This is a genomic window from Micromonospora sp. NPDC023966, assembly GCF_040639095.1.
Lineage (GTDB): Bacteria > Actinomycetota > Actinomycetes > Mycobacteriales > Micromonosporaceae > Micromonospora.
Map to the genome: position 1 here is coordinate 1 of NZ_JBEZZJ010000036.1, position 57,671 is coordinate 57,671.

The following is a 57,671-nucleotide window of genomic DNA, read 5'->3' on the forward strand; positions in this document are numbered from 1 at the left end:
CCCCGCCCGCCCGGCCCCCCAACCCCCCCCCCCCCCCCCCGCGCACTAAAACAGCCTGGGGGGGGGGCCCCCCGCGGGGCCCCCCCCCACCACCGGCGACTAGTTGCTTCCCTCGTCGTGTGGGACGGTGACGGTGACGGTGCAGCCGACCGGTCGTCCGATCTCGTCGTGGCCGGCGTAGGCAAGGTGGTACACCCGGTCCCCGCCGTTGCCGGCCCGCTCGGCCCGCAGCATGCCGCTCGTGTCGGGGGTGCCGGTGGCGAAGCCGCTGACGTCCGCGGCCTCACCCCCGGTCACGCCGGTCAGGGTGAACGCGTTCGGGCCGAGCACACCGTCGTGCAGGTCCACGGTCACGTTGACCTCGACCAGCTCGTGGTTCGGCGGCCACAGGACCGGGCGGTCCGCCGCGCAGTCGAGCTGCCGTACCGGCAGCGGGTCGGCCAGGGTGGCGGTGGCGTGTCCGATGGTGGCGGTGAGCCGGGCGCCGGCTTCGTAGTACATGTGCGCGGTACGCCCGTCGAAGTAGAACGTCGGCGCGGCGGACCGGCCGAGGTCGGGCGCGGCGGTCATCGAGTCGTGCACGACGCCGAGATGGACCTCCTGGTCGAAGTCCTCGCCGACGTCGACCGCGTGCATGTTGCCGTCTGCGGCGTGGTAGATGACCAGGTTACGGTCGTTCCAGCGGAGGAAGAACGGCCCGGAGGCGTTCGGGCCCTCGTCGCCCTGCGGGGTGACGATCGGTTCGGGCTGCATGTTCCAGTTCCGCGCGTCGTTGGAGACCGCCCAGCGGATCCGCCGGGACACCGGCCCGGTGGGTCCGGGGGCCGCCGCTGTGGGATTGTCCATGAAGAGCATCAGGTAGCGCGTGCCCAGGCGGGGCACGGACTGCTCGAACACCCGGGCGTAGGAGGTCTCACCGCCGGTCGTCTCGTTCCGGCTGACCGCGGTGCCACCGTAGTTGAAGTGGATGCCGTCGTCGGAGGTCGCGTACCGGGTGATCGAGTTCTCGCCGTGGAAGTAGAGGAAGAGCTTGTGCTCGTCCTCGATCCAGACCGCGTGGGGCGAGGAGATGTGGCTGACCGTGGAGTAGTACGGCAGCCAGGTGTTGCTGATCAGCGGGTTGGCGGCGTACTCGGTCCACGGCCCGTCGATCGAGTCGGAGTACGCGAGGGCGATCCCGCCGGGACGCTCGTGCGGCGCGTAGTACAGGTAGTAGGTGCCGAGCGGGTTGGGGAAGTAGTCGGCGGCCCGGATGACGCTCGGGAAGATGAACTCGTTCGTCGGGTTGTAGGCGAGCGTGCTCTTGTCGAACGCGGTGCCCTGGTAGGTGAACTGGGGGAAGTCGAGCCCGGGATCGGCGGCGGCCGGTGCGGCGCCGGCCATGGCGACGACGAGCAGGCCGGCACTGGCGGTCGCCAGGACAGCTCGTCGGGACGACGGGGCGGATGGTCTCGTCATGCGGCTTCCTCTTCTGTCGGTTCGATCGGACGCGGTTACGGTTCACGAGCAGCCCGGGATGACTCTCAGTAAGGACACAGGGGACATCGACCGGCGGAGGCACGGTGGCATCGCCGCGCTAATACGTATTAGCATCTATGTTTCTCAAATGTTGTGCGCCCGGCGGCGTTTCTGTCAAGAGGCGGTCCGGCGACGCGCCGATCCGCCCGGGCCGGCGACCAACCCGTCGGGCGCCCGATCGCTAATGCGCATTACTCCAGCGGGTTCATCCCGCGGAAATCTCTCGGCCACCTCTTGACACACGCCGGTCCACCCGCCAGGCTCCTTCCCAACGCCGAGCGCTAATACGCATTAGCCGCACCGGAAGGACCCGACGTGACCACTCCCCCCAGACGTGTCACCCAACGTGACATCGCGCGGATGGCCGGCGTCAGTCAGGCGACGGTGTCGCTGGTGCTCAACAACCGGACCGACGCCGAGGTCCGCATCGCCCCGGAGACCCGCGACCGGGTGTTGCGGGTCATCGCCGAGACCGGGTACGCCGCCGACCCGGTGGCCCGCCGCCTCGCCTCGCGGTTCAACCGGATCATCGGCGTCTTCACGTACGAGCCCGCCTTCCCCAGCGGCAGCCGGGACTTCTTCCACCCGTTCCTGCTCGGCATCGAGGAGTACGCCGAACGGGTCGGCTGCGACCTGCTGCTGTTCACCAGCGCGCCGGTGGTGGACGGCCGGCGACGCATCTTCCACCACGACAACCGGCTGCGCCTGGCCGACGGGTGCATCCTGCTCGGGCGCGAGATCGACGGCGCGGAGCTGCACCGGCTCAACCGCGACGGATATCCGTACGTCGCCGTCGGGCGCCGCGACGACGCCGGCGGGCCGGTCCCCTACGTCGGCGCCGACTACGCCTCAGCGGTTGCCCGGCTCGTCGAGGTGGCGCTGCGGCGCGGTCACCGCCGCCTGACGTACCTGAGCATGGGCACCACCGCCGAATCCTCCGAGGACCGGCTCCGTGGGTTCCGCGCCGCCGCGACGACCGCGGAGAGCGCCCGGCAGCTGTCGGCGCCGGCCGGAGATGCCGGCACGACCCTCGACACCCTGATGGCCGACGGGACCACCGCCGTCTTCGTGGAGAACTTCGCCACGGCGGTGGCGCTGGAGTCGGCCGCCCGTCGGCGCGGCCTGGCCGTGCCCGGCGACCTGTCGATCGTGACCCTCGGCGACCCGACCGTCCCGGTCCCCACCGACATCACGTTCACCGGGTTCCGCATCCCCCGCGAGGAGATGGGCCGGCAGTCGGTCGAGGTGCTGACGGGCGTCATCGACGGCAGCACAGGCGGCCTCCAACAGCGACTTCTCCCCTGCGAACTCGTCGAGGGCAGCACCCTCGGCACCCCTGATCGGGCGGTCGACCGACGCTGAGCGGTCGGCCGCGCAACTGGAAGGAAGCAAGTGGTACTCATGCGTGCGGACGTCCTCGTCGTCGGGGGCGGACTGGGCGGCGTCGCCGCGGCGCTCGCCGCGGCCCGGGCCGGCCGGTCCGTCATCCTGACCGAGGAGTTCGACTGGCTCGGCGGGCAACTCACCAGCCAGGCCGTCCCGCCGGACGAACACTCCTGGATCGAACAGTTCGGCGCCACCGCCAGCTACCGGGCGCTGCGCAACGGCATCCGCGACTACTACCGTCGCCACTACCCGTTGACCGAACGGTCCCGGGCCTGGACCGACCTCAACCCGGGCGCGGGTTGGGTGAGCCGGCTCTGCCACGAGCCTCGGGTGGCCGTCGCCGTCCTCGAACAGATGCTCGCCCCGTACCTCGGCGCGGGCCGGCTGCGGGTGCTGCAGCCGTACCGGCCGGTCGCGGTGGAGACCGACGGGGACCGGGTGACCGGCGTGACGCTGGCGCACCGCGACCGGGACGAGCGGATCGACGTGGTCGCCCCGTACGTCCTGGACGCCACCGAGACCGGCGAGTTGCTGCCGCTGACCGGCACCGAGTACGTCACCGGGTTCGAGTCGCAGGCGGAGACCGGTGAGCCGAGCGCCCCGGCCGAGGCCCAGCCGATGAACATGCAGGCGGTGTCCGTCTGCTTCGCCATCGACCACGTCGACGGCGACCACACCATCGACCGCCCCTCGGGATACGACTTCTGGCGCGACTACAAGCCCGACTTCTGGGGTGACCGGCTGCTGTCCTGGAAGTCGCCGCACCCGCGCACGCTGGAGATCGTCGAGCGCAGCTTCACGCCCAACCCGGACGACGACCCGTTGACCGTCAACGCCGATCAACGCGTCAACCCCGGCGACGGCAACCTGTGGACGTTCCGGCGGATCGCCGCGCGGCGCAACTTCACCGACGGCGCGTACGGCAGCGACATCACGCTGGTCAACTGGCCGATGATCGACTACTTCGAGGGTCCGGTCATCGACGTGCCGAACGCGTCGTGGCACCTGGCCAAGGCCCGCGAGCTGTCGTACTCGGTGCTCTACTGGCTGCAGACGGAGGCGCCCCGGCCCGACGGCGGCACCGGCTTCCCCGGCCTGCGGCTGCGCGGCGACGTGACCGGCAGCTCCGACGGCCTGGCCCAGGCCCCGTACATCCGCGAGTCCCGGCGGATCCGGGCCGAGTACACCGTCGTCGAGCAGGACCTGTCCCTGGCGGTCCGGGGCGACCACGGCGCGGTCAGCTACCCGGACGCGGTGGGCGTGGGGATGTACCGGATCGACCTGCACCCGTCGACCGGCGGCGACAACTACATCGACGTCGGCTCCTGCCCGTTCGAGATTCCGCTCGGCGCGCTGATCCCGCGGCGGATGGAGAACCTGCTTCCGGCCGGCAAGAACATCGGCACCACGCACGTCACCAACGGCAGCTACCGGCTGCACCCGGTCGAGTGGAACGTCGGCGAGGTCGCCGGCCTGCTCGCCGACTTCTGTCTGGCGCGGGGCGAGTCCCCGCGTTCGGTCCGCAACACCCCCCGTCTGCTGGCCGACTTCCAGGACCGCCTCACCGCGGCCGGCGTGGAACAGCGCTGGCCGCGGATCGCGGGCTACTGAACACACACCCCCGGTGAGGAGAAGATTGTGAGAGCAGGAAAGGCCCTGCGCGGCGTCGCCGTGGCGCTGGCCGGCGCGCTCGCCCTGACCGCCTGCGGCGGCGGTGGCGAGGCCGCCGACAGCGGCCCGGCGAAGCTGCGGATGACCGTCTGGTCGGCCAACGAGGCGCACCTCAAGCTGTTCAACGAGATCGCCGACGAGTACCGCAAGAGCCACCCGGACGTCGCCGAGATCAAGTTCGACCCGCTGCCGTTCGACAACTACACCACCACCCTGACCACTCAGATCGCCGGCGGGAACGCGCCCGACCTCGCGTGGGTGTTCGAGAACTCCGCCCCCGACTTCGTCGCCTCGGGCGCGCTGCAGCCCTTGGACGACACGCTCAAGAAGGCCGAGGGCTACCAGTACGAGGACCTCTCCCCCGCCACGCTCAAGCTCTGGCAGAACGACGGGAAGCTGTACGCGTACCCCTTCTCGACCTCGCCGTTCGGGGTCTTCGTCAATACCGACATGGTCAAGAAGGCCGGTCAGAAGACCCCGGCCGAGCTGATCGCGGCCGGGCAGTGGACCTGGGACAACGCCCTGGCCACCGCCGCGGCGGCGGGGGTGAAGTCCGGCAAGGCCGGCCTGGTCATCCGCGACTTCGACTACAAGGGCTGGGACAACCTGTCCACCTTCTGGACCGGGTGGGGCGCCCGGGCCTGGAGCGAGGACGGCAAGACCTGCGGGTTCAACAGCCCGGAGATGGTCGAGGCGATGACCACCCTGCACAAGGCCACCTTCACCCAGAAGGCGCTGCCCGGCCCGGGCACGACGGCCGACTTCTTCGCCGGTGACTCGGCCATGACGATCACCCAGATCTCCCGCGCCTCGCTGCTGAAGGACGGCGGCTTCGGGTGGGACCTGGTGCCGCTGCCGGCCGGGCCGAAGGGGAACTACGCGGTGGTCGGCCAGGCCGGCATCGGGGTGCTGAAGAAGAGCCCGCACGCCAAGCAGGCCGCCGACTTCCTGTCCTTCTTCACCAACCCCACGAACTCGGCGAAGCTCGCCCAGTTCTTCCCGCCGCCCCGGCAGTCCCAGCTGACCGCCGAGACGCTCGCCAAGACCAACCCGAAGCTCAAGCCGGAGCAGCTGCAGAAGGTCGTCATCGACGGCATCACCAACGGCGTGGTCAAGCCCAGCCACGCCGGCCAGGCCGAGCTGAGCCAGCAGGTCCGCGCCGGCCTCGACCCGCTGTGGCAGCCGAACGCGGACGTCAAGGCCGTGCTCGACGGCGTCTGCGCCAAGATCCAGCCGCTGCTGGCGAAGTAGGGCTGACGATCATGACCCAGACGGACACCAGGGTGGGCCCGGCGACTGCCGGGCCCGCCCCGGGCCGGGCCCGGCCGTTCTGGACCACCCGCCGCCGGGACCAGCTCACCGGTTACCTGTTCATCACCCCGCAGCTGCTCGGCAGCGCCGTTTTCGTGATCCTGCCGCTGGTCCTGGTGGTCTGGTACAGCCTGCATGAGTGGAACGTGCTCGCCGGGACCTTCGACTTCGTCGGCACCGACAACTACCAGGCGCTCGCCGACGATCCCAACCTCGGCGCGGTGCTGCGCTCCACCGGGCTGTTCTCGGTGGGCCTGGTGGTGTTCAACCTCGGCCTGGCGCTGCTGCTGGCCGTCCTGCTCAACCAGCGGCTGCGGGGCACGATCCTGTTCCGCACGCTGTTCTTCTCCCCCGTGGTGGTCTCGCTGGTGGCGTGGACCATCGTGTGGGGCTTCCTGCTGCAGGACAACGGCGGGCTGAACAGCCTGCTCGACACCGTCGGCGTGGACGGGCCGAACTGGCTGCGCGGTGAGGGCACCGCGATGCTGTCGGTGATCGTCGTGCAGGTGTTCAAGAACGTCGGTCTGAACATGGTGCTGTTCCTGGCCGCCCTGCAGGGCGTGCCGGCCGATCTGTACGAGGCCGCGGAGGTCGACGGGGCGAGCCGGCTGCGCCAGTTCTGGCGGATCACCGTGCCGCTGATCAGCCCGACGATCCTGCTCACCTCGATCATCACCGTGGTCGGATCGCTGCAGGTCTTCGCGCAGATCGCGGTGCTCACCCAGGGCGGGCCGGGCACCTCGACGACGGTGCTCGTCTACTACCTGTACCAGCAGGCCTTCCAGTTCCATCACTTCGGCTACGGCGCCACGCTGTCGATCGTGCTGTTCGGCATCGTGCTCGCCCTCACCGTGCTGCAGTGGCAGATGCGCAAGAGGTGGGTCTTCCATGAGTCGTGACCTGTCGCGGCGGACCAAGCTGGTGCTCTACGGGGTGCTACTGGTCCTGGCGATCCCGTTCGTCTTCCCCACGTGGTGGATGGTCACCTCGTCGCTGAAGCCGGTGGCGGACATCTTCGCCTTCCCGCCGGACCTGCTGCCGACCAACCCGCGGCTCGACGCGTACCGGCGGGTGTTCGAGTTGCAGCCGTTCGGGCAGCAGTACCTGAACAGCCTCTACATCGCCCTGGTGGTCACAATCGGCACCCTGGCCGTGTCGGCGCTCGCCGGCTACGCCTTCGCGCGCATCCGGTTCCGCGGCCAGAACGTGTTGTTCCTGGTCGTCCTCGCGGGCCTGCTCATTCCCAGCGAGGTGACGATCGTGCCGCTGTTCCAGATGTTCTTCAAGCTCGGCCTGGTCAACACCCACTGGCCGTTGATCCTGGTGCCGATCTTCGGCGCGCCGAGCGTGCTGGCGACGTTCATCATGCGGCAGTTCTTCATCAGCCTCCCCGGCGAGTTGGAGGAGGCGGCCCGGGTCGACGGGCTGGGCCGCTTCGCCACCTTCTGGCGGATCGCCCTGCCGCTGTCGCGGCCGGCACTGGGCGCGGTGGCCATCTTCACCTTCCTGCACAGCTGGAACCTCTACCTGGAACCGATCGTGTTCCTCTCCTCTCCGGAGAAGTTCACCCTGCCCCAGGCGCTCACCCAGTTCGTCGACGCCTACGGCGGCCCGATGTGGGACGTCCAGCTGGCCGCGGCGTCGATGACCGCGCTGCCGGTCCTGGTGGTGTTCGTCATCGCGCAGAAGCAGTTCGTCGAGGGCCTCGCGCACACCGGCCTCAAGGGATGACGACACCGGTGGTCGGCATCGACATCGGCGGCACCAAGACGGCGGCCGCGCTGGTCGGCCCGGGGGGGCAGGTGCTGGAGCGCGGCGAGGTGCCCACGCCCGCGCGGTCCGGGCCCGGGGCCGTGCTGGACGCCGCCGCGCGGCTGGCCGCCGACCTGCTTGGCGCGGCCACCGGGCCGGTGGGGGTGGGCACCGCCGGCACGGTCGACCCCGCGACGGGCAGCATCCGGTACGCCACCGACAGCCTGCCCGGCTGGACCGGCACCCCGGTCGCCGGCGCGCTGGCCGCCCGCCTGGGTCGACCCGTGCGGGTCACCAACGACGTGAACGCCGCCGCGCTGGGCGAATGCTGGGCCGGCGCCGGACGGGACCGCGCCCATGTGCTGCTGGTGGCCGTCGGCACCGGGCTGGGCGGGGCGCTCGTCCGAAACGGCCGCCTCGAGACCGGTGCCCGCGGGGCCGCCGGCGAGGTCGCGCACCTACCGGCCCCAGGGGCGGAGCGGCTGCGGTGCGGGTGCGGCCGGCACGGGCACCTGGAGGCGATCGCCTCGGGCAGCGGGCTGGCCGCCGCATACTCCATCGAGACCGGAACCCAGGTCACCGGCCGGACCGTGGCGGACCGCGCGGCGGCCGGCGACGCCGTCGCCCAGCGGGTCGTGGACCGGGCGGGAGCAACCCTCGGCGCGGCCCTCGCGGGGTTGGTGACCCTGCTCGATCCGGAAGCCGTCCTGGTGGCCGGCGGGGCGGCCGGCGCCCTGCTGCCCGCCGCCTCGGCCGCCTACTCGGCCGAGTTGCCCGCGGGCTGGGCCGGCGTTCCGCTGCTGCCCGCCGCGCTGGGCGCCGACGCCGTCGTGGTCGGCGCGGCCCGGCTGGCCATGGACGTACGCGACGTTGAAGGGGCTAGCCGGTGAGCGTGCTCGACGACCTGGCCGGCGGGCTGGTGGTGTCCTGCCAGCCGCTGCCCGACGACCCTGACGACCCGATGCGGGACCCGTACGTCCAGGCCCGGGTGGCGGCCGCGGTGGTACACGGCGGCGCGGTGGCGGTCCGGATCAACGGACCGGACGACGTCAGGGCGGTACGCGCTGCCGTCGACGTACCGGTGATCGGGCTCTACAAGCACGGCACCGAGGACGTCTTCATCACCCCGACCCCGACCCACGCGCTCGAGGTCGCGATGGCCGGGGCGGACATCGTCGCGGTCGACGCCACCGACCGCCCCCGACCGGACGGACGCACGTTCGCCGACACGGTCGAAGCGATCCGCGAACGGACCGACGCACTGGTCCTGGCCGACGTCTCCACCACGGCCGAGGGTGCCGCCGCCGTCGAGGCCGGCGCGGACGCGGTCGCCACCACACTGTCCGGCTACACCCCGGCCAGCCCACCGACTGACGGGCCCGACCTCGGGCTCGTGGCGCGACTCGCCGCACTGCTGCCCGTGCCGGTGCTCGCCGAAGGGCGGTACCGCACCACGGAACAGATCGGCCGGGCCTTCCAGGCGGGTGCGCACGCGGTGGTGATGGGCAACGCCGTCACCTCACCGCTGTGGATCACCCGTCGGCTCGTGCCGGCCACCCCCCGCGCGGCGGGCGCCCCAAGTAAGAGGGAGTGAGCATGAGAAGACGTACCCTCCTGGCCACCGGCGTGGCCGGGCTGACCACCGTGGCCCTCGGCCGACCCGCCTTCGCCGGGCCCGCCGAGCGGCAGCTGACCCTGGCACTGGTGCCGCTGGACGATCGGCCGGTCAACACCTACGCCCCGCAGATGACCGCGGCGAGCGCCGGCGCCCGGGTGCAACTGCCGCCGCGGGAACTGCTGGGCCGCTTCTTCACCCCCGGCGACGGGGCCGCCATCGCCCGCTGGCTCGGCACCACCGACGGCGTCGACGGGTACGTGATCTCGGTCAGCATGCTCGCCTACGGCGGCCTGATCGCCTCGCGCACCGCCGCACCGACCCTGGCCGCCGCCCTGGAGAACCTGGCCGCCATCCGAAGCCTGCGCGCGACCCGGCCGGGGGCGGTGATCGAGGTGCACGACACCATCCAGCGCCTCGCGGTCACCAGCACCGGCACCGAGCTGGACAAGTACCGCGACCTGCTGGTCAGCTGGGCGAAGCTCTACGACCAGGTGGTGAACCTCGGGCAGGAGGAGCTGCGGGCCCAGCTCGACGCCGTCCGCGCGAAGATCCCGGACCAGGTGGTCGAGGACTATCTCGCCGCGCGGGCCCGCAACCACCAGGTCAACCGGCTGATGGTCGAGTGGGTCGCCGACGGCACCATCAGCCACCTCGTGCTCTCCGAGGACGACACCGCGCCGGTCGGCCTGGCCCGGGCGGAGCGGGTGGAGCTGGAGGCGCTGGTCGCCCAACTCGGCGTCGGCGACCGGGTGGAGATCTTCCCCGGCGCCGACGAGGTCGATGCGTTGCTGGTCGCGCGGGTGATCGCGGCCGGCACGACGCCCACCTACCGGGTGGAGTACGCCGGCGTCTCGGGCGAGGACTGGACCGCCCAACTGGAGGGCATCCCGTTCGCGGAGAACATCCGCCGGCACGTGGCCGCCGTGGGGGGACGGGTCGTGAGCGGCGACGCGGACATCGTGCTCGCCGTGAACACCCCCTCGGCGACGCCCGGGCAGCGGGCCGCCGACCTGGACGCCTTCGTCGGGCGGATCGGCGAGCTGCTGGCCGCCGGCACCCCCGTGATCGTGGTGGACCCGCTGATCGTGAACAAGGCGGACCACGACCTGGTCGCCCGGATGGAGAGCCGCCTGGACCTCGCGGCGCTGCTGTCGTACTCGGGGTGGAACACCGGCGGCAACGCACTCGGCCTGGCGCTCGGGCACGGCACCGCCCGGTGGGCCTTCCTCCGCTCCTCCGGCAGCGGTTACGGCGTGCCCGACCTGCACGGGCCCGGCCAGGCGCACGCCGAGTACCTGCTCCACCGGTTCGTCAAGGACGACCCGTGGAAGAACATCGTGCAGGTCGAGGCGTACGCGCACGCCCGGGCGCAGGGCTGGGACCCGCTCGCGCTCACCGCCGCGCAGAAGACCTACTTCGACGGCTGGGTGCGCGAACGGCTGGTGCCGCTGACCGAGCGGTACTTCGCCGACCACTTCGCGGGGCACCGCATCGTGCTGGGCCGGCGAGGCGTTAACACGTTCACGGCGACCCTGGCGCGCTTCGAGTCGGCGCGCGTCGAGTTGCCGTGGGACCGGCTGTTCGAGGTGATCCTGGAGCCCCGGCTGCAGCTGTCCTGACCGGACTACCGGTCGCGCCGGGCTCTACCCGCCGGCGCGACCGGGCCGGCGTCGCCCGGCGTCAGGGTGTCGCTTCGATGATGCGCAGGTCGCGGTCGGCGCCGTCGCCGAGCGCCCGCAGCGCCTCCTGATAGGCGGGGGTCTCGTGGGCGGCGACTGCGGCGTCGACGCTGTCGAACTCGATCAGGGTCGTACGCTCCAGCGCGCCGGACTCGAACGCGTACGCCGGCAGGCCGCGCGCCAGGAACGTGCCGCCGGCCGCGCGCAGCGCCGGCCCCGCCAGCTCCGCGTACGCGGCGACCTTCTCCTCGTCGCTGATGGACCGGTAGGTGGTGATCCAGTAGGCCTTCGGCACCGTCGCTGACTCCCGCTCATGAGGATGGGCACTCCCGCGCTGGACTGCCCTGCGCAGCGTAACGGTCATCGACCGGCGCTCGGTCCCGTCTGGGCACGCGTGGCGTCGACAACCCGACGTACCTCGTCGCCGTCGGTGGCCTCGCGTCCGTCGCGCTGCACCGGTGCTCGCAGGTGCACCTCCCGCGCTCCGGTCTCCGCGAGCACCTGCCGGACGTTGTGCGACCGGATGCCGCCGCCGGCGATGATCCGCAACCGGTCGCCGGCCCGCTGCCGCAGTGCGGCGATCTGCGTGGCACCGGCCAGCGCGGTCGGCGCCCCGCCGGAGGTGAGCACCGCGTCGGCCCCGAGGTCGATGAGTTCCTCGATCGCCCTCAGCTGGTCGCCGACCTCGTCGAAGGCCTTGTGCACCGTCACCGGCAGCGGTCCGGCCGCCTGGATCAGGCGCCGCAGCACGGCCAGATCGAGGCCACCGGCGGCGGTGACGGCACCGACCACCACCCCGACCGCGAGATTGTGCGGATTGGGCAGGCTGCGGATGGCCGCGATGTCCGTGAGCATGACCTGCTCCTCGATCCCGCTCACCCGGAAGTCACCGCCACGGGGACGGACCATGACCCGTACGCCTACCCTGCGCAACGTCCGCAGCGCGACCTCGACCGTTCCGAGGCTCGGAGTGGTGCCGCCCTGGCCGAGGTCGGCGCAGAGCTCGAGCCGATCGGCTCCGGCGGCCTCGGCCACGAGCGCGGTCGGCACGTCACTCACGCAGATCTCGACCGTGGTCATGCGGCCGCCCCGGCCCGAGCCGACGCCGCGGTCGACTCCGGACGCAGCGGGAAGTGGCAGGCCACCTGGTGCGCGTCGCCGGCCAGCGGCGGCTCGGTCTCGCAGATGTCCTGGGCCAGGGGGCAACGGGTCCGGAACCGGCACCCGGTGGGCGGGTTCAGCGCGCTGGGCAGCTCGCCCCGGATGGTCACGCCGTCGCGCTCGGTCGCGGCGTTCGGCGTGACGGAGGGGACGGCGTCGATGAGCGCCTGCGTGTACGGATGCCGGGCGGCTCGGACCACGTCCCGCGCGGGCCCGACCTCGACGAGCTTGCCGAGGTACATGACGCCGATCCGGTCCGCCATGTAGTCGACGACGGACAGGTCGTGGCTGATGAAGACGTACGCCAGACCGAGTTCACGCTGCAGGTCCCGCATGAGGTTGAGGACCTGCGCCTGGATGGACACGTCCAGCGCGCTCACCGGCTCGTCGCCGACGATCAGCCGGGGTTGCAGGGCCAGCGAACGGGCCAGCCCGATGCGCTGCAGCTGACCGCCGGAGAACTCGTGGGGGTAGCGTTCCAGGACCCGCCGCGACAGCCCCACCTGGTCGAGCAGCGTCGCGATCCGCGCCCGCCGCGCCGCCGGGCCGCCCACCTTCTGGATCTCGAGGGGTTCGGCGAGGATGGCGTCGACGCGCATCCGCGGGTTCATCGCGGCGTAGCTGTCCTGGAACATCAGTTGGACCTGCCGGTGCATCCGGCGGCGCTCCCGTCCGGCCAGGCCGGCGAGGTCCGTGCCGTCCAGCAGGATCTGTCCGGCGGTCGGCCGCTCCAGCCCGACGGCCAGCCGGCCCACGGTGGACTTGCCGCAGCCGGACTCGCCGACCAGTCCGAACGTCTCGCCCGGGCCGACGTCGAACGACACGCCCGCAACGGCACTCACCTGCCCGGCGGTGCGGCGCAGCAGCCCACGGCCGTGCGCGGCGTAGTTCTTGACCAGGTCCCGCACCGACAGGACGGGCTCGGCCGCCGGCTCACCGGGTCCGGCCGCTGGGGCTGCCGGATCCGACACCGGCTGGACCTGCACCGGGCCGGGCCGGCTGAGCGGTGCGGCGGACCCCGCCGGCACCGGGTGCAGGCAGGCGTGCTGGTGCTCGCCGGCCGACAGGGTCACCTCGGTGGTCCGGCACTCGTCGGTGACGTGCCGGCAGCGTGGCGCGAAGCGGCAGCCGGTCAGGGGCCGGGACAGGTCCGGCGGCAGGCCCGGAATGCTGTAGAGCCGGGCGTGTTCACCGGACTCCCGGACCGCCGACTCGGGGAGCGCCTCCATGAGCGCCTCCGTGTATCGATGCCGGGGCGAGCGGAAAAGCTCTTCGGTCGCTGCGGTCTCGACCACCCGTCCGGCGTACATGACGGCGACCCGGTCGGCGCGGCCGGCGATCACCCCGAGGTCGTGGGTGACCAGGACGACGGCCATCCCGAACTCTTCCCGCAGGTCGTCGATGAGTTCGAGGATCTGCCGCTGGGTGGTGACGTCGAGCGCCGTGGTCGGCTCGTCGGCGATGAGCAGGCGGGGGGAGCAGACCAGGGCCATCGCGATGGCGACCCGTTGCCGCATCCCGCCGGACAGCTCGTGCGGGTAGTTGTCGACGATCCGCTCCGGGCGCGGCATCCCGACCCGGCGCAGGATCTCGATGGTCCGCTCGCGGGCCTCCGCTCGGCCGACCCGCTCGTGCACCCGCAGCGGTTCGCCGACCTGGACGCCGATCCGCATGGTCGGGTTGAGCGAGGTGAGCGGGTCCTGGAAGACCATGCCCATCCGGACACCGCGGATCCGGCGTACCTCGTCCGCCGACAGCGAGCGCAGGTCCCGGCCCTCGAAGAGGATCTGTCCTCCCGTCACCCGGCCGCCGGGCGGCAGCAAGCCCATGATCGAGAGTGCGGTCATCGTCTTGCCGCTGCCCGACTCCCCCACGACGCCGAGGGTCTCCCCCGGCATGACCTGGAGACTGACCCCGTCCAGGGCGTGCACCGTACCCCGGCGCAGCGCGATGTCGGTGTCGAGATCGCGCAGTTCCAGCAGGGGCTGGACCACTGCCGGCTCGCCGGCTGCCGGCGCGTGTCGGACGGTCGATTCGCTCATTCTCTGCTCCTGCTCAGCGTCGCCGGAGGCGGACCTCGAAGGCGTCCCTCATCCCGTCGCCGATGAAGTTGAAGGCGAGGACGATGAGGATGATGGCGATGCCGGGCGGGTACAGCAGCCACCAGTGGCCGCTGTAGGTGTCCGCCAGGCCGTCGGAGAGCATCCCGCCCCAGTTCGCCGCCGGCGGGGGGACGCCGAGGCCCAGGAAGGACAGGTACGCGACGTAGAGGATCGCGTCGGCGACCTGGAAGGTCGCGTTGACGATCACGGTCCCGATGGCGTTCGGCACGATGTGCCGGCGCACCGCCCGGCCGCCGGTGCCACCCATCCCCCGCATGGCCTGGACGTACTCGCGGGAGCGCAGGGTCAGTGCCTCACCCCGGACCAGCCGGGCCGGTCCCAGCCAGGCGAAGGCGCCGATGATGACGATGAGCATGGACACGCTCGGTGTGACGATGGCGGCGAGCAGCATGAAGAGGAACAGCGACGGGATCGACATCATCGCGTCGACGACCCGCATCATCGCCGAGTCCACCCAGCCGCCGGCGAACCCGGCGACGGCTCCCCAGACCGTGCCCACGGCGGTGGCGAGGATCCCGGCCGCGAGCCCGACGATGATCGAGGTCTGCCCGCCGAGCATGAGCCGCCCCAACTGGTCGTAGCCGACCCCGTCGGTGCCGAGCGGATGCCCCTGCTCACCGGGGGCCAGGTGTACCGCGGTGAGGTCCGTGTGCACCTGGTCGGTGTGGTAGAAGAGCGGACCGAGGAAGCAGATCCCGGCCAGCAGGACGAACAGGCCCAGGCCCACCAGGGCGAGCCGGTTCTCGCAGAAGACGGCCAGTCCCTGCCGCCAGAGGCCGCGCACCGGCGCATCGGCGTCGGCCGGCTGGTCTGGGACGGCACCCGGGCGGATCGGCTCGGAGAGTGTGGTCATGACGCGCTCCGCTGGAGTCGGACCCGGGGATCGACGGCGGCGTAGAGCAGGTCGGCGACGAGCGCGCCGACCACCGTCGCGATCGAGATGATGACGGTGACCCCGAGCAGGATCGGGAAGTCACGCTTGAGCGCCGCCTGCCAGAACAGCTGCCCCATGCCGGGGAAGTTGAACAGCGACTCGACGACCAACGCCCCGCTGAACAGCGCGGGCAGGTACATCCCGAGCAGCGCGATGACCGGGAACAACCCGTTGCGCAGCGTGTGCCGCAGCACCACCCGCCGCTCCGAGAGGCCCTTGCTGCGGGCGGTGCGGACGTAGTTCTCGTTGAGGTTGTCGACCATGGCGGAGCGGACGTACCGCGAGTAGACCGCGATGGTGACGATGGCGAGTGTGATCGTGGGCAGGACCAGCCCGGCCGGATCGGCGAGCACCTCCGCCACCGTGAACCCCTGCGGCGCCTCGGGCGGCAGGATCGGCCATACCTGCGAGAAGAGAATGATCATCATGAGGCCCATGAAGAAGATGGGCGTGGCGTACGCCAGCAGCGACAGCGAGGTGATGGCGTAGTCGGGCCAGCGGTTACGGCGTACCGCCTGGATCACCCCGAGCGGGATCGCCAGCACGATGGCGAGCACGGTCGACAGCAGCGACAGGACCATCGTCTTCGGCAGCCGCTGGCTGATCGCCTCGACGACCGACTGGTTGAGCTGGTACGAGTAGCCCAGATCGCCCTGTAGCAGACGTTGCACGTACATGCCGTACTGCTGGAGCCAGGGCCGGTCGTAGCCCATGTCGTGGTTGAAGGCCGCCAACTGCTCCAGCGTCGCCTCCTTGCCGAGGGTGGCGCGTGCGGCGCCCCCGGGCAGCAGGTGCAGGATGAGGAACGCGATCACCGTGACGAGCACGACGACGACGAGGGCCTGACCCAAGCGCGTGATGAGGTACCGGACCACCTGGGCCGTGCCTCCTCCCTGGTCGGGGCCCCGGCGGCGCGGTTGGCGCCGCCGGGGCCGGGACGATCAGTGATCGGTCACTTCCAGGACCAGTCCTGGAAGTACATGAAGTTCATCGGGTCCTGCGGCTCGACCCCCTGCAGACCGGACCGGTAGGCCGAGACCTGGAACACCGGGTTCGGCATCCAGAGCACCGGCAGGTCCTTGGCGAGGAAGTCGTTGTACGCCTTGAGCGCGCTCTCGTCGCCGGAGAACTGCGTGGCCTCGATGAGCTTGTCGGCCTCCGGGTTGCTGTAGCTGCCCAGGTTCACCGGGGCGCCGGTGGCGAAGAGCCGCTCACCGCTGGCGAAGGCCGGGTAGTACCAGCTGCCCTGCGAGCCGAAGAAGGACATGTCCCACGAGCAGGTGGCGTCCGCCGGCTTGCAGGCCGGGGTGACCGCGACCGAGTCGGGCACCTCCTTGATGGTCAGCTGGATGCCCAGCTTGGCCATCTGCGACTTGATCTCGGCAAACATCTTGGTCGTGGCCGCGAAGCCGGTCTGGCTGGTCACGGTGAAGTTCAGCGCCGTGCCGGCGGCGACGCCGTCGCCGCACTGGTTCGGCCCGGTGCCCGGCGACTGGCAGGTGGTCTGCCCGTCCGGGGTCACCTTCCAGCCGTGGCTCTCCAGCAGCTCCTTCGCCTTGGCCGGGTCGAAGGAGTACGCGCAGCCGGCGGCGTCGGCGCCGTTGGTGCCCGGCTTGGCCGGCACCGGGCCGCAGGTCGGCGCGGCCGTGCCGGACCAGATCACCTTGCTGATCGTCGGCTGGTCGATGAGCATCTGCAGCGACTGCCGCAGGTACGGCTGCTTGAACAGCACCCCGGTCTTCGGGTTGTTGAAGTTCAGCTGCAGGTAGGTGACGGACCAGCCGTACCACGGGGAGACCGTGTAGTCCTTGGACTTGAGGTAGCCCTCCTGGGAGAGGTTGGCCGCGGGCACGTACCCGTAGTCGATGTCACCGGCGCGCAGGACGTTGAACTCGGCGTCGTCGCCGGTGAACGGCCGAAGCACGATCTTGGCGAGCCTCGGCTTGTCCACCCCGGAGTAGTTCGGCTGGGCGGCGAGGGTGACCTCGCCGTTCGGCACGTACTTCGCCAGCTTCCAGGGGCCGCTGTTGACCTTCCACAGCTCGTTGGAGTCGTAGGTCTTCGGGTCCTTGGCGGCCGCGGTGAGGAAGTCGAAGACCTTCTTCGCGCCCTCCGGCGTGCTGGCCAGGTCGCTCACGGCCGCGGTGGCGGAGTCCTTGTCCCAGGCGTGCTGCGGCATCGGGGTGATCTTGTTGAGCTGGTTGTCGACGAACCACGCGGTGTTGAAGACCTTCGTGGTGGTGATCGAGAAGGTCTTGTCGTCCTTGACCGACCACTGCGCGATGTTGTCCGGGAGGCCGCCGGCCCGGTAGGACGCCCACTTGTCCTTGTTCGCCCTGACCAGGTCGTACCAGAACTGGATGTCCCTGGTGGTGACGGGCTTGCCGTCGGACCAGGCGTTGTCCTTCAGCGTGATGGTCAGCGTCCGGCCGCCGTCACTGACCACCGGCGCCTCGGCCATCGAACGCTGCGGGTCGATGTTGTACTGCGCCGTGCCGTCCAGCTTGTACTGGTAGAGAGACCGGTACAGCGCCTGGCCGAAGATGGCGTTCTCGCCCTGGGTGAAGCCGGGTGCCGAGATCGGCAGGATCCAGTTCGGGGTACGGAAGGCGACGGTCACGGTGTCCTTGCCCTGACTCCCGCCGTCCTTCGATGAACCGCTGCCACCACCGCAGGCGACCAGACCCGCCCCGAGGGCGACCGCGCTGGCTACCGCCACCGCGCCGCGGAGGGCTCGCCGGGGAAATCTGCTCCTCATGAATCTCCTCGATTGATGTGCACTGCCCCGCGTCTCCGGGCGCTACCGGCGGTGCCACGGGTTCGGCCGCCTGCTGCTGCTCCTCGACGTTCGACGCGGAGAATGTATCCGGGCCGAAGTTTGGAGTCAACGAAAGTTACCCTCTTTATTCGGAGACTTCGGCCAGGCTACGATCTAAGTCGGCGAAGCATCGACCGATACTCTTCGCGTGGCTCCGGAGTGCACCCTGCCGGGCACTGCGACACTGAGGCGGCGCCGGAGGACCGCCCGAACAAGGAGAGGCACCCTTGGAACCATCGATCTCCGCCACGCTGCGAGACCAGACCCTGAGCCTGCTGGCCAGCGGCACGGTCACCTCGCGCGCCGACCTCATCGAGGCGTTGCAGGTCGCCCCCTCCACCGTCACGAGCGTGGTACGCCGGCTGCTGGAGGAGGGCGTCATCCTGGAGGAGGGGGTGGGTCGGTCCACCGGCGGACGACGCCCCCGGATCCTGCGCCTGCGGGAGACCAAGGGGATCCTCGCCGTCGCGGAGCTGGGCGGCAGGCACGCCCGGGTGGGGTTGTGCGCGCCCGACGGAGGGCTGCGCACCACCGAGGAGGTGGCCATCGACATCGCCGCCGGGCCGGCCGAGGTGTTCGAGGTCGTCGGGGCGACGTTCGACCGGCTCCAGGCGGCGACCGCACCCGGCCAGGAGTTGCTCGGGGTCGGCGTGGCCCTACCGGGCCCGGTCGAGTTCCCCGGTGGGCGGCTGGTCGGCCCGGCCCGGATGCCCGGCTGGAGCGGCGTCGACGCGGGGGCCCGCCTCGCCGAGCGCTTCCCGGTGCCGGTGGTCGTCGACAACGACGCCAAGGCGGCGGCGATCGGCGAGTACGTCACCCGGAGAGACGAGTTCGGCGACATGATCTACGTCAAGGCCGGTACCGGCATCGGAGCCTGTCTGGTCAGCGGCGGTCAGATCTACCGGGGCGGGCGCGGCCTCAGCGGGGACGTCACCCACGTCCGCGTGGCGGACAGCGGCGAGCGGGAGTGTTCCTGTGGCAGCCGGGGCTGCCTGGAGACCGTCGCCAGCGGCGCCGCCCTGGCCCGCCAACTGGTCGAGCAGGGCTCGTCGGCGACCACGATCCGGGAGATCGTCTCAGCGGTCAGCGACGCCGACCCGACCGTGGTGACCATGGTGCGCCACGCCGGCCGGCAGCTCGGCGTCGCCCTCTCCGGCCTGGTCAACTTCCTCAACCCCGACGCCGTCGTCATCGGCGGCGCGCTGTCCAGCCTCGACGTCTACGTGGCCGCGACCCGGGGGATGCTCTACGAGCGCTGCCTACCGTCCATGACCCAGTCCCTGACCATCGAAGCCAGCGTCGCGGGCCCGGATGCGGCCCTGGTCGGCCTCGGGCACCTGCTGCGCACGACGACCGACGTACGACCCTCCTGAGGAGCAACACCCGTGCCCCGTCCCCTCCGCGTCGCCATCGGCGGCATCCACATCGAGTCCAGTACGTTCTCGGCACACCTGAGCACCGCCGACGACTTCGAGGTCACCCGGGGCGATGCGCTGCTGGCGCGATACGACTGGCTCTCCCCCGCCCAGCCGTGGGCCGCCGACATCGAGTGGATCCCGCTCGTGCACGCCCGGGCCCTGCCCGGCGGGGCGGTGGACCCCGCGACGTACGAGGTCTGGGCCACCGAGATGGTGGAGAAGCTGGGTGCGGCCGGCCCCCTGGACGGCATGCTGCTGGACATCCACGGCGCGATGACCGTCGTCGGACGCGACGACGCGGAGGGCGGCCTCGTCACCGCCATCCGGTCGGTGATCGGGCCGGAGCCGTTCGTCTCCGCGGCGATGGACCTGCACGGCAACGTCTCGCAGGTGCTCTTCGACGCCTGCGACCTGCTCACCTGCTACCGCACCGCCCCGCACGTCGACGTGTGGGAGACCCGTGAGCGCGCCGCCCGGAACCTGGTCGAGGCGCTGCGCCGGCAGCAGCGCCCGCACAAGGCGCTGGTCCACGTGCCGATCCTGCTGCCGGGTGAGATGACCAGCACCCGCGAGGAGCCGGCCCGGGGACTCTACGCGCGCATCCCCGAGGTCGAGGCCCGGGACGGCGTCGTCGACGCCGCGATCTGGATCGGGTTCGCCTGGGCCGACCAGCCGCGCTGCCGGGGCGCGGTCGTCGTCACGGGCACCGACGCCACGGCCACCACCGAGGCGGCCCGCGAGCTCGGCGGGCACTTCTGGGCGGCCCGCGAGAAGTTCGCCTTCGTCGCCCCCACCGGCTCGATGGACGAGTGCCTCGACACCGCCCTGGCCGCGGTCGCCGATCCGGCCCGGCGACCGTTCTTCATCAGCGACTCCGGCGACAACCCGGGCGCCGGCGGCGCCGACGACGTCACCTTCGCCCCGCAACGGATGCTGGCCCGCCCCGAGATCCGCGACGGCTCCCGTCGTGCCGTGTTCGCCTCGCTGGTCGACCCGCAGGCCGTGGCGCAGATCGCCGACCAGCCGCTCGGCTCGCCGGTCCGGGTGACCGTCGGCGGGCGGATCGACTCCCGGGACCCGGGGCCGCTCCCGCTCGACGGGATCCTCGAGGCGGTCGCCGACGATCCCGACGGCGGGCGGTGCGTCAGCGTACGGGTCGGCGGGCTCAGCGTCTTCGTCACCTCCCGCCGGATGCAGTACCGCCTGCTGGACTCCTACGCACGGCTGGGCATCAAGGTCGACGAGATGGATCTCGTCGTGGTGAAGATCGGCTATCTCGAACCCGAACTGTTCGACGCGGCCGGAGACTGGCTGCTCGCCCTGACGCCCGGCGGCGTCGACCAGGACCTCGCGCGGCTGCCGTACCAGAACGTGGTGCGACCGATGTTCCCCCTGGACCGCGACTTCACCGCGGACCTCGCCGTGGTGACCGGGTGATCGCGTGACCCAGCCCGAAGACCATTGCGTCCTCGCCGTCGACGTCGGCGGAACCACCATCAAGGGGGCCGTGGTCGGCGAGGACGGCCGGCGCCGGCACACGCTGACCGTGCCGTCGCACGCGGACGACGACCCGGTCAAGGCGGTCCGGTCCCTGTGCCTCCGACTGCGTGACGACGCGGTCGATCTCGGCGCCACACCCGCCGCGATCGGCGTGGTCACGCCGGGCCTCGTCGACGAGACGAACGGGGTGGTGCGCTACGCCGCCAACCTCCGGTTCCGCAACGTGCCGCTCCGCGCGCTCGTCGGGGACGACCTCGGGCTCCCGGTGGCGGTCGGGCACGACGCGCGGGCGGCCGGCGTCGCCGAGGCGGTGGCCGGGGCGGCCCGTGGGCTGGACAACTTCCTGCTGCTGCCGCTGGGCACCGGCATCGCCGCGGCGGTGGTGGTGCACGGCGAGCCGGTGCCGGGCGCGACCGGCTCGGCCGGCGAGGTCGGCCACATGCCGGTTTACCCCGGCGGGGAGCCGTGCAGTTGCGGGCAGCGGGGATGCCTGGAGGTCTACGCCTCCGCCGGCGGGCTGGCCCGCCGCTATGCCCGACTCGGCGGAACCCCGGGCTCGGACAGCCGGGCCATCGCCGACGCGGTGGCTACCGATCCGGTCGCCGCCGCCGTCTGGAACGACGCGACCCAGGCGCTGGGGATCGCCCTGGCCACCCTCACCCTGACCCTCGACCCCGCCCGCATCGTTCTCGGCGGTGGGCTGGCGGACGCGGGCGCGCTGTTCTTCGACCCGGTACGCGACGCCCTGCGCGCGGCCCTCGCTTGGCGGACTCCGCCCCCGGTGCTGCGCTCCGCCTTCGGTCCGCAGGCTGCACAGATCGGCGCCGCCATCATGGCCCGGCGGTTCGCCGGACTGTCCGTTCCCGACGGCTGGGGCGCACCGGAGCCAGGAGAAGGATGAGACCGCCCCTTGGTGACCACGATCAGGACGACGGGGAACGTATTCAGCAGTGCAAGGCCCCTGCTCGATACCAGTTCAGCAGTGTCGACCTGCGCTGCGCACACTGCGACGAGCCGTCCCCTACCGCAGGGAGGCCTCACAGTTCACCGCGGACGAGCCGGATCAGCCGGCCGAGGACCTTGCCTTCGCTGACTCGGAGGCCGTCGTGCTCGTACTCGTTGGTGACCCAGGTACGCAGGCCGCGCACCGAGCGGGCCGTGGCAATCGATTCGTCGGTGTCGACGTACATGTCGTCGTGATAGACGGCCGCGGCCACGGGGATGTGGCTGCGCGCCAGTTGCCCCGGGTCGTAGAGGTCGGGCCAGTCCTCCTGCCGGGCGAGCAGCTCAGCCACCTCGGCCAGCGGGGCCAGCGCCGGGTCGGTGGAGAACATCCACGGATAGATCATCTCACCGGTCAGCAGCACCGGGGCGCCGTCAGCCAGTGCCCGGTCGACGTCGAACTGCGGGAACTCCGCGCGTACCGACTGGGCCGCCCATCCGGTACCGAGCGGGGACACCGACCGCTGACCGTAGATCGACTCGTGCAGGACAGCGTAGAGCGGGCGACTGGCGAACGACAGGTGGCTCTCGACCTGGGCGAGGAAGGAGTCGCAGAGCTGGCGGCCAGGCGCCCCGGGCAGGAAGCTGTCCTCGAGCAGGTAGTGCAGGGAGTGCGAACCGGCGCCGGTGCCCAGCATGGTGCCCAGCGCCTGGAACGCCTCGGCGGTCAGCAGCCCGCCACCGGGCAGCCGTACCTCCTGCTCCCGCAGGTGCCGCACCACGGCACGGACGGTTTCGACGTCCTCCGGGTAGCGGGCGTAGTGCGCCTCGACCTTGCGCTGCACACGAGGATACGCGGCCCGGTAGACGGCCTCGGGCGTGCTGCGAAGACCGGCGAGGCCCCCGGTCACGAAGGCCTCGCGGATGCCCTCGGGCGCGTACGACAGGTAGGTGAGGGCACAGAAGCCGCCGTAGCTCTGGCCCAGCACGCTCCACCGCCCGGCCTCACCAAGGAGTTCCCGGCGGATCAGCTCGCAGTCCCGGACGATCGAGTCGGCCCGGAAGTGCGCCAGGTACCGGGCCTGCGCTGCCGCGTCACCGCGCAGCGGCAGCGTGTGACGATCGGCTGGCGTGGAACGGCCGGTGCCCCGCTGGTCCAACAGCAGCACCCGGTACTCATCCAACGCCCGGTCCAGCCAGCCGTCACGTCCCACCGGACGCGGTGACCGGCCGCCCGGGCCGCCCTGCAGGAACAGCAGCCAAGGCAGCGACTCCCGCTCCCGGCCGGCGGCCACGACCGCGCGGGCGTACACCTCGATCTGCTCACCGGCAGGGTTCCTGGAGTCGAGCGGTACCCGGAAGCTGTGGTCAGTGATGACGGTGCCCGGATGGCGGTAGGTCGGCACGGTTTTTCCTTCCAGACGATGTTCTGTAGCGCGATCAGGTGCCGGTTCAGGCCGGCAAACGAGGCCAGTCGTGGTGATTGCGTGCCGCGGTGCGGCTCCTCCAGCAGCCCGAGCACCGCCGGCATGTCGAGCGCGGGCCCACCCTGGTGAACGAGAAAACAGGCTGGCCATGGTGCGGAGACCGCGCCGTTGGGCAGCCAAAGCTAGTCGGCGGCGCGGGCGGCGGCCAAACCATAACCGACCCGATCGGCCTGGCGGTTCCGTACATTGCGGGGTGACGCTGTCGCGAGGAGGACAACATGTCGAAGCCGCCGCTGCCCGAACCTGCGATCACCATGCTCCGGAAGCCGAACCCCGCCGTCATCGCCACGCTCCGACCGGATGGTCAGCCGGTCTCCGCGGCCACCTGGTATCTGTGGGACGACGGCCGGATCATGGTGAACATGGACGAGGGTCGCCGCCGGCTGAGCCATCTCCGCAACGACCCTCGGGTCACCCTGACGGTGCTGGATGAGCAAGCCTGGTACACCCACGTCACCATTCTCGGGCGCGTCGTCGAAATCCGTGACGACGAGGACCTGGCGGACATCGACCGGCTCTCCCAGCACTACAACGGCGGGGCGTATCCACGGCGCGACCGCCGGAGGGTCAGCGCTCTGATCGAGATCGACCGCTGGCACGGGTGGGGTGCGCTGAAGGACAACCAGCAGGTCGGCTGACCCGGCGTAGACGCGTAACTCGGCCGAATCCCCGACGGCTGCGGGTGGCGCGATGCCGGCCGGGCCCAGGGCAAACACCACCGTGAGGCCACCGCCGCCACACCGGCGCCCGCAACCAAATCTGGCAACGGCAAATCGGGGACCGCGTTCATGCACGCCGTCATCGACGACCGCTCTCCCGTTGCCTACGCCGAAATCTGCGCGACGAGAGCCGCCACCGCCATCGCCGTGCGGTCGCCTGGTTCGCGGCCAGAGATGGCCGTGCACCGCGCGCTGACAGACAAGCTCCGCCTACAAGTCCTACGCCTGGCGAGACGCCTGCACCGAACTCGGCAACACCCCGAAGAAGCCCCGCCCCTACCGGTCCCGGCCCAACGGCAAGGTCGGATGCTTCCACCGGACCCTGACCGACGGCTAGGCCTTCGGCCGGTTCTACTCATCCGAAGCCGCCCGCCGCAACGCACTACCCGCCTGACTGCATCAACACAATCATCACCGGCTGCACACCGCGATCAGCGGCAAACCGCCCTTCACCAGGTTGACCAACGTCCTGCGCCAGTACAACTCGAGCGACCATCCCGGGCACACGGCTCCACCGCTCCGGCCACTCGCGGTGCGGCCGGAGCGGTGACCACATCAGCGGCAGCCCTTCGCACTACCTGCCACTTGGGATGCTGTCTGTGGGCTACCGACCACTCTCAACCATGAGCAGGTGGCACACGGGGACTCAGTGCCTGCCCGCATCAAATCCGGCTAGCGGGAAGGCACGTCAGAGCTGACAATCGCGGCGTGATTGACTACCAGTGCCCAGGCTGCGGCCGACGATGTGCGGTCGGTCTGCCAGAACACGTCAACGTGCCCTGCTCCCTCTGCGCTGCCAGGGCGACCTGGGAGTCCCTTCCCACCACCACACAGCGGGCGATCGTTCGGCGCTGGCCTGTGGAGCTTTGGCTGCGATTCTTGCCATGCGACAAGCCGACCCTCCGATCCTGCTGCCTCGCGCTGCCGATGTGCTCGCGTACCTCATGGACGTGAGGCGCGGAGACACGAGAGTCGTCCAGTAGACGACCGACCTCCCTGGCCCGGCAACGGCAGCGCTCGGCACCGATAGCCACCAGAAGATTGGACGCGTGGCCCACCAGGAGCGCAGGACAATGGCGATTGGCGAGGAGAAGACGATCGACAACTCCGACACGATCACCCTGTGGCGGCCCACCGGGCGAGCCGAACTCGATCTCGTGGCGGCGTCGGGGTGGCGGGCTTGGCCACCACGCCTGCCGGACCAGCCGATCTTCTACCCCGTGCTCAACCGCTGGTACGCCACGAAGATCGCCCGCGAGTGGAACGTCCCCGCCGAGGGTGTCGGCTACGTAACCCGGTTCGACGTGCAGCGGTCATACCTGGACCGCTACGACGTTCACCAGGCCGGTGGCCGCGATGTGCTGGAGTACTGGATCCCCGCTGAGGATCTCGCCGATCTCAACGCCCACCTCGTCGGCGCGATCATCGAGGAAGCCGAGTACCGCGGCCCAGTGAACGACCAGGAGTTCACCGACGCCGACAAGGCCCTGTGCCGAGCTCTGCCTGCCGCGTGGCGAACCTATCTCCAAGGTGAGTCGTGGTTCCGGCGAGGCTGGATGCCCAGCGGAGCCTACGTCTGCCTCAACTCGCCACGCGAAATGATCGATCTGCATGACGCATGGGACGAAGCCACCGAGGCGCACCCGGGTGTCGCGATCATCGGCGGTGACGGCTCCCGCGAACAACTCGTGCTCGACCTGCGCAGCGACCCTGCACCGGTGCTGCTGGTCGACATCACCAGCAGCGGATGGGAAAGCGCGATCCGGCAAGCCGACGATGTCAGCCAGCTCATCGACCGCATCGAGGCGGGCACCTTCGCGTTCGACTTCGAGGACTAGCACGCGTCGACGAACACGATCGAATGCGCAGCTCGCGGCAGATCGTCAGCCCGCAGCCGAAACATGCCAGCCCGGCCAGACGAGCGACAGCTATGGACATGTGACCCATACCTGCGCGTCCCGTAACGCGCTTACGCTCTGTACGGACGCGGCGTAGCGCCTTGGCTGGTGTCTGGAGGCGAGCCATGGTACGCAGAGGTCTGGCTGTGCTGCTGGGTGCAGCGTTGGGGTTCGTGGGGCTGGTCGGCGGCGCCTCGCCGGCCGAGGCACTGCCGACCCCGAGCGGATACTCGATCACCGGCGTTGACGTGTCCTACTTCCAGGGGCCGTCGCTCGACTGGGCCGCGGCAGCCCGGGGCGGCGCGAAGTTCGCCTATATCCGGGTCAGCGAGCAGGACGGCCGAGCGGTGCCGCACAACAATCCTGATCCCTTCTACGCCACCAACTATGCCGGCGCCCGGGCCAACGGCCTGTACACCGGGGCGTACCACCGAGCCCGCCCCGACCTCAGCAGCGGCAAGCAGCAGGCGGACGTCCTGCTCGGCTTCGCCCCCTACGTCGCCGATGGACGCAGCCTTCCGCCGATGCTGGACATCGAGTGGCCCCGAACCGATTGGAGCCTGAACGACTGCTACAACATGACACCCGCCCAACTGGTGGCCTGGGTCCGGGACTTCGTCACCGAGATCGCGGTACGCACCGGTCGGCAGGCCATGATCTACACCAACACGAACTGGTGGAATCCCTGCACGGGCAGCAGCCAGAGCTTCGCGGCGAACCCGCTGTTCATCGCCAACTATTCGCAGAACCCGCCGCCGTTGCCGGCCGGCTGGTCGTCTTTCACCGTCTGGCAGCACGCCGCGGGCGCTCCCATCGCCGGCTCCGACTTCTCCACGCCCGATCTGGACGTCTTCAAGGGCGACTACGCGGCCCTGGCCCGACTGCTCGGCGGCCCCGCGACCAGCCTGCTGGCGACCATCAACAACCATTACGTGACCGCGGAGAACGCCGGTGCCTCGGCCTTGATCGCCAACCGCACCGTCATCGGTCCCTGGGAGCAGTTCGACCAGATCGATGCGGGCGGTGGGTTCGTGGCGTTCCGCGCCCGGGTCAACGGCCGGTACGTCACGGCGGAGAACGCCGGCGCCTCGCCGCTGATCGCCAACCGCACCGCGGTGGGGTCCTGGGAGAAGTTCCGCATCATCACCAACACCGACGGCACGGTCAGCCTCCTGGCCAACGCGAACAACCGGTACGTGACCGCGGAACAGGCCGGTACCCGGCCGCTGATCGCCAACCGCACCGCCGTCGGCCCCTGGGAGAAGTTCCGTGTCGTCACACCGCCGGTCTCTGTCAACCTGCTCGCCAACGTGAACCTCCGGTACGTCACGGCGGACAACGGCGGCGCCTCAGCTCTGATCGCCAACGGGACCATGGCCGGTACATCGCAGCAGTTCGACCAGATCGATGAGGGGGGCGGGTTCGTGGCGTTCCGCGCCCGCGTCAACGGCCGGTACGTCACGGCGGAGAACGCCGGCGCCTCACCGCTGATCGCCAACCGCACCGCGGTGGGGTCCTGGGAGAAGTTCCGCATCATCACCAACACCGACGGCACGGTCAGCCTCCTGGCCAACGCGAACAACCGGTACGTGACCGCGGAACAGGCCGGTACCCGGCCGCTGATCGCCAACCGCGCCGCCATCGGCCTCTGGGAGAAGTTCGTCCGGCTGACCAGTTGACCGCCGATACTCGCGCCCCGCTGCGGCGGGTTGGCCTGGAGACCTTGACGATGCCCCGTGCAGTGCGGGTGGATTGGGCGTACACGTCTGGCGGCCAGGGGGCGCCCGGGCGGTCCAAAGGAGAGGATTCACATGACAATCCCACGCTTGCGCGGTCCCGCGCTGGCCACGCTTGCTTTGGTGACGATCGGGTCGATGGTGGCACCGGACACGGCCGGCGCGGCACCTGGCAACCCCGGAGTCCCTCGCTACTCGGCTGGTGCAGCGACCGTTGGCGACCCGTACTTCCCGGACGAGGGCAACGGCGGATACGACGTCCAGCACTACGACTTCAACTTCTCCTACGACCCGGCCACCCGGTTCATGGCCGCCACCGCCACCATCACCGCGATCGCCACGCAGGATCTCGACCGGTTCAACCTGGATTTCCGCGGTCCGGAGATCTCGTCGCTGACGGTCAACGGGCACGCTGACGACTTCACCCGAGACGGCCAGGAACTGGTCGTCACGCCCCGCCCGAAGCTCAAGACCGGGCAGACCTTCACCGTGGTGGTGAGGTACGCCGGCGTACCGGGTCCGATCACCGACCCGGACGGGTCCATTGAAGGCTGGGTGCCCACCGACGACGGCGCCTTCGTCGTCGGGGAGCCGCAGGGCACGCCGGCCTGGCTGCCCACCAACGACCACCCGACCGACAAGGCCACCTTCCGGTTCACCGCGAAGGTGCCGGAGGGGCTCACCGCCGTCGGCAACGGCCAGCTCCTGGCCAAGGAGACCCGGGACGGCTGGACCACCTTCACCTGGGACTCGACCGAGCCGATGGCCACCTACCTGGCGACGATCACCATCGGCAACTTCGTGGTCACCGAGTCGACCACGGCGAGCGGGATCCCCGTGTACGTCGCGATCGACCCGCGGCAGGTCGCCGGCTCCGCCGCCGCGGTCGCGCAGATCCCAAAGATGATCGACTTCTTCTCCTCGAAGTTCGGCCCGTACCCGTTCGCCTCGACCGGCGCGATCATCGACCGGGCCCCCGACGTGGGCTACGCCCTCGAGACCCAGACCAAGCCGATCTTCTCCAGCGCGGCGAGCGTCGGCACGATGGCGCACGAGCTGGCCCACCAGTGGTACGGCGACTCCGTCTCCCCGCAACGGTGGTCGGACATCTGGCTCAACGAGGGCTTCGCCACCTACGCCCAGTGGATGTACACCGAGTACAACGGCGGCGCGTCGGTCAGCCAGACCTTCAACGGCAGCAGCAACTACGGTCGGGCCGCGTCGTCGTCGTTCTGGCAGATCGTCCTCGCCGATCCCGGTCCCGAGGACATGTTCAGCAACATCCCGTACAACCGGGGGGCGATGACCCTGCACGCGTTGCGGGGCAAGGTCGGCGACGCTACCTTCTTCCGCATCCTGCGCGAGTGGGCGGCCAGCCACCGGTACAGCCACGCCGCAACGGCCGACTTCATCGCCCTTGCCGAGCGGGAATCCGGGCAGAATCTCGATGCCTTCTTCGACGTGTGGCTATTCCAGAAGGGCAAGCCCACGACCTGGTGACGTAGGTAGGGTCCCGCGACCGAAACGGTCGCGGGACCTCATCCATGCCGTGAAGAGCGGACTGAACCGCCCGAGGCTTTCGGCTACCGCTGGACGCGGGCACCGCCACCACGGACGAGCGCCTCGACCTCCTTCAAGTTGGCCATCGAGGTGTCGCCGGGGGTGGTCATGGCCAATGCGCCGTGTGCCGCGCCGTACTCTACCGCCGCGCCGAGATCACCGGTGGTCAGCAGCCCGTAGATCAGCCCGGAGGCGAAGCTGTCGCCGCCGCCCACCCGGTCGAGGATCTCCAAGCGGGCCCGGTGGGTGGCCTGGACGAAACCGCTCTCCGCCGACCAGGCGACCGCGCCCCAGTCGTTGACCGTCGCACTGTGGACCGTACGCAGGGTGGTGGCCACCACGGCGAAGTTGTCGTACTCCTTGGTGACCGCCTGGATCATCCGCTCGAAGTTGGCCACCTCGAGGTGGGACAGCGAGGCGTCGGTGTCGGGCACCTCGAAACCCAGCGACGCGGTGAAGTCCTCCTCGTTGCCGATCATCACGTCGACGTAGCGGGCGAGTCGCCGGTTGACCTCCCGTGCCCGCGCCTGGCCGCCGATGGCCTGCCAGAGGCTGGGCCGGTAGTTCAGGTCGTACGAGATGACGGTGCCGTGCCGGCGGGCGGCCTGCATCGCCGCCTCAATGGTGTCGGGGGTCGTGGCGGACAGGGCGGCGTAGATGCCGCCGGTGTGCAGCCAGCGCACCCCCAGGGTGCCGAAGAGGCGGTCCCAGTCGACGTCCTCGGGACGCAGTTGGCTCGCGGCGGTGTGGCCCCGATCGGACGTGCCGACAGCGCCGCGTATGCCGAAGCCCCGCTCCGTGAAGTTGAGGCCGTTGCGCACCGTGCGGCCGGTCCCGTCGTACGGCATCCAGGTGATGAACGACGTGTCCACACCGCCCTGCAGGACCAGGTCCTCGAGCAGGCGCCCCACCTCGTTGTCGGCGAAGGCGGTGACCACGGCGGTGCGTAGCCCGAAGCAGCGGCGCAGGCCCCGAGCGACGTTGTACTCGCCGCCGCCCTCCCAGACCTGGAAGCTGCGGGTGGTGCGCACCCGCCCCTCACCCGGGTCGAGGCGCAGCATGATCTCGCCGAGGGAGACGAGGTCGTACCGACAGTCGTCGGCGGGACGGATCCGCAGCATCTCACGCCTCCGACGCGGGACGGGCGGCCGCCACCGCGGCCGACGTACGGCGGGTGACCTCGTCCCAGCGGCCCGCGGCGATCAGGTCCGGGGCGACCATCCAGGTGCCGCCGACCGCAAGCACCGCCGGGTGCGCCAGGTACGCGGTGAGGTTGTCGGTGTTCACCCCGCCGGTCGGGATGAACCGCACCGAGCGGAACGGCGCGGCCAGCGCCTTGATCATCCCGAGGCCGCCGAGCTGCTCGGCGGGGAAGAACTTGACCGTGTCGAGCCCCGCGTCCAGCGCCATCATGATCTCGGTGGGGCTGGTGACGCCGGGAAAGACCGGCACCCCGAGCTGCTGGCAGTGCCGGACAACGGCCGGCCCGAAGCCGGGGCTGACGACGAACCGCGCGCCGGCCTCGACCGCCCGGTCGACCTGGGCCGGGTTCACTACCGTGCCGGCGCCGACGAGCAGGTCGGGCCGCTCCGACATGGCCCCGATCGCCTCGGCGGCGGCGGCCGTGCGGAAGGTGACCTCGACGCTGCGCAGTCCCCCCTCGGCGAGTGCCGCGGCCAGCGGGGCGGCGTCGCGGGCGTCGTCGAGCACGACCACGGGCAGGATCCGACCGGCTCCCACTGCCGCGACCACGCCGCCGGCCGTCAGATCAGATGGTTCAGAAGGATGAACGCTAGTCACATACTTGACCCTATCGGCGTCCATCACCCTGTCAACCCCGCTACAGTGGCCGCCATGACCTCGCCCGACGGTTTCCTCCCGGTGAAGTCCGCCGGCCGGACGCTGGAGGTGCTCGAAGCACTCGCCGCCTCGCCGCACCGGCGTTCCCTTGTCGACCTGGCCCGCGCCCTCGACATTCCGAAGAGCAGCCTGCACGGCATCCTGCGCACCCTCGCCCAGCGCGGCTGGGTGGAGAGCGACCTGACCGGCACCCGGTTCGGGCTGGGCATCCGCGCACTGCAGGTCGGCGCCGCCTACCTCACCGCGGACGACGCCATGGGGCTGCTCGGCGCGGTGCTCGACGACCTGTCCCGGCAGTTCGGCGAGACGGTTCACCTCGGGCGGCTCGACGGGCCGCATGTCGTCTACCTCGCCAAGCGTGAGTCCGTGCACCCCCTGCGGCTCTACAGCGCCATCGGCCGGCACCTGCCCGCCCACGCCACCGCCCTCGGCAAGGTGCTGCTCGCCGAGCGCGCCGACGAGGAGGTCGACGCGTTGCTGGCCTGGCCACTGCCGGCCCTGACCCGTCACACGGTCACCACACCGGAGGCGCTGCACGCCGAACTTGCCACCATCCGTGAGCGCGGCTACGCGGTGGACCGCGAGGAGAGCACCGAGGGCATCGTCTGCGTCGCGATGGCCGTGCCCCTGCGGTCACCGGCAGCCGATGCGATCAGCCTCTCCGTGCCGGTGGCCCGGATCGGGATCGACACCGAGGCGCGGATCGTCGCGGCGCTGCGCCGGTCGGTCGACCAGGTCCGGGCGGCGCGCGGACTGGTGAGCAGCGCCTGAGCCGCCGCTCGGCACCGGCCGCGCCGAGCGGCGGCCGCCGTCATGCCGTGGTCGGTTCGAGCGGTGCGCCGTTCTCCAGCACGTTGCGCAACACGAGGTCGTCCACGTTCTCGACCACGTCGGGCCGGCTGGTCGTCCCGAAGTCGACGTCGGTGAGGGTCACCCCGTGGATGTGCGCGTCCGCGTAGCCGCGGAGGTTGAGGGCCCGACCGGCCGAGCGCACGGTGAGATCTTGGACGCCGATGTTACCCACGACGGGGTTGAACCCGTACCCGGGCCCCTCCTCGTAGTAGAAGTTGATGTCGATCACTGCGCTGGCGACCTCGCCGATGCGGATGTCGCGGGCGTGGAAGCCGGTGATGAACCCGCCGCGGACCGAGTTGGTCTTGAACCGCAGCGCGATGTCCAGGTTGGGGCTGGACATCGCGCAGTCGCGTACGAAGACGTTGCGCACGCCGCCGGACATCTCGCTGCCGATGGTCACGCCACCGTGGCCGTCGCGCATCAGGCAACCCTCGATCAGGATGTCCTCGCTGGGTACGGCGACCCGGCGCCCGTCGGCGTTGCGCCCGGACTTGATGGCGATGCAGTCGTCGCCGGTGTCGAAGGTGCAGTCCCGGATGACGACCAGCCGGCTGGACTCCGGGTCGCAACCGTCGTTGTTCGGGCCATGCGAGTCGACCGTGACGCCCTGGACGAGGACGTTCGTCGACAGCGTCGGGTGGATCTCCCACATCGGGGAGCGGACGATCGTGACGCCCTCGATGAGCACGTTGCGGCACCGGTACGGCTCGATGAACGACGACCGCAGGTAGTCCCCCTCGCCGAAGACCCGCTGCTCGACCGGCACCCCCTGCTCGGCCATCGCGAACAGCCGTGCGCGGGCGTCGTCCTGCTTGGGGTCGCCGGGCTTCCAGCCGTACTCCGTTTTGCCCTTCCACGGCCACCAGTGCGCGTTGTCCGCCTGGCCGTCCAGCACCCCGGCGCCGGTGACGGCGATGTTCTCCTGCCCGTACGCGTAGATCAGCGGCGAGTAGTTGTAGAGCTCGACCCCTTCGAACCGGGTCAGCACGGCGGGCAGGTAGTCGGCCGGGTTCTGGCTGAACAGCACCACGGCGTCGGCGGTGACGTGCAGGTCGACGTTGCTGAGCAGGTGGATTGGGCCGGTCAGGAAACGTCCGGCCGGCACCAGCACGTGCCCGCCACCGGCGGCGTGGCACGCTTCGACGGCCCGCCGGATGGCGGCCGTGCAGTCCGTGGCGCCGTCACCCGCCGCGCCGAAGCGGGTGATGTCGAACCAGCGGTCCGGGAAGCGGGGCCGCCGTACCTTGGCGCTGATGTACTGGGCGCGGGCCCAGGGGTTCCCGTTGGGGGTCGGATCGGCGTACGCCCGGCCGCCGACCAGGGGCGTCAGGGCTCCGGCGGCGCCCGTGACCGCCGCCCACCGAAGGACGTTCCGCCTGCTGTGTTCCGTGGTCATCGCACGCTCCCAGGGCTCCGTCGGGCACAGGATCCAGTACGGGGGCCGGTCCCGCCCGAGCGGGACCGGTCCCTGCCCGGTTACGAGAAGGTGAGGATCTGCGCGGTTCCCGGCGCGACGGTCACCGTCGCCGACCGCTGGTCGACCGGAACGGCGGCGGCCTGCGGGGTGCCGCTGGCTACGCCGGCGGGCGACACGGTCTGGCCGCCCAGCGAGATCTGACCGGCGTCCAGCGATGCGAACCCCTCCGGTGCGGTGCTCCGCAGCGTCACCTGGCTCCCGGTGTGGTACGCGGAAGGCAGGTTCACCGTCACCGCATCGTTGGTGCTCCCCACCCGGGCCGGGTCCTGGACGTTGATGAGCACCACGGTCAGCGTGTCGGCGTTCCCCTTGACGGCGTAGGCGCGGAGCTTGTCCAGGTGCTCGTCGGCGAGGTCGAGATCGACGAACCGGCCCTGCGGCACCTGGCGGAACGCCCAGATGCCGTAGTAGAGCGGGTTCGCGGACAGCTGGTCCGCGTCGAGTGCCGCCTGGTCGGTCGCGCAGAACGCGCCGTAGTAGCGGTAGGAGATCGGGTAGTCGGCGGAGTCACGGGGCTTGAAGTCGCCGCAGACGCCGGTGGTGTTGGTGTGGAACTGCAGCCTGTCGACGCCGCTCTGGGCGGTCTGCAGGAGGTAGTCCAGCGACCAGAGCGCGGTGGCGTACGAGTTGCTGACCCCCGGCATCCCGCTGCACGAGGCGGTGTTCGACTCGTTGATGGTCATCGGGATCGTGCCGTGCAGCTGATCGTCGACGGCCGTGATGCCGGCCAGCTTGTTGCGGGTGTTCGTGTACGTGAGCGGGGACATCAGCTGGTCGACGGTCACCGTGGAGGAGCCGCAGTGGCTCCACGGGTACCAGTGCGAGGACAGCTCGGCCAGCACCTGCTGCGGCTGGGTGGATCCGTCGGCCAGCGCGGCGGACACGAACCCCTCCAGGTGGGTGTTGGTCTTCGCGGTGTTGGCCGAGGGCCCGACGATCTTCAGGCCGGCGTGCGGCAGCGCCTGGTCGATGGCGGCCCGGTACTGCTTCGCCGTCTCCCACATCTCCGCGTCGGTCAGGGTGGTGACGTTGTCGTACTCGTTGCCGAGCTCCACGCCCAGCAGGTCGTCGCCGAGCGTCCGGTACGCGGCCGTCACCTCGGCCACCACCTGGTCCAGGCTGACGGCGGGTGACGGATCCCGGGTGGGGTTCTTGATCTTGGAAGGGTCGATGATCTTCTTGAGCGGCGCGCCGAGGGTCACCTTCCAACCCGTGGCGTCCAGCAGCTCCTTGAGGTGGTCCAGATCGCTCTGGTCGACCGTGCCGCCGATCGCCTCGGGCGGGGCCGGCGCGTCGGTCCATGTGCCGAACGCGGGCCACACCAGGTCCATGGAGTAGCCGCCGAGCCGGATGACGCCCTGGGGGCCGAGCGTCCGCAGCCGCTCGGCCATCCGCTCCCGGGTCAGGTAGCCGTGGGCGAAGTCCGCGGACTCCACCGAGAACCCCTGGAAGCCGTCCCCCAGAACCGCGTTGGTTCCGTCCACCGTGGCCGTGAGGGTGAGGCTGGTTGTCGTGGCGGCGTCGTCGGCGATCGCGGGCAGGCCGGCGGCCGCCACGAGCCCGGTCGCCAGCGCGCCGGCGACCAGCGACCGGCGCAGGAAGCGAGGTCGTACGGAAGCGGGTGCCGCCGCGCGGGCGGTCCCCGTTCCACCTTCGTGGTGCGGATTCATCGGTTCTCCTTGCGGTGGTGGACGGTTTGCTGCGTCAGTGGTGCAGATGCAGCCGAGGGCGGACGTCCGGCCGGGGCGCGGCACGTCCGGAGAGCACGAGTCGGCGGCCGTCGTCGGCGGTGTCCTCGGCCCGCTTCCGCTCGCGGATCAGCAGGAACCCGAGGGAACGACCACGGGCGTGGCGCAGCGCGTCGGTGACGTCGAGCCGGGCGGGACCGGGGGCACCGGTGACCGTGAGCTGGCCGGCCGGGTGGAGCCGGTCACCCACCGAGGTGGGCCGGACCGCGCCGGGATCCAGGTACGGCGCCGACTCCCAGGTCAGTTCGCGTCCGGCCCAGGACGTGTCGGTCATCGCGTACACCATCACGGTCAGCGGTGCCGCGTCTGTGCTGCTGCCGAACACCTCGAGCACGGCTCGGCGGGCCGCCGGGCCGCCGCCGAGGTCGAAGGCGAGGTAGCTCACGGCGGAGGACCCGCCCGGGTCGAGGGCGACGGCGAGGCTCTCCGGCACGCCGACGGCGGGCGGTTTGCCCTGCACGACCGAGGCGTCGGCGTACGCCTCGGTGGAGCGGGACTCGTCGGCATCCGCCACGGTGACCAGCCAGACGGCGTCGGCGGGTTGGGTCAGGGTGATCCGGCCGTCGGCGGGCAGCGCGGCGATCGTGGTGATACCCCCGCTGTGCGTGGGGCTCACCTCCTCGACGACGACCTGTCCGCCGCCGAGCCCCAAGCCGCTGAGGTCCAGCGAGAGCGGCCCCGCGGGGCTGCCGCCGGGGTGGGGTAGCCAGAGATGGTGGCAGCGGGTCCGCGGGTCGTAGCTGACCGGAATCGTCCCGCCGTCCCCGGTGGTGGCGCTCAGCAGCCGCCGGTGCTCGCCCGCGAAGCCCTTGGCGAAGAGGCGGTTGACCTCGGCGGTCTTGGTGGCGCCGTGGATGTCGTGGACGCCGTCGTGCTCGACGTGGTAGCAGCCCGTGCCGTACGGAATGCCGTTGGCGCGCATCGTGTCCTGGAACTTGAACACGATCATGCCCTCGGCCTGGGCGGTCACCGCCGCACCCCAGATCCGGGCCAGATCGCCGTAGATCAGCGGGGTGTCGAGGTCGTCGCCGCTGGTCTCGAACGTGCTGGTGTTGCGGCGGTTGAACTCGGAGTAGACGATCGGCAGCGCGACGCCGGTCGGGGTGTACTCGCGCATCCGCTGCCGCATCATCGCGAACTCGTACGCGTAGGTCTCGGCCGCCTTGTTGTACTGGTGGGTGTCGAACACGGAGAAGATGTCGTAGTCCACCCGGTTGCCGCGGTAGTCGGTGCGCAGGTTGCGCAGCGCTATTTCACCCCACCCGTGCTCGTCGTCGCGGGCGTCGGCGTCCGGGTCGGCGTCCATGTGGTCGTTCCCCCGCGAGCTGGACACGTGGGTGACGACGGGTGCGTGCACGAGCGCGCGCAGGCTCTTGCCGTACCGCTGGTTCACGTCGGCGATGGCGCAGTGCACGGCGTCCGAGGCGATCTGCAGGCCGCGGACGTACACCTGCTGGTCGACGATGTCCCGGGCGGCGCTGGGGTGGTCGGGCTCGTTGATGAAGTTGAAGCGCTCGACGTCGTAGTTGCCGGCCAGGTGGTAGGTGAACGCGTAGTGCTTCTGCCACTGCTGCCACAGCCCAGACCACGGGCTGTTCCAGCGCAGCTGGGCGGCCTCGAGGATCGGGGTGATGGCCAGCCGCTTCAACTCGCCGAGCTGATAGTTCAGTCGGTAGAAGTTGGTGTTCGAGTAGACGTGGTGCTCGAACACCTCCCGCAGCAGCGCCCAGTCGAGGAAGCGGTTCTCCTCCGGACTGCGGCGCAGTTCCTCCTTAGCCGCGTCGAAGGCGTCGATGTCGGAAATCCCCGCACCTGGGTCGAAGGCCTCGTCGGGGCACCAGTCCTCGAAGGAGGCGAAGAAGCGGACCGCGTTGACGCGCGAGTACGCCAGCCAGGCGCTGGTGTTGCTGCCGGGTAGGAAATGGCCGGTGTTGTAGCCGACGAGCGGCATGCCGCGGCCCGCCGCGGTTCCCGCGACCATGACGCTGAGGCCACTGTCGGCCGGGGCCGCCGCCGCGGGACCCGGGATGCGGGCGCCTGTCACCGCGGCGGCGGTGAGTCCGAGGCCGCCGAGCAGGGTACGTCGACTGACGCCGCGCGGCGGCTGGCGCGGATCCGGCGCTGGACTCTGCATGTGCGGCTCCCGTGGGCGATGGTTGGTCCGGGCCTCCGGCCGGTCAGTGCGAGAAGGTGACGAGTTGCGCGGTGCCGGGCGCGACGCTGACGGTTGCCGAGCGGTGGTCGACCGGCACCACGGCTGATTCCGGCGTGGCGGTGGCGGTGCCGGCGGGCGAGACTTGCTGGCCGCCGAGGGTGATGCGGCTCGCGTCGAGGGAGGCGAGCCCGTCAGGAGCGCTGCTCCGGAGGGTCACCGCTCGCCCGTCGCGGTAGGCCGCCGGCAGGTTCACCGCGACGGTGTCGGCGGTGCTGCCGACGACGGCGGGGTCCTGGACGTTGATGAGGACGACGGTGAGGGCGCCGTCGAGGCCCAGGACGGCGTACGCCCGGATCCGGTCGAGGGCGCTGTCGGCCAGGTCGAGGTCGACGAACTGGCCGGTGGGAACCTGGCGGAACGCCCAGATGCCGTAGTAGAGCGGATTCGCCGAGAGCTCATCCGCGTCGAGCGCCGCCTGGCCGGCCGCGCAGAACGCGCCGTAGTAGCGGTAGGAGATCGGGTAGTCGGCGGACTCACGTGCCTTGAAGTCGCCGCAGATGGCGGCGGTGTTGGTGTGGAATTGCAGCCGGTCGACGCCGCTCTGGGCGGTCTGCAGGAGGTAGTCCAGCGACCAGAGCGCGGTGGCGTACGAGTTGCTGACCCCCGGCATCCCGCTGCACGAGGCGCTGTTCGACTCGTTGATCGTGGTTCGCACGGTGTCGTGCAACCGGGCGCTGACAGCCCGCATCCCGGCCAGCTTGGCACGGGTGTTGAAGTGCGTCTCCGCCGACATCAGCTGCGGGATCGTCATGGTCCGGCCGCTGCAGTGGCTCCACGGATACCAGTGCGAGGAGAGCTCGGCGAGCACGTGCTGCGGATTGACGGATCCATCGGCCAGCGCCGCCGTGACGAACTCGTCCTCCCGGGTGCTGCTCTTCGCGCCGCTCGGCGAGGGCCCGGCGATCCGCAACCGCGCCTGCGGCACGGCTGCGCCGATCGCATCCTGGTACCGCCTCGCCGTCGCCCACATCTCCGCCCCGGTCAGGGTGGTGACGTTGTCGTACTCGTTGCCGAGTTCCACGGCCAGCAGGTCGTCGCCGAGGGTGTCGTAGGCGGCCTTGACCTCGGCCACCACCTGCTCGAGGCTGACGTCGGGCGACGGGTCCCGAGTGGGGTTTTTGATTTTGGACGGGTCGATGATCTTCTTGAGCGGTGCGCCGAGGGTGACCTTCCAGCCGGAGGCGTCCACCAGTTGCTTGAGGTGCTCCAGATCAGACTGGTCGACGGTGCCGCCGATCGCCTCCGGCGGGGCCGGTGCGTCGGCCCACCGCCCGAAGGCAGGCCAGACCAGGTCCATCGAGTAGCCGCCCAGCCGGAGGACCCCCGGGCCCAGCGTGCGCAGCCGTTCGGCCATCCGCTCCCGGGTCAGGAACCCGTGCGCGAAGTCCGCCGACTCCACCGAGAACCCCTGGAAGTCCTCGGCCAGCCGGGCGTTGCCCCCGTTCACCGTCGCCGTGAGGGTGAGGTCGGTGGTCACCGGCGCGACGTCCCCGGCGACTGCTACGGCACCGGGGTACGCCGCCAGCCCGGCGACCAGCGCTCCCACGATCAGGCACCGCCGCAGCCGTCGTCCCGGCGTTCGACCTGGAAGGTGACGCATCTCGTCCTCCTGAGGGCTAGGGCCGTCCGCGCTGGGCGAGATAGAGGTCCGCAACGGACGGCGCCGATCCGTGGTCGGCGAGCAGGGATTCCAGGTCGCCGGAGAAGTCGCGGGTCAGGCCGCTGCTGGTGTCTCCGACGCCCTGCACGCCGACGGTTGCGCTGCGCGGCGCCACGTCGGCGATCGTGATCGCATACGACCGGTCGTTGGTGATGCGGACGTTCCAGTGCGCCATGCGGGCGCCGAAGAGGGGCCCCGACGCCGCGGATCCCCCGACCCGTCCGTTGTTCTCCACCGTGATGTTGGTCCGGACGTTCTCGAAGGGCAGCGCCCGGTGGGTGTCGAACGTCCCCTCGGCCATGCGCCCGCCGCGGTAGACGTTGCCGGCCGAGAGCCCCTCCAGGTTGAGGCCGTGGTGGATCGCCCCGGAGACGACCGGGACGGTGAACCGCTCGATCTCGAAGTCCTCCACCAGGTTGTCGTTCGACTGCATCCGGCAGGCAAAGCTGTGGTGAGCGGCCCGCCCGCCGACGGTGACCCCGGTGATGGTGATCGACTTGGCAGTGGTGAGCCCGAAGCCGAGATCGCAGTTCTCCACGCGGACGTCCCGCACCCAGCAGTCGTGGACCGCCTGGAAGCACACCCCGTTGGAGCCCGGGTGCCGGTTGTGCGCGGTCTGCGGGATGAGCTCGTTCCGGATCGTGAGGTCCTCGACGCCGGCGTCCGTCACGGTCGGCCCGATCCCGCGCAGCCGGGCCGGCCAGCCGGGCCGGAGGTCGTACTTGAGGGGCTGCGCCAGCCGGACCACCCGGTCGCCGAGCACCGCCTCCACCCGCACCGGCCACTGCAGGGTCGCGTACTGCACGTACTGCCCGCCGGATCCGGTGACGAGCTGGGGTGCGCCGCGGGGCCAGTCGTAGTCGCGGGTGCCGGGCACGTCGCCGGCGAGGTGCCGCAGCAGGCTCGCGTCCGGTGGGTTCTGGCACTCCAGCACGACCATGTCGCCGGGGGTCAGCCGGCCGGTGCCGGACACCACCAGGGTCCGCTGGCCCCGGGAGGCGCTGCCGACCTCGGCGAGCACGTCACCGAGCAGCCACCCCTCGGTCCCCGCGTAGTCCTCGGCCTCGCTGCGGGCGCGGCGCTCGGGCGAGACGAACCAGATCTGCCCGCCGGTCCAGGACCAGCGGCTGTTGCCGTTGGACTGGCGGTTCGGCCGGTAGCCGTCGTCGAGGGTATGCGAGAAGTGCAGCACGGTGGCGTCCCGACCGGCCCCGCGCAGCACCACGCCCGACCAGTGCATCCAGACCGGCCCGGAGAGCGTCCAGGTCCCCGGCGGCACCAGCACCACTCCCCCGCCCTGCTCGCCCGCGTGGCGTACGGCGGCGTTGAACGCCGCGGCGCAGTCCGTCCCGTCCGGCCGGGCGCCGAAGTCGGTGACCTTCGTGGTGACCGGCGGTCGCGGCGGCCGCCGGCCGAGCCGGTAGCCGGCCGTCGACACGTCCGGCAGCAACGGATGGCTGCCCGGCGCCTCCCGCCACTGCCGTAGGAGCTCCGCGGCGGCGTCGCCCGGCGGGGCGAGGCCGTCCGGCGCCGCCGCCCACGCCGGTCCAGCAGCGCCGGCGAGCGTCGTGGCGGCGGTGGCGGCCGCCCCCAGGCCGAACAGTCCGCGTCGGGTGATGGCGGGATCCGTCATAGGCGGCATGGCCTCTCCTCCGAACCTTCGTCGGGGACCGCGCGGACCTGAAACCGTTTGCGGTCCGACGTTCACGACACCAAACACTTGGCCGCCGGTCAATGCGTGACCAGCCTGAAACTTGTTTCAGTCCTGATCGCCGTCGCCGGCGATCCTTGCCGGGTGCAAGCGTGAAGCCGCCGGTCGGGCGACCGAGCGAGCCGATCGCTGCGGCGCGTGAAACTTGTTTCATCCCCCCGGATGCATTGACGGGCGCCCGCACCCTTTGTTGCCATCAGGTAACCGCAAACGGTTTCAGAACTGCGGCACGCGGAGCGCAGGCACCTGACCGATGCGCGAGACCGCCCGGTCCGTCGAACCCGCGAGGACGCTGCCATGAGGATCCGGCTCCCCAGACCGATCGTCGCCTGCCTGTCCGCCTGCACCGCCGCGCTGGCGTTCGTGCTGGTCGCACCCCCCGCCGGCGTCGGCGCGGCCGAACCGTCCCTCCGGTTCACCGCGCCGACCGGCCGGCAGCTCAGCGGCACCGTGGACCTTGAGGTCGACGCTCCGCCAGGGACGACCGCCGTGCGGTTCTACCTGGACGACGTGCAGCTGTCCGAGCTGACCGACGTCTACGCCAGACAGACGAAGACCGCGCCGATCTGGGCCACCGCGACCGATGCCACCTGGTTCCAGGACGGCGCCCACGACCTGCGGGCCGAGGCCGACACCCCGTCGGGCACCCGCAGCGTGACCAAGCGGGTCGTGACCGTCTCCCCGCCGCCCGGTCCCGGCATCCAGGGCCTCAACGGCGGATGGCGGTTCGCCACCGCCGCCGATCTGCCCGACGGCGCTCTGGACGGGGCCGTCCCGCCGGCAGTCCGGCCCGAGCAGGAGGCCGGCGACTGGCCGCTCATCGCCGTGCCCGACTCGATCGGGGCGGTGCGGGCCGAGTGGAACGACGACAGCGGCGTGGTCGGGGTCTATCGCCGGACGGTCGACCTCGACGCACCCGAGCCGGGCGAGCAGACCGCGCTGGTCTTCGAATCCTGCTTCTGGACCTGCCGGTACTTCGTCAACGGCGTGGACGTCGGCACCAGCACCGGCGGATATCTGCCCACCCGGCTCGACGTGACCGGGGCGGTGCGGGCCGGTACGAACACGATCGCCGTCGTGGTCGACAACCGGGTCTCCACCATGGGCGAGTACGCCCGCCCGGTCCAGGGCCTGTACTGGAACTGGGGCGGCCTGCTCCAGGAGGTACGCCTCGAGCGCACCCCCGCCGTCGCGCTGACCGAGACCCGGGCCGAGGGCACCGCCGCCGGCCGGCTGACCGTACGCCCGACCGGGGTGAACGCGACGGGCTCGCCGCAGCAGGTGGCGGCGATGCTGACGCTCGACGGGCCCGACGGCCGGCGCGTGCTCGGCCCGACGCCGGTGAGCACCACGCTGCCCGCCGGCGGCGGCGCGGCGACGCCGATCGCGCTCGACGTTCCGATTCCCGCGCTCTGGGACCTGGACCACCCGAACCTGTACACCGTGCGCCTCCGCCCGCTCGGCGACGCCGCCTGGCGGGAACTCGTCGAGCAGACCGGCTTCCGCACCGTCTCCGTCGACGGCCTCGACCTGCTGCTCAACGGCAAGCCGATCCAGGACCTGCCCGGGTTCAACCGGCACGCCGACTACCCGGGGCTGGGCCGTACCCAGCCGGACGGGCTGGCCGACCGCGAGATCAAGCAACTGCACGACAAGGGCTTCCGCCTCTTCCGGCCCGCGCACTACCCCACCACCCCGGCCGAACTGCGCGCCGCCGACCGGTACGGCCTGCTGGTCATCGAGGAGATCAACAACATCAGTTCGCAACCGGGCAGCTTCCTCGGCCGGCCCGACGTGCAGGAGTTCGGCAAGCGGACGCTGGGCCGGATGATCGACCGCGACCGCAGCCATCCCAGCCTCTTCGCCTGGTCGGTCGGGAACGAAAACGCCACCGAGACCGACGGCGCGGTCGACTACGTGCGCAACGTCATCGCCCACGGGCGCAGCCTCGACCCGACCCGGCTCTACACCCAGGTCTCCCACCGGCACACCAGCGACCGGGCGTACCCCTACCAGGACTTCTTCGCCACCAACTACTACGCCGGCTGGTACTCCACCCTGGAGAGCCTGACCTCGCACCTCGACGCCCTGCAGAAGATGACCGGCCAGCCCATCCTGCTCAGCGAGTACGGCGCGGAGGCCGTCCACCAGCGCCCCGGAGTGGGCCGCGGGACCGAGTACTACCAGGCCTTCCTGGTCGACGAGCACAACCGGTTGCTGAACAACCGCCCGCACCTCATCGGCAAGATGTACTGGACCTCCACCGAGTTCTGGTGCACCCCGACCTGGGGTTCCGGGCAGAACCCGGAGCCCGTCCCGCCCTTCCACACCAAGGGGCTCGACACCTTCTACCGCGAACACAAGCTCGGCTGGCGGGTGATGTTCTCGCCGGTGCGCATCGCGCGGGCCAGCGTCCTCGCGGCACCGCTGGACCGGCCCGCGGCGCTGCGCCAGCGGGTGACCGTCGTGGACGCCCTCGGCCACGGCGGCCGGGGGACGGTGGTGGTCGAACCACCACCCGGTTTCACCGCCGAGCCGGTGCCGTTCGCGGTGCCCGCCGGCGGCGAAACCACCGTCGACGTCACGCTCACTGGCACGCTCACCGCCGACCACGTCTCCTCGACCGGGTTCGTGCGGGCCGTCGTCGACGCCGACACCGAGGCCCTGCCGGTGCCTTTCACCGTGCGCAGCAACGACAGCGTGACCAGCCCGGCCGCTGACGACTTCACCTCCGGCACCCTGGACCCCGGCTGGCAGATCGTCCGCCCGGACGACTCCGGCTGGAGCCTGCGGGACCGGCCCGGCGCGCTGCGGCTGTCGACGCTGCGCGGCGGCGAGACGGGAGCCGGCGGCGACGGGCGGAACCTGTTCGTGCGTACCGACACTCCGCAGTCCGACTTCACCGCCACTGTCACCGTCGAGGCACCCGACCTCTCCGCCGACTTCCAGCAGGTCGGGTTCTACGCGTACGTCGACGACGACACCTACGTGAAGGCGGATCTCGGCTGGGTCGACGGGCGCCGGGCGCTGGAGTTCCTCAGCGAGTCGGGCGGGAAGATCGGCACCCGGTCGTCCGTGCCGTACGACGGACGGTCGGCGCGGCTTCGCCTAGTACGCCGGGGCGCCGACGTCACCGCGGAGTACTCCGGCGACGGCGAGTACTGGTATCCCCTCGGCACCGCGAGCCTCGCCGGATCGCCGAAGGTGGCGGTGCAGGCGGTCGGCGGCAACACCAACCCACCGGTCGTCCCCACGTACGTCGACGACCTGACCGTCCTGGCCTCCGGGCACGTTTCCGTGCAGGGCCTGGCCGTCCCAGGCCAGCCGCTGTTCACCGGCGAGGCAGGCCAGACCCTGGTCACCGTCGCCAACGGCACGGACCGTCCGGTGCCGGTCGACGCGCGGCTGGCCGTACCGGAGGGCTGGACCTCGGGGTCGACGGCGCGCGAGGTGCCGGCGTTCGGCGCGGTGAGCATTCCCGTTTCCGTGACGCCGCCGTCGTCGCCGCAGGTGGCGACGCTCGCCGCGGTGGTGACGGCGACCGGCGCGCCACTGTACGGCCGGCCGGAGGCGCCCGTGGTGACCGCGCCGCGCGGTGACCGTGTGCCCTTCGCGCTTGACGCCGGTACGGCCACCAGCCCGCTGCTGCCGACCTACCGCCGGTTGTCGCCCGCCGAGGGTTGGGACGCGGCCCGGGGGTACGGCTGGGTCGGGACCGCGCCGCAGTCCCGCGACCGGGGCGGCCCGGACAACCTGCGCCGCGACATCGTGACCGGGCAGACGCCCGCGACGCTGCGGCTCGCCGTGCCGGCCGGTACGCACCAGGTCGCCCTCCTGGTGGGCGACGCCGGCTTCGCCGCCGACGCGATGACCGTCTCCAGCGGCGGCCGCGCCCTCGCGCATCTGGCGACGCCGTCGCCGACCGGGCAGTTCACCTGGCTGACGTTCCCGGTCGACGGAGGTGCGGACGGCCGCACCGTCGACCTCGACTTCACCGCCGACAACGCCGGCCAGTACTGGCGGTTCGCCGCGCTCACCCTGTCCTGAATCCGAACCTGAGAGGCGTACCTGATGAGAAGACATCCGGCCCGCGGCGCCGCCGCGGTCGTGGCCCTGGCCGTGCTCGCCTGCCCCGGCGTGAGCGCCGCGGCGACCGCCGACCCGGCGGAGTCCCACGCGTCCGTACGTCTCGACCCGCGGCCGATGGTGGGCGGCGGGTCCGTCCCCGCGCACTTCGTCGGGTTCAGCGTCGAGTGGTCGCTGATCGAGCGGTACATGGGCCCGAGCGCCCGGCCCGCCTTCGTCAACCTGCTGCGCAACCTCGACACGGGCATGCTGCGCATCGGCGGCTCGTCGCAGGACGTCGTGCGGTTCGACCCGACCGCGGCGAACGCCAACGACGTGATCACGCCGGAGGACCTCGCCGACATCCGGGCGACCCTCGACGCGGCCAACGGCGACGGCGGCGACACCCCGCGCTGGGCGGTGACCCTCGGCACCGCCATGGCGCCGGCCACCGCCGGGCGGCCCTGGCGCGGCCCGGAGCACGCCAAGGCCTTCGTCACGCAAGGGGTCCAGCCGGCATTCGCCGGTGCCGACAACTACGTCGCCGCCGTGTCGCTCGGCAACGAGCCGGACCTCTCCTACGGCTACGACCTCCAGGAGTACCTGAACGACTTCGCCGCCTACTCGGGCGCGGACGTCACCGGGCCGTACCCGCTCGTCACGCCGAACACCAGTGAGCCCATCTCGCCCTGGCGGAGTATCGCCGACGGCAGCGTGGAGACCCGCTTCTTCGGCGACTGGCCGGCCATCCTCGACGCCACCGCCGGACCGACGAAAGCGAAGGCCGGCACGTTCGGCCCGTGGGCCGCCGACCACTTCTACCCGCTGGCCCGGACCTGCGCCTCCGACCCGTACCGCTGCCCGACCATCCCGGAGCTGCTCTCCGACGAGCGGCTGGACAACTTCGACTACCAGGTCTACACGCACGCCGACGAGGCGGCCCGCCACGGCCTCGCCTACCGGGTCGAGGAACTGAACACCGCCGCCGGACGCGGCGCCCACGGCGTCAGCGACGTCGCGGCCAGCGCGCTCTGGGCGCTCGACGCGATGTTCAACGCGGCCTGCCCTCAGCCGCCGCACGCCCCGTCGGTCAACGCCGAATGCGGCACCGGCGCGGTCGGGGTGAACTTCCACAACGCCGAGGTACGGGCCTTCTTCCACCCCGAGGAAGGCAACGGCTACTACAACGCGATCAACTTCGACCCCTCACCGGCCATGGGATCGCCGGCCCCTGCGCCGGAGTATTACGCGCTGCTGCTGTTCTCCCGGTTCGCACAGGGCACCACCGGGCTCCGGCCGGTGCCCGTGACGGTCAACGCCGCGCAGGGCGGGCAGGTCAAGGCCTGGCGCGTCGACGGCGCGGCGTCCGAGCGGCGGCTGTTCCTGATCAACAAGGGTGACCAGCCGGCGTCGGTCGACGTGGCAGCGCCCGGCGCGACGTACGAACTCGACCGGATGACCCCGGAGGACCCGACCGGCGCGGGCCGCACCCTCGACGCGCCGGCCGTACGCATCGACGGTCGGACCGTGTCGGCGGACGGCGCCTGGCCCGGCTTCGAGCCGACGGTGGGCACGATCGAGGCGGGGCACGCCCGGATCACGCTGGGCGCTGGTGAGGCGGTCGTCCTCACGATGCACGGCCACGCCTGAGGCGGCACACGCACCCGGTGAGCGTGGTCCGGCATCCAGGATCACGATCACCGGGTGCGCCGCATAAGATCTCTGTTCGCGATGGGCTGCGGCAACCGCATGCCGCAGCGGTCAGTGCTGCGCAATGGCCGTCCGGCGCCCGTTCGAGGGGGATTGGGTTTCGTTGTCGGTCTACCATTCGGCGTCCTCGCTTCCGAACCGGTCTCGGCCACGCCGACGGCTGGTGGTCATCCCGCTGGCTGTCCTGCTGGCCGCGCTGGCGGCGCTGGCCGGCGTCCAGCTCACCCGGAAGCCGCCGCCCGCCGCGCTGCAGCTTTCGGTGCCGGCCGCACTGTCCATCCCCGGACAGGTCACCGGCGTGCCCTGGCCGCGGCAGGGCCAGGCGCAGCTGGATGTGGTGGGGCTCGGCACGCTGGGGCGGTCCGGCGGACACGCGTCGGTCCCCATCGGCAGTGTCGCGAAGGTGATGACGGCCTACGTGGTGCTCACCGGCCATCCGCTCGAGGTCGGCCAGCCCGGCCCGGCCATCACCGTCACCGCCGCGGACGTGGCCGACTACCGTTCCCGCATCCCGAGCGCGCAGTCACTGGTGCAGGTCGCCGCCGGCGAGCGGCTCACCGAGCGGCAGGCGTTGCAGGCCCTGATGCTGCCGTCGGCCAACAACGTGGCCGCGATGTTGGGCAAGTGGGACGCCGGCAGTGTCGACGCCTTCGTGGCGAAGATGAATTCCACCGCCGCGCGCCTGGGACTGGCCGACACCCACTACACCGATCCCAGCGGGTTCGAGCCCACCACGGTCAGCAGCGCGGCGGACCAGACGATGCTCGCCGAGAAGGCGCTCAAGCTGCCCGCCTTCGCCGAGATCGTCGCGCAGCGGAAAGCGACCCTGCCGGTCGCCGGCACCGTCCGCAACTACAACGACCTGCTGGGCACCGACGGAGTGTTCGGGATCAAGACCGGATCCACCGACGAGGCCGGCGGAAACCTGGTCTTCGCCGCCCGTCTCGCCGTCGCCGGCCGGACCCTCACCATCGTGGGCGCGGTACTGGGCCAGCCCGGCAAGGACACCCCGGAGCAGCTCGTGGCCGTCAACGCCGTCACCCGCAAGCTGCTCGCCGCGGCCAAGCGGCTCGTGCGGGCGTACGAGGTGCTGCCCGCGGCCGACGTGGGCGAGGTCCGGGCCGCGTGGGGCGGATCGGTCCCGGTACGGACCGCCAGCCCGGTGAAGGTCGTCGGCTGGCCGGGGCTGCGGGTCACGGTCGCCGTTGAGCGGACAGCGCCCGGATCGCAGGTCCGCGCCGGTCAGCACCTTGGCACGGTGACCGCCCGTACCGGCCTCGGTGCCGTGACGACCGACCTGCGCGCCGAGGCGGACATCGCGGGACCGTCCTGGTCGTGGCGGCTGACCCGTACGTCTTGACATCCTCCACCGCCATGAATGGCGGGGATTCCCTCCGCGCTGCGCGCGGAACGCGCAACACCCGGGCGGGTTCCTGCTTCACCGCGGCCAGCCGGGACAAGTCCTGGCCTTACGTCCGCTCCACAGGCGTTTACCGTCTCCGCAAGCCCTGCGGCGACAATGCCACGCTGTGTCGGTCGTGACGCTTCGGAGCTTCCGGAACTACCCTTCGCCCCGCACATGGGCACCTTATCACCGTCTACATAGGTCAGGTCAACGGCACGGCTCGGGCCTTGGCGGCCCTCACCGCGCGGGCCTTCACCCCCGCCCTGAAGGGCGGAGCGCTGGCCCGCACCTCGGTAGCGCCACCGCTGGCCGAACCGGGGCTCACCGGTTCACGGTGAGCCGCCCGACGTGTTCGGTCAGCGCCGCTCGGAAGCCGTCGTGCTCGGGAAGGTCCGCGCCGAAGATCTCCTCGACGCGGAGCAGCGAGTCGACCAGCCGCCCCGGGTTGCCCGCGCCGGCGGCGCGGGCGGCCAGTAGCCGGTCCGCCAGCGGGTCGTCGAGGGGCAACTCCCGGCCGCGCACGTCCCGCCCCTGCGCCACGTACGCCATCCAGGCCGCGACCGCGAGCGCCGCCTGCCGCGGCACGGCCCCGGCGGCCAGGCGGTCCCGGACGGTGCCGAGCAGCCGGACCGGCAGCTTCTGCGACCCGTCCATGGCCACCTGGACCGTCCGGTGCCGCAATGCCGGGTTGGCGAACCGCTCCAGCACCTGCCGCCGGTAGTCGGCCAGGTCCAGGCCGTCCGGCACGCGCAGGGTCGGTGCCACGTCCTCGACCATCAGTGCCTCGGCGGCGACGGCGAGCTCGTCGTCGGCGAGCGCGGCCGCGATCGTGTCGTGGCCGCGCAGGGCGCCCAGGTACGCGAGCAGCGAGTGGGTGGCGTTGAGCATGCGCAGCTTGACCGACTCCCACGCGGCGACGTCGTCGGTGAGCACCGCGCCGGCGCGGTCCCAGGCGGGCCGGTCGGCGGCGAAGTCGTCCTCGATCACCCACTGGCGGAACGGCTCGGCCACCACGACGCCCCGGTCCTCCAGCCCGAGCGCCGCTCGGACCTCGGCGCGGTCGTCGTCGGTGGTGGCCGGCACGATGCGGTCGACCATGCAGGACGGGAAGCGCACCGACGCGGCGATCCAGTCGGCGAGCGGGCTCGCCTCGGCCGCCGGCAGCGCGTCCAGGAAGTCGTGCACCAGCCCGCGCAGGACCTCGCCGTTGCCGACCAGGTTGTCGCAGGAGAGCACGGTGACCGGCCCGGCGGCCCCGGCAGCCCGGCGCTGCAGCCCACGGACGAGCTGCCCGACGACGGTCCGCGGCGGCCGTCCCGTGAGGTCGGCGGCCACCTCCGGATCCGACCGGTCCAGCCGGCCGGTGCCGTCGCGGCGATAGCCCTTCTCGGTCACGGTGAGCGTGACGAGGTGTACGGCGGGATCAGCGATCCGGTCGACGACCGCCGCCGGGTCGCCCGCCCCGTGCAGCACCTCGCGGACGCTGCCGACGACGCGTAGCGCGGCGGCGCCGGAGCCACGCTCGAGCACCGAGTAGAGGCCGTCCTGCGGCGTCAGCTGGTCGCGTACGGACGCCGAGCGCTGGGTGACCCCGGCGATGCCCCAGTCGTCGCGGCCGGCCGCCGCCGCGGCGAGCTCGGTGAAGACGGCCTGGTGCGCGCGGTGGAAGGCTCCGATCCCGAGGTGCACGATGCCGACCCGCAGCGCGCGCGGGTCCACCGCTGGTGGGGTGAACGCCCCGCCCCGTCCGAGCCGGTCCAGCGTGTCGAGGCGCAGCCGGGGCGCGGCGTCGCTCACAGCACGGCTCCCAACTGCCACGGGACGATCTCCTCGCCGCCGAGGCCCAACTCCTCGCTCGCGCTGCGACGGCCCGACGCCACGTCCAGCAGCAGGTCGTAGACCCGCCGGCCCATTTCCTCGACGGAGATGCCCTGCTCGACGACCGGTGAGCAGTCCAGGTCGATGTCGTCGGCCATCCGGCTGGCCAGTTCGGCGTTCGTGCCGAGCTTGACGGTCGGGACCGGGCGGCTGCCGAAGACCGAGCCGCGCCCGGTGGTGAAGCAGATGAGGTTCGCCCCGCCGGCGACCATCCCGGTCACCGAGACGGGGTCGTAGCCGGGGGTGTCCATGAAGACCAGCCCGGGCCGCGGGATCGGCTCCGCGTACCGGCAGACCGCGGCGAGTGGGCTGCGCCCGGCCTTCGCCACCGCGCCCAGCGACTTCTCCAGGATGGTGGTGATGCCACCGGCCTTGTTGCCCGGCGACGGGTTGGCGTCCATCGTGGTGCCCTGCCGCCCGGTGTACTCCTCCCACCACCGGATCCGCTCGAGCAGCGCCTCGGCCGTCTCCGGGCTCGTCGCCCGTGCGGCCAGCAGGTGCTCGGCGCCGTAGATCTCCGGCGTCTCGCCGAGCACGGACGTCGCGCCGGCCGCGACCAGGAGGTCCGAGGCCACGCCGAGGGCGGGATTAGCGGTCAGCCCGGACCAGCCGTCGGACCCGCCGCACTGCAGGCCCAGCACGAGTTCCTCGACCCCCACCTCGGTGCGCGTCGCGCCGGCGAGGTCCCGCATCATGCCCCGGACCAGCTCGACGCCGCGGGCCACCGCGGCGGAGGTGCCACCCAGCTCCTGGATGGTGTACGACGACACCGGCACGTGCTCGGCCACGCCGAGGTCGGCCATGAGCCCGGCCACCGCGTTCACCTCGCAGCCGAGCCCCACCACGACCAGGCCCCCGATGTTCGGGTTGCGGGCGTAACCGGCGAGGGTACGGCGCAGCAGATCCCACCCTTCGCCCTCGGCGGCCATGCCGCACCCGGTGCCGTGGGTCAGCGCGACGACGCCGTCGACCCCGTCCAGTCCTTCCGCGTCGTCCTCGGTGACCCGGGCGATCTTCCGGGCGACGGTGGCGGAGCAGTTGACGGTGGTCAGGACGCCCACGTAGTTGCGGGTGGCGACCCGACCGTCCGGGCGGCGGTAGCCCTGGAACGTGCGCCGCAGGTCGGCGGGGAGCTGCGGGACCGGCCTGCCTTCCCCATCGGCCAGGCGGGCGGCCGCATCCTCCGGCATCCCGAGGTTGTGCACGTGCACGTGCTCGCCCGCGCGGATGTCCACCAGCGCCCGCCCGATCACCTGGCCGTACTTGCGTAACGGCGAGCCGGCGGCGAGGTCACGCAGGGCGACCTTGTGCCCGGCGGACACGTCGTCGCACAGGGCCGTGGCCGTCACCCCCGGCAGCGCCAGCGGCTCCCCCGCGTTCATGGGCGTCGTGGCCACCGCGACGTCGTCGCTCTCGTACAGGACAACCAGACTCATGCCGATTCCTCGCTTCGCACCCTCACCACGGGTGCACCGTGCCGTCCTCCAGCCGGTTGACCGGCAGGTACGCGGGCGAGTACGGATACCGGGCGGCCGCCTCCTCGTCGATGTCCACGCCGAGGCCGGGCACCTCCGCCGGGTGCAGGTAGCCGTCGTCGAAGTGGTAGCCGTGCGGGAAGACCTCGTCGGTCTGCTCCGTGTGCCGCATGTACTCCTGCAGCCCGAAGTTGGGGATCGCGATGTCGAGGTGCAGGGCCGCGGCCATGCACACGGGGGACAGATCGGTCGCCCCGTGCGAGCCGCTGCGCACGTGGTGCAGGGCCGCGAAGTCGAAGATGCGCCGCAGGTGGGTGAGGCCGCCCGCGTGCACCACCGTGGTGCGGATGTAGTCGATCAACTGCTCACGGATCAGCTGGGCGGCATCCCAGACGGTGTTGAACACCTCCCCCACCGCGACCGGGGTGGTGGTGTGCTGGCGGATGAGCCGGAAACCCTCCTGGAAGTCGGCGGGGACCGGGTCCTCCATCCAGGTCAGCGCGTACGGCTCCAGGCTGCGGCCGAGTCGCGCCGCCTCGATCGGAGTCAGACGGTGGTGCACGTCGTGCAGCAGCCGCAGGTCAGGTCCGAACTCGTCGCGGACCCGGGCGAAGACGGTGGGCACGTGCGCCAGGTACCGCTCGGTCGACCAGGTGGCCTCACTGGGCAGCGCCGCATCGGCCGGCTCGTAGAAGAGCTTGTCGCGGCTGACGCCGTAGGTCTTGGCCAGGCCGGGCACCCCGCACTGCACCCGCACCGCGCGGTAGCCGAGGTCGGCGAAACGGGCCACCTCGACGACGACGTCTTCCACGGTTTCGCCGTTGGCGTGCCCGTACACCGTCACACCGTCGCGGGACCGCCCGCCGAGCAGCTGGTATACCGGCAGGCCGGCCACCTTGCCCTTGATGTCCCACAGCGCGGTGTCCACCGCTGCGATCGCGCTCATCGTCACCGGGCCGCGCCGCCAGTACGCGCCCTGGTACAGGTACTGCCAGGTGTCCTCGATCCGCGCCGGATCACGGCCGATCAGCAGCGGCACGACGTGGTCGCGCAGGTACGACGCGACAGCCAGTTCCCGACCGTTGAGGGTGGCGTCACCGACGCCGGTGATCCCCTCGTCGGTGACGATCTTCAGCGTGACGAAGTTGCGTCCCGGGCAGGTCACGATGACCCGGGCGTCGGTGATCCTCACGGTTCCGGCTCCTCCTTGACCCGGGCGACGAGCTGGGTCGGGTTGACGTACCGGAGGGCGATCACGAGCAGCACCAGCATCATCGCGGTGTACATGACCGCCATCGCGTCCACCGACTGCTGCGCCCGGATGCCGGCCGCGGACATCGAGTAGTAGAGCGCGACGACGAGGGTCTGCGAGTCCGGGCCGGCGGTGAGGAAGGTGAGCTCGAACATGCCGACGGTCCGGACCAGGACGAGGATCGCCGACGCCAGCATCCCGGGCAGCAGCAGGGGCGCCAGCACGTGCCGGAAGACCGACCACATGCCGGCCCCGCACATCCGGGCCGCACTCTCGATCCGCGGGTCGATCTGCTCGATAAACGGCGTCATCGTCAGAATCACGAACGGCACCGACGGGACGAGGTTCGCCAGCACGACGCCGGAGAGGTGGCCGGCGAACCCGAACTTGTAGAGCACGGTCGCCAGCGGGATGCCGTAGGTGATCGGCGGCATCAGGATCGGGAGCAGGAAGACCAGGTAGATGGCCCGCTTCCCGGGGAAGTCACGGCGCGCCAGCACGTACGCCGCCGGGACGCCGATCACCAGCGACAGCCCCACGACGAGCAGGGACACCTCCAGGGTCACCTTGATCACCTGGAACAGCGCGAACTCGGTCCACGCCTCGCCGTACCACTTGGTGGTGTAGCCGTCCGGCAGCCAGGTGTTGAACCAGCGCTGGCCGAACGAGCTGACCAGCACGGACCCGACGATCCCCAGCAGGTTGAGGAAGAAGAAGATGACCGCGCCCCAGACCAGCCAGGCGGCGGGACGGGCGACGATCCGCCGCCGGGGCCGCACGTCGGGGGCCGCGGTTGCCGCGGTGGTGGTGACCATCAGCCCTTACCTCCCGTGGATCCGGTGTAGAAGCGGGTGCGGGCGAACAGCACCACCGAGATGACCACCAGCTCGATGAGTCCCATGACCATCGCGATCGCCGACGCGTAGGGGTAGTCGTACTGCTCGTAGGCCGCCTGGTAGGCGGCGATGGAGATGACCCGGGTCTCCCCCGCCGGGTTGCCGACCAGGACCGCCGACGGGAACACGCTGAACGCGAGCACGAACGTCAGGCAGAACGTGGTGGCCAGCCCGGGCATCAGCAGCGGCAGGGTGATCATCCGGAACCGCTGCCACCAGCCGGCGCCGAGGGTCGCCGCGGCGCGCTCGAGCGTCGGGTCGATGCCGGAGAGGTACGACAGGACGAGCAGGAACGCGAACGGGAACCCGGTGATGACCAGGGAGAAGAAGACGCCCCAGTAGTTGTGGACGAGCCGAACCGGTTCGTCGGTGAGGTGCACCGCGGTCAGCGCCCGGTTGAACCACCCGGTCGGGCCGAGGAAGTTCAGCAGACCCTGTGCGGTGAGCACGGTGCCGAGGGTGATGGGCACGACCAGCAGGATCGTGACCAGCCGCTTGCCGCGGAACCGCCCCCGCATCCGGTAGGCGATGGGCACCGAGGCGGCCACGTTGAGCAGTGCGGCGGGCAGCGACAGGCCGAGCGTGGTCCAGATCGTCCCGCGTTGGTACGCGTCGTTGAAGAAGCGCGCATAGTCGCTGAACGGGCCGCCCTCCACCGGCTGGAACGACAGGCCCAGCCCGTAGAAGAACGGGTAGAGGAACAGCAGCACGACGAAGAGCAGCGCCGGCGTCAGCAGCCACAGGTGCCGGTCGACGCCGCGTTCGGCGAGGCGGTGCTGCCAGTGGGCCCGCGTGCGCTGCGGCGGCCCCGCGGACTCCGCGACGGGGGTGGAGGTCGTGACACTCATCCGACCAGCCCTGGTTCCTCGACCGCGGCCGCCGCCGCTTCGGCGGGCGCCGTCGCGCCGGCCGGATCCGCGGGGAAGACGAGCAGCCGCTGGGGGTCGATGCTCAGCGTCACCCGGTCACCGGGCGCGACCCGCTGGTCGGTACGCAGGTGGACCCGGAGGCCGGTGGCGGTCGCCGCCTCGGCCGCCAGTTCCCGCCCCTGGTACTCCACGACCTCGATCTCGGCCGGCACCGCGTTGGTCGTCGCGCCGGCCCGGTCGACCCGGACGTCTTCGGGGCGCACCGCGACCATCACCTCGTCGCCCGGCGCCGCCGGCCCGACCGGGTCGCCGACGAGCCGGACACCGTCCAGCTCGACGGCTACCGTTGCGTCGGCCGCCTCCCGTACCCGCATCGTCCAGAGGTTGCGGTAGCCCATGAAGTCGGCGACGTGCCAGTTGGCGGGGCGGGTGTGCAGCTCCTGCGGGGTCCCGATCTGCTGCACCCGGCCGGCCCGCAGCACGACGAGGCGGTCGGCGAGCGAGAGCGCCTCCTCCTGGTCGTGCGTCACGTAGACCGTGGTGAGCCCCAGCGACTGGTGCAGCCGGCGGATCTCGGTACGCATCTCGAGGCGCAGCTTGGCGTCCAGGTTGCTCAGCGGCTCGTCCATCAGCACGAGCGACGGCTCCAGGACCACGGCGCGGGCGATGGCCACCCGCTGCTGCTGCCCGCCGGAGAGCTGGCCAGGCAGCTTGTCCGCGTGCTCCTCGAGGCGTACCAGGCGGACCGCCTCCTCGGTGCGGCGGCGGATCTCGTCCTTCGGCAGCCGCTGCATGCGCAGCCCGAACGCGATGTTTGCGCGGACCGACATGTGCGGGAACAGTGCGTAGTTCTGGAACACCATCCCGAAGCCGCGGCGCTCGGGCGGCAGCGTGTCGATCCGCCGGTCGTCCTGCCAGATGCTGCCCCCGGTCAGGGGCAGCAGCCCGGCGAGGCAGTTCAACGCGGTGGATTTGCCGCAGCCCGAGGGACCGAGGAGGGCGACGAACTCGCCCGCCTCGATCGTCAGGTCGAGGTCGCGCAACGCGTCATGGTCACCGAAGCGACGCGACACGCCCTCGAGTCGGAGTCGGGAGAAGGCTTTTGTGCCGATGGTCATCCCTGCTTGACCTTTCCGCTGCCGACCTCCCGGTCCCACCGGTCGAACGCCGCCACCAGCGCCTTGGCGTCCAGCGGCACCTCGGTCGGGTTGTTCGCGATGAGCGACTCGTACTCCGGCCGGCCGTAGTCCCGGATGGCGTCCTGGCTCTTCTGCGGCGCGTCCGACAGCTGGACGCCCTGCACGGCCGGGCCAGGGTAGAAGTAGCCGTCGTCGTAGGCCTTGGCCTGCTGCTGCGGGGTCAGCATGAACGCCAGCAGGGCCAGCACCGCGGCCTGGGTGTCGCTCGACACGCCCTTGGGGATCACCGCGTAATGCGCGTCGGTCACCCAGTGGAAGCCCTTCAGGGAGGTGACCTTGGCTTCCTTCGGCACGGTGCCGAGCACGCGGGGGTTGATGTCCCAGCCGGTGGTTGAGGCGATGATGTGCGCCGACCCGTTGGCCAGGTTCTTCATCGTCTCGCTCGTGCCCGACGGGTAGTAGTCGACGTACTGGTTGAGCTCCTTCAGGTAAGCCCAGGTCTTGTCCCACCCGTTCACCGGGTCCTTCGGGTCCTTGTCGCCGAGGACGTAGGGCAGCCCCATCAGGAAGGTGCGTCCGGGACCGGAGTTCGACGGTCGGGCGTACTGGACCTTCTTGGGGTGGGCCTTGGCGTAGGCGAGGAGTTCTTCCGCGCTGGTCGGCGGGGTGGACACGGTCGCCGGCAGGTATTCCAGCAGCGGGCCGGACGGGTAGTAGGTGACCGTCACGCCCGCGTTGCCGGCAAGCTTCTGCATCGCGGCGGCCGGCGCGAGGTAGTTGTTCATGCCGGTCAACCGGCTCTGGAACTTGGGCAGGACGTCGAGCCAGAGACCCTGGTCGATGCCGGCCGAGAGCCCGTCCACGCCGGTGAGCACCAGGCCGATGTCCACCCGGTTGGCGTTCTGCTGGGCCTTGATCTTGCCGGCCAGCTCTGGGGCGGGCGACTTGGAGTAGGTGACCCGGGAGATGACGTCCGGGTTCTTCTTGACGAACTCGTCGATCATCCCCTGGGTCAGCTGCAGGTTGCCCGCGACGTCGAGGACGTTCAGCGCCACGGCCTTCTTCGGCTTGTCGGGGACCTCGCCGTTGCTGTCGCCGCCGGCCCCGCCCGAGTTGTTGTCCGGGGCGCCGCACGCGGCGGTGACGGTCAGCAGGGACGATGCTGCGGCGATGAGGGCGCTCCGCCGGGTGATACCCATGAAATATCCCCTCTTTCGGTCGTCAGTCACGGTGGTGGTGGGTGGGACGGCCTGCCGGCCGGGATGTCAGGCGGTCGGTGCGACCCCGGTCGAGCCGCGGACCAGCAGCTGGGTGGTCAGTTCTCGGCGCACGTTGCGTGCGTCGTCGGGCCGCTCCAGGAGCGACAGCAGCAGGTCGACGGCGGCACGGCCGGCCTGCTCCTTGGTGAGCGAGACGGTGGTGAGCGTGGGTGACGACATCGACGACATCTGGATGTCGTCGATTCCGACCACGCTGATGTCGTGCGGTACGTGCACGCCACGGGCCTGGAGCCGGCCCAGCAGGCCCAGTGCCATGAGGTCGTTGTAGGCGATGACCGAGGTGACGCCGGAGGCGATGATGAGATCCGCCGCGGCGACCCCGCCCTCGAACTGGGGCGGGAAGTGGCCGACCACGAGCAGTTCCATGCCGGCCGCGTCCGTCGCGGCGCGCAGGCCCCGCATCCGGTCGCGGTTGGACCAGGAGGTACGCGGCCCACCCACCCAGGCCACCCGGCGGTGACCGAGCGCCTGCAGGTGCGCGACGGCCTGCCGCATGCCGTCCGCGTTGTCGAAGACGACGGACGGAACCCGCCCGAAGCGCCGGTTGACCATGACCAGGGTGGTGGTCGCGGCGAGCGTGCGGATGTCCTCCTCACGCGCGCGGGGCGAGCAGAGGATGAGCCCGTCGACCTGCTTGGCGAGGACCCGGACCAGTTCGCTCTCGACGGTCGGGTCCTCGTCGGCGTCGGCCAGGAGGACGGCGTAGTCCGCCTCCCGGGCCCTGGCCTGCACGCCCTTCACCACGGTGGGGAAGAACGGATTGGCCAGGTCCGGCACGATCAGCCCCAGGTTGCCGGTGCGCCCGGTGATGAGTCCTCGCGCGGCCCGGTTGGGTTCGTAGCCCAACCGCTGGGCCACGCGCAGCACCCGTTCCCGGGTAACCGGGCTGACCAGCCCGGGCATCGACAGCGCCCGGGACACGGTGGACGGCGAGACGCCGGCCTC

Annotated in this window: 41 protein-coding genes and 1 pseudogene (1 of these 42 running past the window's edge); 19 read left to right on the forward strand and 23 right to left on the reverse strand. The window is 71.2% G+C overall.

The window, feature by feature from the left end:
* Nucleotides 1-99: 99 nt before the first annotated feature.
* Entirely contained in the window at nt 100-1,458 is a 1,359-nt protein-coding gene (locus AB0F68_RS29470; protein WP_357344112.1) for a hypothetical protein, read from the reverse strand.
* 375 nt (nt 1,459-1,833) lie between these two features.
* Here AB0F68_RS29470 and AB0F68_RS29475 point away from each other — a divergent pair, with 375 nt between their 5' ends.
* Genes AB0F68_RS29475 through AB0F68_RS29510 form a run of 8 tightly spaced genes read left to right on the forward strand, consistent with a single transcriptional unit; the run spans nt 1,834 to nt 10,875 of the window.
* A complete protein-coding gene (locus AB0F68_RS29475; protein ID WP_357344114.1) occupies nt 1,834-2,880 on the forward strand; it encodes a LacI family DNA-binding transcriptional regulator in 1,047 nt (348 codons plus the stop codon).
* Nucleotides 2,881-2,919: 39 nt separating this feature from the next.
* On the forward strand, nt 2,920-4,515 hold the full coding sequence (locus tag AB0F68_RS29480) for an FAD-dependent oxidoreductase (RefSeq protein ID WP_357344115.1): 1,596 nt from the start codon (nt 2,920-2,922) through the stop codon (nt 4,513-4,515).
* A 27-nt stretch (nt 4,516-4,542) separates the two neighbouring features.
* Nucleotides 4,543-5,826, forward strand: coding sequence for a sugar ABC transporter substrate-binding protein (locus AB0F68_RS29485; protein ID WP_357344117.1), 1,284 nt, complete (start codon nt 4,543-4,545; stop codon nt 5,824-5,826).
* Nucleotides 5,827-5,837: 11 nt separating this feature from the next.
* Nucleotides 5,838-6,785, forward strand: coding sequence for a sugar ABC transporter permease (locus AB0F68_RS29490; RefSeq protein WP_357344119.1), 948 nt, complete (start codon nt 5,838-5,840; stop codon nt 6,783-6,785).
* Nucleotides 6,775-7,617, forward strand: a complete 843-nt coding sequence (locus tag AB0F68_RS29495; RefSeq protein ID WP_357344121.1) for a carbohydrate ABC transporter permease — start codon at nt 6,775-6,777, stop codon at nt 7,615-7,617. The genes AB0F68_RS29490 and AB0F68_RS29495 overlap by 11 nt, the downstream gene beginning before the upstream one ends.
* Nucleotides 7,614-8,528, forward strand: coding sequence for an ROK family protein (locus AB0F68_RS29500; protein ID WP_357344123.1), 915 nt, complete (start codon nt 7,614-7,616; stop codon nt 8,526-8,528). Before AB0F68_RS29495 ends, AB0F68_RS29500 begins: the two co-directional genes overlap by 4 nt.
* A complete protein-coding gene (locus AB0F68_RS29505) occupies nt 8,525-9,232 on the forward strand; it encodes a putative N-acetylmannosamine-6-phosphate 2-epimerase (protein WP_357344125.1) in 708 nt (235 codons plus the stop codon). The genes AB0F68_RS29500 and AB0F68_RS29505 overlap by 4 nt, the downstream gene beginning before the upstream one ends.
* A 2-nt stretch (nt 9,233-9,234) precedes the next feature.
* A complete protein-coding gene (locus AB0F68_RS29510) occupies nt 9,235-10,875 on the forward strand; it encodes a DUF4127 family protein (protein ID WP_357344127.1) in 1,641 nt (546 codons plus the stop codon).
* 61 nt (nt 10,876-10,936) lie between these two features.
* Here AB0F68_RS29510 and AB0F68_RS29515 read toward each other — a convergent pair whose 3' ends face one another.
* The 6 genes from AB0F68_RS29515 to AB0F68_RS29540 form a co-directional block, all read right to left on the reverse strand.
* On the reverse strand, nt 10,937-11,230 hold the full coding sequence (locus AB0F68_RS29515) for a DUF1330 domain-containing protein (protein ID WP_357344129.1): 294 nt from the start codon (nt 11,228-11,230) through the stop codon (nt 10,937-10,939).
* Between the two features lie 65 nt (nt 11,231-11,295).
* Entirely contained in the window at nt 11,296-12,015 is a 720-nt protein-coding gene (locus tag AB0F68_RS29520; RefSeq protein WP_357344131.1) for a copper homeostasis protein CutC, read from the reverse strand.
* Nucleotides 12,012-14,138, reverse strand: a complete 2,127-nt coding sequence (locus AB0F68_RS29525) for an ABC transporter ATP-binding protein (RefSeq protein WP_357344133.1) — start codon at nt 14,136-14,138, stop codon at nt 12,012-12,014. The genes AB0F68_RS29520 and AB0F68_RS29525 overlap by 4 nt, the downstream gene beginning before the upstream one ends.
* A 13-nt stretch (nt 14,139-14,151) precedes the next feature.
* The gene (locus AB0F68_RS29530) at nt 14,152-15,072 is read right to left on the reverse strand and encodes an ABC transporter permease (protein ID WP_357344134.1); all 921 of its coding nucleotides are present in this window, start codon (nt 15,070-15,072) and stop codon (nt 14,152-14,154) included.
* The gene (locus tag AB0F68_RS29535) at nt 15,069-16,028 is read right to left on the reverse strand and encodes an ABC transporter permease (RefSeq protein WP_357344136.1); all 960 of its coding nucleotides are present in this window, start codon (nt 16,026-16,028) and stop codon (nt 15,069-15,071) included. Before AB0F68_RS29535 ends, AB0F68_RS29530 begins: the two co-directional genes overlap by 4 nt.
* A 77-nt stretch (nt 16,029-16,105) precedes the next feature.
* Nucleotides 16,106-17,911 carry a peptide ABC transporter substrate-binding protein gene (locus AB0F68_RS29540; protein ID WP_357344138.1) on the reverse strand — a complete coding sequence of 602 codons (1,806 nt, stop codon included), beginning with the start codon at nt 17,909-17,911 and terminating at the stop codon, nt 16,106-16,108.
* 287 nt (nt 17,912-18,198) lie between these two features.
* On the opposite strand from AB0F68_RS29540, the gene AB0F68_RS29545 reads away from it, so the two are divergent.
* Genes AB0F68_RS29545 through AB0F68_RS29555 form a run of 3 tightly spaced genes read left to right on the forward strand, consistent with a single transcriptional unit; the run spans nt 18,199 to nt 21,790 of the window.
* Nucleotides 18,199-19,344: an ROK family transcriptional regulator gene (locus AB0F68_RS29545; RefSeq protein WP_357344140.1), complete on the forward strand. Its 1,146-nt coding sequence runs from the start codon at nt 18,199-18,201 to the stop codon at nt 19,342-19,344.
* Between the two features lie 12 nt (nt 19,345-19,356).
* Nucleotides 19,357-20,826 (forward strand): M81 family metallopeptidase, encoded by a 1,470-nt coding sequence (locus AB0F68_RS29550; protein WP_357344142.1) that lies wholly within the window; start codon nt 19,357-19,359, stop codon nt 20,824-20,826.
* A gap of 4 nt (nt 20,827-20,830) precedes the next feature.
* On the forward strand, nt 20,831-21,790 hold the full coding sequence (locus AB0F68_RS29555) for an ROK family protein (protein WP_357344144.1): 960 nt from the start codon (nt 20,831-20,833) through the stop codon (nt 21,788-21,790).
* 136 nt (nt 21,791-21,926) lie between these two features.
* On the opposite strand, the gene AB0F68_RS29560 is transcribed toward AB0F68_RS29555, so the two are convergent.
* On the reverse strand, nt 21,927-23,237 hold the full coding sequence (locus AB0F68_RS29560) for an alpha/beta fold hydrolase (RefSeq protein ID WP_357344145.1): 1,311 nt from the start codon (nt 23,235-23,237) through the stop codon (nt 21,927-21,929).
* A 299-nt stretch (nt 23,238-23,536) separates the two neighbouring features.
* Here AB0F68_RS29560 and AB0F68_RS29565 point away from each other — a divergent pair, with 299 nt between their 5' ends.
* The 4 genes and pseudogenes from AB0F68_RS29565 (at nt 23,537) to AB0F68_RS29580 (ending at nt 29,171) form a co-directional block, all read left to right on the forward strand.
* Nucleotides 23,537-23,956, forward strand: coding sequence for a PPOX class F420-dependent oxidoreductase (locus AB0F68_RS29565; RefSeq protein WP_357344147.1), 420 nt, complete (start codon nt 23,537-23,539; stop codon nt 23,954-23,956).
* A gap of 1,154 nt (nt 23,957-25,110) precedes the next feature.
* Nucleotides 25,111-25,461, forward strand: a pseudogene (locus AB0F68_RS29570) (ADP-ribosylation/crystallin J1); the annotation flags it as partial.
* A 620-nt stretch (nt 25,462-26,081) separates the two neighbouring features.
* The gene (locus AB0F68_RS29575) at nt 26,082-27,614 is read left to right on the forward strand and encodes a GH25 family lysozyme (RefSeq protein WP_357344149.1); all 1,533 of its coding nucleotides are present in this window, start codon (nt 26,082-26,084) and stop codon (nt 27,612-27,614) included.
* A 132-nt stretch (nt 27,615-27,746) separates the two neighbouring features.
* Nucleotides 27,747-29,171, forward strand: a complete 1,425-nt coding sequence (locus AB0F68_RS29580) for a M1 family metallopeptidase (RefSeq protein WP_357344151.1) — start codon at nt 27,747-27,749, stop codon at nt 29,169-29,171.
* Between the two features lie 83 nt (nt 29,172-29,254).
* Here AB0F68_RS29580 and AB0F68_RS29585 read toward each other — a convergent pair whose 3' ends face one another.
* Complete coding sequence (locus AB0F68_RS29585; protein WP_357344153.1) at nt 29,255-30,352, reverse strand: sugar kinase; 1,098 nt, start codon at nt 30,350-30,352, stop codon at nt 29,255-29,257.
* 1 nt (nt 30,353) lies between these two features.
* Entirely contained in the window at nt 30,354-31,055 is a 702-nt protein-coding gene (eda, locus tag AB0F68_RS29590; RefSeq protein ID WP_357344155.1) for a bifunctional 4-hydroxy-2-oxoglutarate aldolase/2-dehydro-3-deoxy-phosphogluconate aldolase, read from the reverse strand.
* A 30-nt stretch (nt 31,056-31,085) separates the two neighbouring features.
* Here eda and AB0F68_RS29595 point away from each other — a divergent pair, with 30 nt between their 5' ends.
* Nucleotides 31,086-31,862, forward strand: a complete 777-nt coding sequence (locus AB0F68_RS29595) for an IclR family transcriptional regulator (protein ID WP_357344157.1) — start codon at nt 31,086-31,088, stop codon at nt 31,860-31,862.
* Between the two features lie 40 nt (nt 31,863-31,902).
* On the opposite strand, the gene AB0F68_RS29600 is transcribed toward AB0F68_RS29595, so the two are convergent.
* From AB0F68_RS29600 to AB0F68_RS29620, 5 genes are all read right to left on the reverse strand, one after another.
* Nucleotides 31,903-33,342: a glycosyl hydrolase family 28 protein gene (locus AB0F68_RS29600; RefSeq protein ID WP_357344159.1), complete on the reverse strand. Its 1,440-nt coding sequence runs from the start codon at nt 33,340-33,342 to the stop codon at nt 31,903-31,905.
* Nucleotides 33,343-33,422: 80 nt separating this feature from the next.
* Nucleotides 33,423-35,093 carry a glycosyl hydrolase family 79 C-terminal domain-containing protein gene (locus tag AB0F68_RS29605; RefSeq protein WP_357344161.1) on the reverse strand — a complete coding sequence of 557 codons (1,671 nt, stop codon included), beginning with the start codon at nt 35,091-35,093 and terminating at the stop codon, nt 33,423-33,425.
* Nucleotides 35,094-35,127: 34 nt separating this feature from the next.
* Nucleotides 35,128-37,305, reverse strand: coding sequence for a DNRLRE domain-containing protein (locus AB0F68_RS29610; protein ID WP_357344163.1), 2,178 nt, complete (start codon nt 37,303-37,305; stop codon nt 35,128-35,130).
* Between the two features lie 43 nt (nt 37,306-37,348).
* Nucleotides 37,349-38,932 (reverse strand): glycosyl hydrolase family 79 C-terminal domain-containing protein, encoded by a 1,584-nt coding sequence (locus AB0F68_RS29615; RefSeq protein WP_357344164.1) that lies wholly within the window; start codon nt 38,930-38,932, stop codon nt 37,349-37,351.
* A gap of 70 nt (nt 38,933-39,002) precedes the next feature.
* Entirely contained in the window at nt 39,003-40,688 is a 1,686-nt protein-coding gene (locus tag AB0F68_RS29620) for a glycosyl hydrolase family 28-related protein (RefSeq protein ID WP_357344166.1), read from the reverse strand.
* 366 nt (nt 40,689-41,054) lie between these two features.
* Here AB0F68_RS29620 and AB0F68_RS29625 point away from each other — a divergent pair, with 366 nt between their 5' ends.
* From AB0F68_RS29625 to AB0F68_RS29635, 3 genes are all read left to right on the forward strand, one after another.
* Nucleotides 41,055-44,804, forward strand: coding sequence for a glycoside hydrolase family 2 TIM barrel-domain containing protein (locus tag AB0F68_RS29625; RefSeq protein ID WP_357344168.1), 3,750 nt, complete (start codon nt 41,055-41,057; stop codon nt 44,802-44,804).
* A 24-nt stretch (nt 44,805-44,828) separates the two neighbouring features.
* The gene (locus AB0F68_RS29630) at nt 44,829-46,472 is read left to right on the forward strand and encodes a hypothetical protein (protein WP_357344170.1); all 1,644 of its coding nucleotides are present in this window, start codon (nt 44,829-44,831) and stop codon (nt 46,470-46,472) included.
* Nucleotides 46,473-46,695: 223 nt separating this feature from the next.
* Nucleotides 46,696-47,892, forward strand: coding sequence for a D-alanyl-D-alanine carboxypeptidase (locus AB0F68_RS29635; protein ID WP_357344171.1), 1,197 nt, complete (start codon nt 46,696-46,698; stop codon nt 47,890-47,892).
* Between the two features lie 366 nt (nt 47,893-48,258).
* Here AB0F68_RS29635 and AB0F68_RS29640 read toward each other — a convergent pair whose 3' ends face one another.
* From AB0F68_RS29640 to AB0F68_RS29675, 8 genes are all read right to left on the reverse strand, one after another.
* Complete coding sequence (locus AB0F68_RS29640) at nt 48,259-49,734, reverse strand: mannitol dehydrogenase family protein (protein WP_357344173.1); 1,476 nt, start codon at nt 49,732-49,734, stop codon at nt 48,259-48,261.
* Complete coding sequence (locus AB0F68_RS29645; protein WP_357344174.1) at nt 49,731-51,251, reverse strand: altronate dehydratase family protein; 1,521 nt, start codon at nt 51,249-51,251, stop codon at nt 49,731-49,733. The genes AB0F68_RS29640 and AB0F68_RS29645 overlap by 4 nt, the downstream gene beginning before the upstream one ends.
* A gap of 22 nt (nt 51,252-51,273) precedes the next feature.
* Nucleotides 51,274-52,482: a D-mannonate dehydratase ManD gene (manD, locus tag AB0F68_RS29650; protein ID WP_357344176.1), complete on the reverse strand. Its 1,209-nt coding sequence runs from the start codon at nt 52,480-52,482 to the stop codon at nt 51,274-51,276.
* Nucleotides 52,479-53,357: an ABC transporter permease gene (locus tag AB0F68_RS29655; protein WP_357344178.1), complete on the reverse strand. Its 879-nt coding sequence runs from the start codon at nt 53,355-53,357 to the stop codon at nt 52,479-52,481. Before AB0F68_RS29655 ends, manD begins: the two co-directional genes overlap by 4 nt.
* Nucleotides 53,357-54,286 (reverse strand): ABC transporter permease, encoded by a 930-nt coding sequence (locus AB0F68_RS29660; RefSeq protein ID WP_357344180.1) that lies wholly within the window; start codon nt 54,284-54,286, stop codon nt 53,357-53,359. Before AB0F68_RS29660 ends, AB0F68_RS29655 begins: the two co-directional genes overlap by 1 nt.
* On the reverse strand, nt 54,283-55,380 hold the full coding sequence (locus AB0F68_RS29665) for an ABC transporter ATP-binding protein (RefSeq protein ID WP_357344182.1): 1,098 nt from the start codon (nt 55,378-55,380) through the stop codon (nt 54,283-54,285). Before AB0F68_RS29665 ends, AB0F68_RS29660 begins: the two co-directional genes overlap by 4 nt.
* Before the next feature lie 41 nt (nt 55,381-55,421).
* A complete protein-coding gene (locus AB0F68_RS29670; RefSeq protein WP_357344184.1) occupies nt 55,422-56,645 on the reverse strand; it encodes an extracellular solute-binding protein in 1,224 nt (407 codons plus the stop codon).
* Nucleotides 56,646-56,711: 66 nt separating this feature from the next.
* A protein-coding gene (locus tag AB0F68_RS29675) for a LacI family DNA-binding transcriptional regulator (protein ID WP_357344186.1) crosses the window boundary here: on the reverse strand, nt 56,712-57,671 show its 3' portion. Its footprint extends 30 nt past the window's final position; 960 of the gene's 990 nt are visible here — the last part of the coding sequence; the start codon falls outside the window, past its right edge; its stop codon occupies nt 56,712-56,714.

Excerpts from the sequence above, each read along its gene's own strand:
- AB0F68_RS29630 (WP_357344170.1), top strand. The coding sequence starts at position 44,829 with ATGAGAAGACATCCGGCCCGCGGCGCCGCCGCGGTCGTGGCCCTGGCC.
- AB0F68_RS29540 (WP_357344138.1), bottom strand. The coding sequence starts at position 17,911 with ATGAGGAGCAGATTTCCCCGGCGAGCCCTCCGCGGCGCGGTGGCGGTA.
- AB0F68_RS29595 (WP_357344157.1), top strand. The coding sequence starts at position 31,086 with ATGACCTCGCCCGACGGTTTCCTCCCGGTGAAGTCCGCCGGCCGGACG.
- AB0F68_RS29470 (WP_357344112.1), bottom strand. The coding sequence starts at position 1,458 with ATGACGAGACCATCCGCCCCGTCGTCCCGACGAGCTGTCCTGGCGACC.
- AB0F68_RS29565 (WP_357344147.1), top strand. The coding sequence starts at position 23,537 with ATGTCGAAGCCGCCGCTGCCCGAACCTGCGATCACCATGCTCCGGAAG.
- eda (WP_357344155.1), bottom strand. The coding sequence starts at position 31,055 with ATGGACGCCGATAGGGTCAAGTATGTGACTAGCGTTCATCCTTCTGAA.
- AB0F68_RS29645 (WP_357344174.1), bottom strand. The coding sequence starts at position 51,251 with ATGAGTCTGGTTGTCCTGTACGAGAGCGACGACGTCGCGGTGGCCACG.
- AB0F68_RS29530 (WP_357344134.1), bottom strand. The coding sequence starts at position 15,072 with ATGACCACACTCTCCGAGCCGATCCGCCCGGGTGCCGTCCCAGACCAG.
- AB0F68_RS29495 (WP_357344121.1), top strand. The coding sequence starts at position 6,775 with ATGAGTCGTGACCTGTCGCGGCGGACCAAGCTGGTGCTCTACGGGGTG.
- AB0F68_RS29670 (WP_357344184.1), bottom strand. The coding sequence starts at position 56,645 with ATGGGTATCACCCGGCGGAGCGCCCTCATCGCCGCAGCATCGTCCCTG.
- AB0F68_RS29500 (WP_357344123.1), top strand. The coding sequence starts at position 7,614 with ATGACGACACCGGTGGTCGGCATCGACATCGGCGGCACCAAGACGGCG.
- AB0F68_RS29610 (WP_357344163.1), bottom strand. The coding sequence starts at position 37,305 with ATGCAGAGTCCAGCGCCGGATCCGCGCCAGCCGCCGCGCGGCGTCAGT.
- AB0F68_RS29525 (WP_357344133.1), bottom strand. The coding sequence starts at position 14,138 with ATGAGCGAATCGACCGTCCGACACGCGCCGGCAGCCGGCGAGCCGGCA.
- AB0F68_RS29585 (WP_357344153.1), bottom strand. The coding sequence starts at position 30,352 with ATGCTGCGGATCCGTCCCGCCGACGACTGTCGGTACGACCTCGTCTCC.
- AB0F68_RS29620 (WP_357344166.1), bottom strand. The coding sequence starts at position 40,688 with ATGCCGCCTATGACGGATCCCGCCATCACCCGACGCGGACTGTTCGGC.
- AB0F68_RS29490 (WP_357344119.1), top strand. The coding sequence starts at position 5,838 with ATGACCCAGACGGACACCAGGGTGGGCCCGGCGACTGCCGGGCCCGCC.
- AB0F68_RS29625 (WP_357344168.1), top strand. The coding sequence starts at position 41,055 with ATGAGGATCCGGCTCCCCAGACCGATCGTCGCCTGCCTGTCCGCCTGC.
- AB0F68_RS29655 (WP_357344178.1), bottom strand. The coding sequence starts at position 53,357 with ATGGTCACCACCACCGCGGCAACCGCGGCCCCCGACGTGCGGCCCCGG.
- AB0F68_RS29520 (WP_357344131.1), bottom strand. The coding sequence starts at position 12,015 with ATGACCACGGTCGAGATCTGCGTGAGTGACGTGCCGACCGCGCTCGTG.
- AB0F68_RS29660 (WP_357344180.1), bottom strand. The coding sequence starts at position 54,286 with ATGAGTGTCACGACCTCCACCCCCGTCGCGGAGTCCGCGGGGCCGCCG.
- AB0F68_RS29580 (WP_357344151.1), top strand. The coding sequence starts at position 27,747 with ATGACAATCCCACGCTTGCGCGGTCCCGCGCTGGCCACGCTTGCTTTG.
- AB0F68_RS29605 (WP_357344161.1), bottom strand. The coding sequence starts at position 35,093 with ATGAATCCGCACCACGAAGGTGGAACGGGGACCGCCCGCGCGGCGGCA.
- AB0F68_RS29510 (WP_357344127.1), top strand. The coding sequence starts at position 9,235 with ATGAGAAGACGTACCCTCCTGGCCACCGGCGTGGCCGGGCTGACCACC.
- AB0F68_RS29480 (WP_357344115.1), top strand. The coding sequence starts at position 2,920 with ATGCGTGCGGACGTCCTCGTCGTCGGGGGCGGACTGGGCGGCGTCGCC.
- AB0F68_RS29600 (WP_357344159.1), bottom strand. The coding sequence starts at position 33,342 with ATGACCACGGAACACAGCAGGCGGAACGTCCTTCGGTGGGCGGCGGTC.